This window comes from Vibrio mediterranei, from assembly GCF_900088415.1.
GTDB lineage: Bacteria > Pseudomonadota > Gammaproteobacteria > Enterobacterales > Vibrionaceae > Vibrio > Vibrio mediterranei.
In genome coordinates, this window is the sequence record NZ_FLLQ01000002.1 from 230687 (window position 1) to 288357 (window position 57671).

Annotated in this window: 53 protein-coding genes and 4 tRNA genes (2 of these 57 running past the window's edge); 16 read left to right on the forward strand and 41 right to left on the reverse strand. The window is 44.3% G+C overall.

Annotation, left to right across the window (positions count from 1 at the left end; all coding sequences use genetic code 11):
- The 7 genes from VME0621_RS07125 to VME0621_RS26800 form a co-directional block, all read right to left on the reverse strand.
- Nucleotides 1–641 carry the start of a L,D-transpeptidase family protein gene (locus VME0621_RS07125; RefSeq protein WP_062457249.1) on the reverse strand. Its footprint begins 1006 nt before the window's first position, so 641 of the gene's 1647 nt are visible here — the first part of the coding sequence; the start codon lies at nt 639–641; its stop codon lies beyond the left edge, outside the window.
- Between the two features lie 91 nt (nt 642–732).
- The gene (locus tag VME0621_RS07130; protein WP_062457246.1) at nt 733–1821 is read right to left on the reverse strand and encodes a DUF1513 domain-containing protein; all 1089 of its coding nucleotides are present in this window, start codon (nt 1819–1821) and stop codon (nt 733–735) included.
- Nucleotides 1802–2833, reverse strand: a complete 1032-nt coding sequence (locus tag VME0621_RS07135) for an imelysin family protein (protein ID WP_062457243.1) — start codon at nt 2831–2833, stop codon at nt 1802–1804. The genes VME0621_RS07130 and VME0621_RS07135 overlap by 20 nt, the downstream gene beginning before the upstream one ends.
- Nucleotides 2834–2843: 10 nt before the next feature.
- Nucleotides 2844–4241 carry a di-heme oxidoreductase family protein gene (locus VME0621_RS07140; protein WP_096442313.1) on the reverse strand — a complete coding sequence of 466 codons (1398 nt, stop codon included), beginning with the start codon at nt 4239–4241 and terminating at the stop codon, nt 2844–2846.
- A gap of 64 nt (nt 4242–4305) precedes the next feature.
- Complete coding sequence (locus VME0621_RS07145; protein WP_062457240.1) at nt 4306–5565, reverse strand: imelysin family protein; 1260 nt, start codon at nt 5563–5565, stop codon at nt 4306–4308.
- Between the two features lie 182 nt (nt 5566–5747).
- Nucleotides 5748–6344: a GTP cyclohydrolase II gene (locus tag VME0621_RS07150; protein WP_038223104.1), complete on the reverse strand. Its 597-nt coding sequence runs from the start codon at nt 6342–6344 to the stop codon at nt 5748–5750.
- Nucleotides 6345–6571: 227 nt separating this feature from the next.
- Entirely contained in the window at nt 6572–6745 is a 174-nt protein-coding gene (locus tag VME0621_RS26800; RefSeq protein WP_006074875.1) for a hypothetical protein, read from the reverse strand.
- A 229-nt stretch (nt 6746–6974) separates the two neighbouring features.
- Here VME0621_RS26800 and VME0621_RS07155 point away from each other — a divergent pair, with 229 nt between their 5' ends.
- Together VME0621_RS07155 and dbpA are read left to right on the forward strand one after the other, a co-directional pair.
- Nucleotides 6975–7451: a WbuC family cupin fold metalloprotein gene (locus tag VME0621_RS07155; protein ID WP_062457237.1), complete on the forward strand. Its 477-nt coding sequence runs from the start codon at nt 6975–6977 to the stop codon at nt 7449–7451.
- A gap of 108 nt (nt 7452–7559) precedes the next feature.
- Complete coding sequence (gene dbpA / locus VME0621_RS07160) at nt 7560–8942, forward strand: ATP-dependent RNA helicase DbpA (protein ID WP_062457234.1); 1383 nt, start codon at nt 7560–7562, stop codon at nt 8940–8942.
- 57 nt (nt 8943–8999) lie between these two features.
- Here the strand turns inward: dbpA and VME0621_RS07165 are convergent, their stop codons facing one another.
- From VME0621_RS07165 to VME0621_RS07190, 6 genes are all read right to left on the reverse strand, one after another.
- Nucleotides 9000–9578: a 4Fe-4S binding protein gene (locus VME0621_RS07165; protein WP_062457232.1), complete on the reverse strand. Its 579-nt coding sequence runs from the start codon at nt 9576–9578 to the stop codon at nt 9000–9002.
- A gap of 15 nt (nt 9579–9593) precedes the next feature.
- On the reverse strand, nt 9594–10202 hold the full coding sequence (locus VME0621_RS07170; RefSeq protein WP_062457229.1) for a molecular chaperone TorD family protein: 609 nt from the start codon (nt 10200–10202) through the stop codon (nt 9594–9596).
- Nucleotides 10203–10278: 76 nt separating this feature from the next.
- Nucleotides 10279–11121, reverse strand: coding sequence for a DmsC/YnfH family molybdoenzyme membrane anchor subunit (locus VME0621_RS07175; RefSeq protein ID WP_062457225.1), 843 nt, complete (start codon nt 11119–11121; stop codon nt 10279–10281).
- 1 nt (nt 11122) lies between these two features.
- Nucleotides 11123–11737: a DMSO/selenate family reductase complex B subunit gene (locus tag VME0621_RS07180; protein WP_062457222.1), complete on the reverse strand. Its 615-nt coding sequence runs from the start codon at nt 11735–11737 to the stop codon at nt 11123–11125.
- Between the two features lie 10 nt (nt 11738–11747).
- Entirely contained in the window at nt 11748–14195 is a 2448-nt protein-coding gene (locus tag VME0621_RS07185; RefSeq protein WP_062457219.1) for a DmsA/YnfE/YnfF family dimethyl sulfoxide reductase, read from the reverse strand.
- Between the two features lie 260 nt (nt 14196–14455).
- Nucleotides 14456–15268: a LysR family transcriptional regulator gene (locus tag VME0621_RS07190; RefSeq protein WP_062457216.1), complete on the reverse strand. Its 813-nt coding sequence runs from the start codon at nt 15266–15268 to the stop codon at nt 14456–14458.
- Nucleotides 15269–15376: 108 nt separating this feature from the next.
- On the opposite strand from VME0621_RS07190, the gene VME0621_RS07195 reads away from it, so the two are divergent.
- Nucleotides 15377–16024, forward strand: coding sequence for a glutathione S-transferase family protein (locus VME0621_RS07195; protein WP_062457213.1), 648 nt, complete (start codon nt 15377–15379; stop codon nt 16022–16024).
- A gap of 114 nt (nt 16025–16138) precedes the next feature.
- Here the strand turns inward: VME0621_RS07195 and VME0621_RS07200 are convergent, their stop codons facing one another.
- The 4 genes from VME0621_RS07200 to VME0621_RS07215 all read right to left on the reverse strand — a co-directional run bounded on the left by VME0621_RS07200 (nt 16139) and on the right by VME0621_RS07215 (nt 19615).
- On the reverse strand, nt 16139–16615 hold the full coding sequence (locus VME0621_RS07200; protein ID WP_062457211.1) for a hypothetical protein: 477 nt from the start codon (nt 16613–16615) through the stop codon (nt 16139–16141).
- A 131-nt stretch (nt 16616–16746) separates the two neighbouring features.
- The gene (locus tag VME0621_RS07205; protein ID WP_062457208.1) at nt 16747–18195 is read right to left on the reverse strand and encodes a winged helix-turn-helix domain-containing protein; all 1449 of its coding nucleotides are present in this window, start codon (nt 18193–18195) and stop codon (nt 16747–16749) included.
- Between the two features lie 204 nt (nt 18196–18399).
- Nucleotides 18400–18651 carry a DUF2999 family protein gene (locus tag VME0621_RS07210; RefSeq protein WP_031497056.1) on the reverse strand — a complete coding sequence of 84 codons (252 nt, stop codon included), beginning with the start codon at nt 18649–18651 and terminating at the stop codon, nt 18400–18402.
- A 79-nt stretch (nt 18652–18730) separates the two neighbouring features.
- Nucleotides 18731–19615 (reverse strand): LysR family transcriptional regulator, encoded by an 885-nt coding sequence (locus VME0621_RS07215; protein ID WP_062457206.1) that lies wholly within the window; start codon nt 19613–19615, stop codon nt 18731–18733.
- A gap of 119 nt (nt 19616–19734) precedes the next feature.
- Here VME0621_RS07215 and VME0621_RS07220 point away from each other — a divergent pair, with 119 nt between their 5' ends.
- Nucleotides 19735–20406: a type 1 glutamine amidotransferase domain-containing protein gene (locus VME0621_RS07220; RefSeq protein ID WP_006074860.1), complete on the forward strand. Its 672-nt coding sequence runs from the start codon at nt 19735–19737 to the stop codon at nt 20404–20406.
- A 70-nt stretch (nt 20407–20476) separates the two neighbouring features.
- Here VME0621_RS07220 and VME0621_RS07225 read toward each other — a convergent pair whose 3' ends face one another.
- Nucleotides 20477–21418, reverse strand: coding sequence for a DUF3179 domain-containing protein (locus VME0621_RS07225; RefSeq protein WP_062457203.1), 942 nt, complete (start codon nt 21416–21418; stop codon nt 20477–20479).
- A 315-nt stretch (nt 21419–21733) separates the two neighbouring features.
- Here VME0621_RS07225 and VME0621_RS07230 point away from each other — a divergent pair, with 315 nt between their 5' ends.
- The 3 genes from VME0621_RS07230 (at nt 21734) to VME0621_RS07240 (ending at nt 25689) form a co-directional block, all read left to right on the forward strand.
- Nucleotides 21734–23107, forward strand: coding sequence for a PTS transporter subunit EIIC (locus VME0621_RS07230; RefSeq protein ID WP_062457200.1), 1374 nt, complete (start codon nt 21734–21736; stop codon nt 23105–23107).
- 107 nt (nt 23108–23214) lie between these two features.
- Nucleotides 23215–24657 carry a glycoside hydrolase family 32 protein gene (locus VME0621_RS07235; protein ID WP_062457197.1) on the forward strand — a complete coding sequence of 481 codons (1443 nt, stop codon included), beginning with the start codon at nt 23215–23217 and terminating at the stop codon, nt 24655–24657.
- An 18-nt stretch (nt 24658–24675) separates the two neighbouring features.
- Nucleotides 24676–25689, forward strand: a complete 1014-nt coding sequence (locus VME0621_RS07240) for a LacI family DNA-binding transcriptional regulator (RefSeq protein ID WP_062457194.1) — start codon at nt 24676–24678, stop codon at nt 25687–25689.
- A gap of 59 nt (nt 25690–25748) precedes the next feature.
- Here the strand turns inward: VME0621_RS07240 and VME0621_RS07245 are convergent, their stop codons facing one another.
- The 12 genes from VME0621_RS07245 to uvrY form a co-directional block, all read right to left on the reverse strand.
- On the reverse strand, nt 25749–26306 hold the full coding sequence (locus tag VME0621_RS07245; RefSeq protein WP_062457191.1) for a YceB family lipoprotein: 558 nt from the start codon (nt 26304–26306) through the stop codon (nt 25749–25751).
- Between the two features lie 125 nt (nt 26307–26431).
- Complete coding sequence (gene nspC / locus VME0621_RS07250; RefSeq protein ID WP_062457187.1) at nt 26432–27565, reverse strand: carboxynorspermidine decarboxylase; 1134 nt, start codon at nt 27563–27565, stop codon at nt 26432–26434.
- Nucleotides 27566–27616: 51 nt separating this feature from the next.
- Nucleotides 27617–28861 (reverse strand): carboxynorspermidine synthase, encoded by a 1245-nt coding sequence (locus VME0621_RS07255; protein ID WP_062457184.1) that lies wholly within the window; start codon nt 28859–28861, stop codon nt 27617–27619.
- A gap of 25 nt (nt 28862–28886) precedes the next feature.
- Nucleotides 28887–31784 carry a pyridoxal phosphate-dependent class III aminotransferase gene (locus tag VME0621_RS07260; RefSeq protein WP_062457181.1) on the reverse strand — a complete coding sequence of 966 codons (2898 nt, stop codon included), beginning with the start codon at nt 31782–31784 and terminating at the stop codon, nt 28887–28889.
- Between the two features lie 502 nt (nt 31785–32286).
- Nucleotides 32287–33009, reverse strand: a complete 723-nt coding sequence (locus VME0621_RS07265) for a riboflavin synthase (protein WP_006075492.1) — start codon at nt 33007–33009, stop codon at nt 32287–32289.
- Nucleotides 33010–33132: 123 nt separating this feature from the next.
- A tRNA-Gly gene (locus tag VME0621_RS07270) sits at nt 33133–33208 on the reverse strand.
- Between the two features lie 26 nt (nt 33209–33234).
- A tRNA-Leu gene (locus VME0621_RS07275) sits at nt 33235–33321 on the reverse strand.
- Nucleotides 33322–33383: 62 nt separating this feature from the next.
- Nucleotides 33384–33459 (reverse strand) — tRNA-Gly (locus VME0621_RS07280).
- A gap of 18 nt (nt 33460–33477) precedes the next feature.
- Nucleotides 33478–33551 (reverse strand) — tRNA-Cys (locus VME0621_RS07285).
- A gap of 339 nt (nt 33552–33890) precedes the next feature.
- Nucleotides 33891–34445: a CDP-diacylglycerol--glycerol-3-phosphate 3-phosphatidyltransferase gene (gene pgsA, locus VME0621_RS07290; RefSeq protein ID WP_038225942.1), complete on the reverse strand. Its 555-nt coding sequence runs from the start codon at nt 34443–34445 to the stop codon at nt 33891–33893.
- A gap of 48 nt (nt 34446–34493) precedes the next feature.
- Complete coding sequence (gene uvrC, locus VME0621_RS07295) at nt 34494–36329, reverse strand: excinuclease ABC subunit UvrC (RefSeq protein WP_062457175.1); 1836 nt, start codon at nt 36327–36329, stop codon at nt 34494–34496.
- Entirely contained in the window at nt 36329–36973 is a 645-nt protein-coding gene (gene uvrY, locus VME0621_RS07300; protein ID WP_062457171.1) for a UvrY/SirA/GacA family response regulator transcription factor, read from the reverse strand. Before uvrY ends, uvrC begins: the two co-directional genes overlap by 1 nt.
- 482 nt (nt 36974–37455) lie before the next feature.
- On the opposite strand from uvrY, the gene VME0621_RS07305 reads away from it, so the two are divergent.
- Nucleotides 37456–39834 carry a DNA polymerase II gene (locus VME0621_RS07305; RefSeq protein ID WP_062457168.1) on the forward strand — a complete coding sequence of 793 codons (2379 nt, stop codon included), beginning with the start codon at nt 37456–37458 and terminating at the stop codon, nt 39832–39834.
- Nucleotides 39835–39842: 8 nt separating this feature from the next.
- Here VME0621_RS07305 and VME0621_RS07310 read toward each other — a convergent pair whose 3' ends face one another.
- On the reverse strand, nt 39843–40610 hold the full coding sequence (locus tag VME0621_RS07310; protein WP_062457165.1) for a nucleotidyltransferase domain-containing protein: 768 nt from the start codon (nt 40608–40610) through the stop codon (nt 39843–39845).
- Nucleotides 40611–40770: 160 nt separating this feature from the next.
- On the opposite strand from VME0621_RS07310, the gene efpL reads away from it, so the two are divergent.
- Together efpL and VME0621_RS07320 are read left to right on the forward strand one after the other, a co-directional pair.
- A complete protein-coding gene (gene efpL, locus VME0621_RS07315; protein WP_006075135.1) occupies nt 40771–41337 on the forward strand; it encodes an elongation factor P-like protein EfpL in 567 nt (188 codons plus the stop codon).
- A 3-nt stretch (nt 41338–41340) separates the two neighbouring features.
- Nucleotides 41341–41658 carry an HI1450 family dsDNA-mimic protein gene (locus VME0621_RS07320; protein ID WP_006075134.1) on the forward strand — a complete coding sequence of 106 codons (318 nt, stop codon included), beginning with the start codon at nt 41341–41343 and terminating at the stop codon, nt 41656–41658.
- Between the two features lie 83 nt (nt 41659–41741).
- Here the strand turns inward: VME0621_RS07320 and VME0621_RS07325 are convergent, their stop codons facing one another.
- The 3 genes from VME0621_RS07325 to VME0621_RS07335 form a co-directional block, all read right to left on the reverse strand.
- On the reverse strand, nt 41742–42275 hold the full coding sequence (locus tag VME0621_RS07325) for a phosphatase PAP2 family protein (protein WP_038225945.1): 534 nt from the start codon (nt 42273–42275) through the stop codon (nt 41742–41744).
- Nucleotides 42276–42389: 114 nt separating this feature from the next.
- Nucleotides 42390–42782 (reverse strand): DUF2750 domain-containing protein, encoded by a 393-nt coding sequence (locus VME0621_RS07330; protein WP_006075132.1) that lies wholly within the window; start codon nt 42780–42782, stop codon nt 42390–42392.
- 83 nt (nt 42783–42865) lie between these two features.
- Nucleotides 42866–43771 carry a manganese-dependent inorganic pyrophosphatase gene (locus VME0621_RS07335; protein WP_006075131.1) on the reverse strand — a complete coding sequence of 302 codons (906 nt, stop codon included), beginning with the start codon at nt 43769–43771 and terminating at the stop codon, nt 42866–42868.
- 208 nt (nt 43772–43979) lie between these two features.
- Between VME0621_RS07335 and VME0621_RS07340 the strand changes: the two genes are divergently transcribed.
- On the forward strand, nt 43980–45221 hold the full coding sequence (locus VME0621_RS07340) for a putative manganese transporter (RefSeq protein ID WP_062457162.1): 1242 nt from the start codon (nt 43980–43982) through the stop codon (nt 45219–45221).
- 13 nt (nt 45222–45234) lie between these two features.
- Here VME0621_RS07340 and VME0621_RS07345 read toward each other — a convergent pair whose 3' ends face one another.
- The 4 genes from VME0621_RS07345 to torE all read right to left on the reverse strand — a co-directional run bounded on the left by VME0621_RS07345 (nt 45235) and on the right by torE (nt 50983).
- Complete coding sequence (locus tag VME0621_RS07345) at nt 45235–46977, reverse strand: glycoside hydrolase family 36 protein (RefSeq protein WP_062457710.1); 1743 nt, start codon at nt 46975–46977, stop codon at nt 45235–45237.
- Between the two features lie 117 nt (nt 46978–47094).
- A complete protein-coding gene (gene torA, locus VME0621_RS07350; RefSeq protein ID WP_062457159.1) occupies nt 47095–49557 on the reverse strand; it encodes a trimethylamine-N-oxide reductase TorA in 2463 nt (820 codons plus the stop codon).
- Nucleotides 49558–49580: 23 nt separating this feature from the next.
- Complete coding sequence (gene torC / locus VME0621_RS07355; RefSeq protein WP_006075127.1) at nt 49581–50762, reverse strand: pentaheme c-type cytochrome TorC; 1182 nt, start codon at nt 50760–50762, stop codon at nt 49581–49583.
- Nucleotides 50763–50806: 44 nt separating this feature from the next.
- Nucleotides 50807–50983 carry a trimethylamine N-oxide reductase system protein TorE gene (torE, locus tag VME0621_RS07360; RefSeq protein WP_006075126.1) on the reverse strand — a complete coding sequence of 59 codons (177 nt, stop codon included), beginning with the start codon at nt 50981–50983 and terminating at the stop codon, nt 50807–50809.
- A gap of 427 nt (nt 50984–51410) precedes the next feature.
- Between torE and VME0621_RS07365 the strand changes: the two genes are divergently transcribed.
- Together VME0621_RS07365 and VME0621_RS26560 are read left to right on the forward strand one after the other, a co-directional pair.
- Nucleotides 51411–52205: an ABC transporter permease gene (locus VME0621_RS07365; RefSeq protein WP_062457156.1), complete on the forward strand. Its 795-nt coding sequence runs from the start codon at nt 51411–51413 to the stop codon at nt 52203–52205.
- A gap of 255 nt (nt 52206–52460) precedes the next feature.
- A complete protein-coding gene (locus VME0621_RS26560; protein ID WP_156750263.1) occupies nt 52461–52610 on the forward strand; it encodes a hypothetical protein in 150 nt (49 codons plus the stop codon).
- Between the two features lie 60 nt (nt 52611–52670).
- Here the strand turns inward: VME0621_RS26560 and focA are convergent, their stop codons facing one another.
- Together focA and VME0621_RS07375 are read right to left on the reverse strand one after the other, a co-directional pair.
- Nucleotides 52671–53513: a formate transporter FocA gene (gene focA / locus VME0621_RS07370; RefSeq protein ID WP_038225951.1), complete on the reverse strand. Its 843-nt coding sequence runs from the start codon at nt 53511–53513 to the stop codon at nt 52671–52673.
- Between the two features lie 289 nt (nt 53514–53802).
- Nucleotides 53803–54987, reverse strand: a complete 1185-nt coding sequence (locus VME0621_RS07375; protein WP_062457153.1) for a hypothetical protein — start codon at nt 54985–54987, stop codon at nt 53803–53805.
- A 269-nt stretch (nt 54988–55256) separates the two neighbouring features.
- On the opposite strand from VME0621_RS07375, the gene VME0621_RS07380 reads away from it, so the two are divergent.
- The gene (locus VME0621_RS07380; protein ID WP_038225957.1) at nt 55257–55490 is read left to right on the forward strand and encodes a TIGR02647 family protein; all 234 of its coding nucleotides are present in this window, start codon (nt 55257–55259) and stop codon (nt 55488–55490) included.
- Nucleotides 55491–55551: 61 nt separating this feature from the next.
- On the opposite strand, the gene VME0621_RS07385 is transcribed toward VME0621_RS07380, so the two are convergent.
- Nucleotides 55552–55968, reverse strand: a complete 417-nt coding sequence (locus VME0621_RS07385; protein WP_062457151.1) for a PACE efflux transporter — start codon at nt 55966–55968, stop codon at nt 55552–55554.
- A gap of 97 nt (nt 55969–56065) precedes the next feature.
- Between VME0621_RS07385 and VME0621_RS07390 the strand changes: the two genes are divergently transcribed.
- Nucleotides 56066–56950, forward strand: coding sequence for a LysR family transcriptional regulator (locus VME0621_RS07390; RefSeq protein WP_038225963.1), 885 nt, complete (start codon nt 56066–56068; stop codon nt 56948–56950).
- Between the two features lies 1 nt (nt 56951).
- On the forward strand, nt 56952–57671 hold the 5' portion of the coding sequence (locus VME0621_RS07395) for an NAD-dependent epimerase/dehydratase family protein (protein ID WP_038225965.1). 123 nt of this gene lie beyond the right edge of the window; the window shows 720 of its 843 coding nt (coding positions 1–720); it begins with the start codon at nt 56952–56954; its stop codon lies off the right edge, out of view.

Genomic DNA, 57671 nt, shown 5'->3' on the forward strand with positions numbered 1-57671 from the left:
ATTTGCGATTTCGACACTAGATCAATGTAGGCATTCTCAAATCCATCTTGCTTTAACATTGGCGACGCGAACGAGGTGATATAAGCCAGTGCTTCTTGCGCTTCGAAAGCTTTTACCATTAGATCCACTTCAGTTGCCGAAGGACGCGGAAGAGGTTCAATTAGATCGGCAGTAAAATACCACTCTTTACCAAGCTCTTGAGACGCTGCAACATAGCTTAAATAAAGTAAGAAAGTATCTGTAGCCACTCTATCATAACGATCCACTTCGCCCTGCTGATAATACCGTTGCAGGAGTTCTACTCTTGATTGGAACAGCGGACTAAAGCCAGCAAGCTTCATCATATCTAGTTGCAGATTTAGCTGAGCGTTAAGCTCGTTGCCACTCCATATATGTTCAGCATCCAGTCTGGAGTATAAGTAGTCAACTAACGAGGGATAGAGAAGCGCGTCTTGAGTACTCTCTATAAGCTCAGTTGAGCCTTTTGTATTATCCTGCTGAAGGATTGGCTTGATGTGTTTTACAGAATAAGAGGCTAGCTCGGTCGAATTTGAGACAAGCTGATCTGGCGCAGCAACCGTCAAATCAGTTGTAGCAAGAGAGAATAAACCAACAGACAATGAGAGTAGCCAGTTTCGCATCTACCAACCTCCTTTCAAACAAGGATCTTAAGTATGGCAGAAATCACACTATCAACCGGACAATTTTAAACTAAACCAGCTACCGTCTCATTTATGTGATGGCACTCCAATGATTATCCCACTGAATTCCAGAATAAAAGCGCTGCTTGTCCAGTTGTGGATTAATTTTAATTACTTGCCCCGCACCAGAGTTCACATGAAAGTCACCATTCCTGACTACCACTCCTGAAGCATCCGGGAGCGCATTAATCTCTAGCAATTCACGTGTTGCCTTGTCCCATATACCGTAGCAGCTTCCTCTAGGAGATGTAGCCAGAATATGCGTTTCTGTCGCTGCAATACTGGCAATATAATGATTAAATCTTGCCCACTGCTCAGGCTCTCCACCCAGCTCTTCCATCACCGAACCTCTCTGGTGAATAGCAACAAGTGGTACGTAGTCCTCCGCTTCACCCCGATATTGCTGACCTGTTAACACCGTAATGTCACCATCATGAGCAAGGTGGCGAATACTCTTATGATGGTCGCCAAGTGTTGCTTGCTCAAGAAGCTCTCCTTGATAAGAAAGATAACTCAAGCTAGGTTGCATGGTTGCAAGATTTTTAGGTTGCCTGCCATTGGTATGTACGCCGCCGACTCCAACGACTAACGAATCGTCTGCCATCACGATCACTTCATGAGGACCTAACCCGAAACCGGTAAACTCTTCTATTTTTTTATAGTCATTCGCAACATCATAAACGCCAATAATTCCGCGACTGGTCGACCGCTCTCCTTCCGTAGCGTACAGCCATCGACCATCATTTGAATACACGCCATGACCATAAAAATGTCGGTTATTTGGCGCTAAAATGAGCTTTATTACTTGTCCTTCACGATAATCAAACACCATGGCATAGCTACCTGGTCTTCGAGCGAACATCACCGCATGATTAGTATTCGGCGATACAGCAATGCCATGGCCACGGTCTGGTAAAGGCAGTCGATGCATAGCAGTAGCATTTTCGGCAGAAACAATAACTTCGTAGTCACCCTTATTACGAACCGAACCGCCTATCAAAGTTTCCTGAGCCATTTTCGTTGTGGATGCGCAAGCCGCAAGCAAAGAAGGTGACATCGCCGTGATGCCTGCCAACTTTGTGAAGTTGCGTCTAGAAATATCAATCGCCATCAGTCGCATTAAATCCTATTACTACTCCCAACTGAATCGCAGCCTCTTCATTGATAAGATACTTAAGTTGTTCAAGCTTGTTGAATTGCGACAGCACTGTTCGATAACCTTGTTTAGATTGCAAAAGCGCAAATAGGCTGGTTTCACTCGGCCAAGTTTCCAGCGTATCTTCAAATTGGTGAATGATACTGTCCGCCAAAGGTGCATGACCTTCATCGCGCAAAATCTTATCTAATCCCTCTCCTTTCGCCAGATAGAGTGCTTGTATAGCTTCTACGTTGGTTTTTAAATTGCTCATCGACGTTTCCGATCGCCACGACTCAGAGAAATAAGGTCGCGGAGCACCGATTTTCGCTAACGGACGAGACAATTTTTTCATACTGTAATCCAGCTGGTTAGACAGCAACGCCAGATATTCTGACTCCCACCCCTCTTTGTCTAAAGAGGACCACGGATTGGTTTGCCATGCCATGAATATCGTGTCGGCGCGATCGGTAAGAGAAGCGGTAATCGCAGTCGCCAATGAGCAATGCTCTCGTGAGCCCTTTGCTAGTGTTGAAGCATCATCATAAAGCAGCCATTCAATTGCTCCTAGCCCCTGAATGGTTACACTTTGCAATTGTACTGACTCCATGGTCCACACGTCGGTTTTAACCGCTTGTGACATCTTCCTACCGGTGGTGTTCTTCTTATCTGGCCAAAACTGAACATTCCAATTCTGCTCCAGTGCCATAGCAGGGCCTCGCTCTTGCCCTTGCAACCACATCCAACGAGACATTCCTTGTTGCCATGCTGCAGACACCTGCGTCAGGTCCGATTCCTCTTGGCAAAAATGTGCAGTTTGCGATTGCAAGTTCATCATTGCCGTTTTGAACTTCAAGGCAGAGTCAAATTCAACTTCATATACTGCTTGGCTAAGGTGTGTTGTGGCTTCTGGCTCAGGGGCTTGGGTCACACTACTCGATTGACAAGCCGTTAAAAAAAGCAAGCTCAACGCTATAGATGAAAGTTTGTAATTCACGTTGCTCTCCTTACAGTGAATTTAGAAACGCCAATAGCGCATCACGTTCTGATCTAGATAAAGCTAACACGTTTTGTTTTGCGGCTTCTGCTTCGCCACCGTGCCATAAAATCGCTTCGGTGAGATTTCTCGCTCGCCCATCATGAAGAAAGTAGGTGTGACCATTAACTTCTTCCGTGTAACCAATGCCCCACAGCGGTGCTGTGCGCCACTCACGGCCTGAAGCTGCGTATTCTGGTCGATTGTCTGATAGTCCCTCTCCCATGTCATGTAATAGCATATCGGTATAAGGGTGAATCGTCTGGTTCGAAATGGCAGGTAACCCTTCTTGTGTACCGGTTTGAATGCCTGTTCTATGGCAGTTTTGGCAACCAACATTGTTGAATAGCTTCTCACCTGCGACAACCAAAGGGTCGTCGATATTACGTCGTTGAGGCACCGCTAAATGCTGAGTATAGAACTCGACAAAGTTGAGAATTTTGTCGCTCACCTCAGGGTCTCCGCCACTATGCTGTGCCGTACAAACGTCCTGATTACTGGTACAGTTCTCACTCGGAAACAGCGAACTTGTCAAGCCTACGTCACCATTGAAAGCGGCCGCATTTTGCTGCATCAAATTAGGCTGGCCTGCTTTCCATCCAAAGCGCCCCAATGCCATCTTTTGGGTGCGCACATCCATTACATAGTTCGGCTTTCCTGTTACTGATGAGCTGTCCGCTTTCTGCGCTTCAGCAAATGCTAAAATCGTCGACTCTGGAATCGATTCGAGCAACCCTAAGCCAATCATTGGCGGAGCAACTCGTGCCGACATTAAAACGTCGGGGTGCATATCGCCGTAGGCTAGTTCAGCAATCTTGAGATTAGGTTTGCGTAACATGACGACCGTGCCATCTTTAAAACTTACCGCAACCTCATCATAAGTAATATCAATTTGTCCTTCTGGCTGCATGTTCGGCAAAGCAAAATCTTGCAACTGACCGCCATACGTCGGCTCAGGTATTACACCGTCAAGCTCATAGGCCGCTTTCTGCTGCGCAGTCACAGCCGGAATACTCAACCTAACCAACATAGATACGGCATGTTGGTCATTTTCTTCAGGAGGATGACCACGACCGTCTTTGATATGACAGTTTTGACAACCATTGGTATTAAATAGTGGTCCAAGTCCATCCCTCGCATCTGTGGAAGCGGGAGCTTGAACCCAGGGGTTTCTAAAAAAACTGTTACCGACGCTAAAATCTAGTCGCTTTGACATAGGCAAGTTGGCTGCAGGCATTGAGTAAGCGTTAGGCCCCTCTTTTTTTACTGTGGTTTTACCGCCCGACAGATGAGAAGACTCAGACCCGGCAAACACCGAGCCGACAAAAAGAAATAGTAGCGTGGCTAAAAAAGGATAAGATCTTGACATACAGCGCTCACAAAAAGATCGACAAAAGGGGGCAGTAGCCCCCTATTTATTATGGTTATTGTGCTTAGAATTCGTGGTCAGCAGTATCTGGATTTAGGCTATCAATACCGATGATGCCAGCGGCACGCTCAATTGAACCAGTTTGCGCGACAAGTGCAACAATGGTCTCATTCACGAGTTTGTTACCTTGAGGATTATTAGACGCGATCAACTGGTCAAAGTGTTGGTTGTCTTTTTCTGCCGAGGTAACAAGTTTGCCAACTTGCGCGCGTGCAAGATCAAATTGCTTTTGAATCTCTTTCGCTGCTGTTTTGTCTTTTGCTTCAACAAGGTTAGCGATACTTGGACCGTCAACTAACGTTCCATCAACGCGAACGTAAGTGCCCGTGTAAACGTTATAGATACCTTGCTCGTTGTAATAGTGAGAGTTATGCGTGTTATCAGAGAAACAATCGTGCTCATCTTCAGTAGAGTTGGCTTCTAGAGCCACTTTCATGCGCTCACCCGCAAGCTCACCTAGAGAAAGTGAACCCATACCAAATAGCATCTTACGAATGCCGTTGTCAGCTTTGTCAGCAAGTAGTTCAGAGCGGTAGTTGCCTTTCTCAGCCGCCGACCATTGTTTCTCCATCCATTGAAGATCTTGAATCAACAGTTTTGATGCAGCTTGAAGATACTGCGCACGACGCTCACAGTTACCGTTAGTACAACCTTCACCGACGACATAGTCAGTATAAGGACGTTCGCCTGCACCTGCGTTGGTTCCGTTAAGGTCTTGTCCCCACAGTAAGAACTCAATCGCATGATAACCTGATGCTACGTTTGCTTCAGAGCCACCAACTTCATTAAGGTTAGCAATGACTTCAGGTGTAATTTCTTTAACGTCAAGAGTTGTCGCGCCGATTTTTAGGCTCTTGTTAGCAACAATGTTTGCTTGTGCACCTTCATTACCTAGTTCATATTGGTAATCCGCACTCACATAGTCGATAAGACCTTCATCAAGTGGCCATGCATTAAGCTGTCCTTCCCAATCGTCAACGATAGCATTACCAAAACGGAATACTTCCGTCTGCTGATAAGGTACTCGAGACGCTAGCCATGCTTGTTGAACATCGGCAAGACCTTTCTCTGAAGGGTTTGCCAAGAATGTGTTAATAGATGTGTCTAAATCTTTTGCTGTAATTAGTGCATCTGCGAATACTGCGTGAGCCAGATCAGCATAGTGTTCTACTACTTGGTCTTTAGTAACTGCAGAAAATGCAGCGCTTGAAGTCATTACAAGAGAGGCTGCCACTGCACCCTTCACCATGGTTGTTACATTCATGAAAAGCATCCTTGTTGAGCTTAATAGTTATCTGTAGTGCGAATTATTATCATTTATACTACGAAGTGCGATAATACTCAGTTACAATTTATTTTCAAGAATAAATACAAAAAAGCCTCACAAAAGTGAGGCTTTTCTATCATTTTACTAACAATTTTATGATTGGTGACCAAGATTACTGGCTAAAGCTTGAGGTAGTGCTTACCGTGAGAGACCTTTGCTTTAAGGTAGTTTTCATTGCCATCTTTGATATGAGCGTGCGTATTCACGACTTCTTCAATATTGATGCCGTGCTCGCGAAGTTCGCGCACTTTTTTAGGATTGTTAGTGACCAGACGAATAGAGTGTACGTCCAGCGCTTTAAGCATTTGAGCGGCTTCAGTAAAGTCACGTAAGTCATCGCCAAACCCTAAATGGTTATTGGCTTCATACGTATTCATACCATCAGACTGAAGCTTGTAGGCGTCTAATTTGTTGTAAAGACCGATTCCTCGCCCTTCCTGACGTAGATACAGGATGATGCCGCCTTCTTCGCCCATTTTCTGAATGGTCTCTTCCAATTGCTCACCACAATCGCAACGTGACGAGTGGAACACATCACCGGTAAGACACTCTGAGTGCATCCTTACCAGAGGTAAAGATTGGGTCTTGTCAGATGATTTAAAAATAATCGCTACATGTTCTTTATCTGTCTTGAGTCCACGAAACGACAGCATCTCTGCGTCTATATCACTCCTGGAACCGACTTTTAATTGTATTCTGGCACGTACTTCCGCCATAGTTTCTCTCACTAGATTATCTGAGGCTAGTAATGAACTTATCTCAGCCATCGCTCTATTCTCCATAAAGTGAACTATGGGGGCTAGTACTCGACTTTTCAACAATAAGATCAATATAGTAATTGTTATATTATAACAATTACTATTTATAAGAAACTAAAAAAGCCCCGAGTATCAATACTCGAGGCTCATAAAAATCATTTAGTTAGGCGATAAAAAGATAGGTCTTACGCTTGTTTTTGTTTCCATACAGCGAGTTGGACCCACACATTTTCCAGTTCCGCTAGCTCTTCTTTTGTTAATAGAGAGATGGTCTGGGAAGACTCACCCGAACTCGCACCATTGGCAGATTTAAGGTGTGCATAAAAGTCTTTTTTGAGTTGGCTGATGACTGCTTCCACTGCTGTACCACCTTACTTACGGGTTATTTCCTAAACAATGCGATAATACCACTCTGATCAGATCGTACAGCTTTTTCAAACATTTCTGGAACTGCTATCACAATCTAACGGGTTTTTACCTAGAATTTTCTAAACTTTATCGCACAGCGGACGAAGGCGGCAATTTGTTACTGAACTTTTTTGTTGAGGCGGTAGAATATCGACACTTTACACTTCAAAGAACAATGTCATGTTAAAAATTATCAGCAACCAAGACTTCGATACATTTGCGCAAAACGCAAAAGAAGCACCACGCAAACGCAGTCATCATAACCTACACGAGCAATTAGACGCTGGCGTTCAACGTTTATTCATCTCAACAGAGCCAGAAACCTACATGCGCCCTCACCGTCATACTGAAGAGCACAAATGGGAATTGTTCCTTGTTCTTAAAGGGCAACTGGATTTATTGATTTTTGATGATGAAGGCAACCTCACAGAGCGTCATAGTCTATCACCAGAAACTAACCGTGCTATCGAAATACCACCAGGTACTTGGCATGGTTATGCTTGTATGCAATCGGGCACGGTCGGCCTTGAAATCAAAGAAGGCGCATACATACCTACTCCTCAAGAAGATTTCGCACCTTGGTCTCCAGCAGAAGGGGAAGATGGCGCCAATGAATATCGCGATTGGATGAGTACAGCACAACCAACGGCAAAATAATCTTCAGCTGCTATTCTCACTACTAAATCTACAAAAGCGTAGATAAAAGTAGCATCTAGAGCGGGAATGTTGATAATACCCGCTCTGCATACCGACTGAGGACAGCTCTTGAACACTCCAGCCTTTTCTACCTTAAACTTACCATCTGAATTACTCGGCACATTAGACAGTCTTGGTTACGCTTCTATGACGCCAATCCAAGCCGAGGCACTACCAAAGATTTTGGCGGGTAAGGACGTTATCGGCCAAGGAAAAACAGGTTCAGGAAAAACCGCAGCCTTCTCTCTCGGCGTACTTAGCAACTTAAGAGTAAAGCGCTTCCGTGTGCAGTCTCTTGTTCTCTGCCCAACTCGTGAGCTTGCGGACCAAGTTGCAAAAGAGATTCGCACCCTAGCTCGTGGTATTCACAATATCAAAGTACTAACACTGTGTGGCGGTATGCCAATGGGACCACAAATTGGTTCTTTGGAACACGGTGCGCATATTTTAGTGGGAACGCCTGGTCGCATCCTTGATCATCTAGAAAAAGGTCGTATCAACCTAAGCGAACTGAATACTCTGGTACTTGATGAAGCGGACCGTATGCTAGATATGGGTTTCAAAGATGCCTTAGACGCTATTATCGACCAAGCTCCAAAGGAGCGACAAACGCTGCTTTTCAGCGCTACATTCCCTGAGCAAATCCAAACCATTGCTGCTCGAGTTATGAAGCAACCAGAAGTGGTGAAGGTAGAGAGTAAGCACGATCACTCAAGCATCAAACAGTTCTTCTATCAAACTAATACTCTCGAAGAACGTGATAATGCACTTGAAAACTTGCTTCTGACTCACCAACCGGAGTCTGCTGTAGTGTTCTGTAATACTAAAAAAGAAGTTCAGAACGTCGCGGATGAACTGCATCATCGTGGCTTTAGCGTGATTGATATCCACGGTGATTTAGAGCAAAGAGATCGTGACCAAGCACTCGTACAATTCGCCAATAAAAGTGTTTCTATTTTAGTGGCAACGGATGTTGCAGCTCGTGGTCTCGATGTCGATAACCTCGATGCAGTATTCAACTATGATCTGTCTCGCGACCCAGAAGTACACGTACATCGCATTGGTCGTACTGGGCGCGCCGGTAATAAAGGTTTAGCCTTTAGCTTCTACAGCGAGAAAGAGTTCTATCGTGTAGCGCGTATTGATGAGTACATGGATATGCCGATTGAACCAAGCGAATTGCCTGCAAAGTCAAGCAACCAACCATTTCAAGCAAAAATGGTGACGATTCAAATTCAAGGCGGTAAGAAGCAAAAATTGCGCCCTGGTGATATTTTGGGGGCGCTAACCGGTGATAAGACACTCTCCGGCAATCAAATTGGTAAGATCAATATGTTCCCGATGAGTGCTTATGTGGCGGTCGAGAAAGTGATAGCTAAGCAAGCATTAGGTAAGATTACCAATGGCAAGATGAAGGGCCGTAACTTCCGCGCGCGAATCATCAAAGCTTAACCTTCAACTCCATCAAAAACAGCTCTTAGTTAATACATAGAGCTGTTTTTGTATTCGCTACTGCATGGATAACGCCATAGATACAACGGAAAAAGGACATCCCTGCTTACAACGTCCGCAGCCATCACAAGCTTTCTTATCCAACTCCGGTAGGCTGTACGACGTGATACTTATCGCCTGTTTTGGGCAGGCTTCTTGGCATAAGTGGCAATCACTAAACAGTGCATTTTGACATCCATCCGAGAACTGCGGAATTAAACCAGTATCGTTGTCCTGTCCATGCAATGCACCTGTTGGGCATACTTGGCTACATTCTCCACATTGGCTGCAGTACCCATAATCAAGTACAAGTCGAGCGAGTTCATCTTCAATAGCAATAACCTGCTCAGGACAAGCCTTGACGCAATCTCCACAAGCATTACAAATCTGTTGATAGAGCAACTCATCAACAGCTTTTGGTGGTCTAGGGATTGTTCGTGATACTTCTTGGCACTCTAACTTAGCAGCTAATGAGTCATCACTGGCCATGACAGGTGAATTACGCGTACTGCCATTCGCCAAAGCGCGAAAAAGACCACGACGACTTATGGTTTTGTGCTCCATATACGCTTTGTAGTATTTTTCATCTCTGGTCATGAGCGCTTACCAACCCTAACGATACAGCTTAACGGCAAGTGGCGTAATATTTAACAGCTCCTGAACGGCTTCACACCATTGCGATACCAAGGCCGCTAGTTGTTTGTAACTTTGAGTTGAAGCATGCTTCTCAACCAACTCGAAATAACGGTAACACCAAGTCAGTAAGTGCTGTGAAAACAGCGCCTTGACCGACTCAATGTCGTGTTCTTGCTCAACCAATTGACTCACTGCAAATAACATTAATCCAATCTGATCTTCAGGTTCTCTCATACCAGTATCTAAAGCGATGTCGTGATCTCGAAGAAACTGACGGTATGCTACTGTGGTATCACCAAAAATCACCTCTTCTCTATCCATATAGACTGAGCCCCACGGTGGCGCCAGCATCGCCTCTCCTCCTTCAAAAAGTAAGAAGAAGTCTTGATTTAGTGCTTCGTTGCTTTCGCCATTAACCTGATGACACCATGCCTGAAGATCACTGTCTTTTAAGTTTTCATCTTGTAGCAACGCAGTCAATAAGGTCTGGTTGTTGTTGTCGGTAAGCGGGAAATAAAACAGCGAACCGAATACCTTTGCCATGGTTTGTAGACTAAGTAGATCGATAGATTGATTTTCTGACATGAATTTACCAAATTTCAAAAATGACTAAGTTGAACCAATAAATGAGAGCAGGCCGGTCAGCCTGCTCTTATCTTTGCTACATGCCTGCTGTCATGTGCAGACCAAAGAACACGCTGCGTCCGATGAGTTCCGCAACTAACACCATCGCAAAGCCAATGACGGCAATCGGCATAGAACGAGACTCTGAGCGCATCGCCCACATCCACGCAGCTAGGCCAACGAACACTAGGACAAAACGTAAGTTTTGAATCTCTGCCATATTTGGCACTAACTCACTAGCTGCAACAATCGCAGAATGAATATTAGGCAAGTTGGCGACCATTGACATAGTGACCATTGCCATTGTCACTGCGGCTACACTTGCCACAATCGCCGTGACTTTACCTAAACGTGGACATTCCAACTTAGCGCCACGCATCAAAATAAGTGACAGCATCACGCCACAAATAACAGCTGTGAGCGTAAACGATTGACCCGTAAACGGTGTATCCCAAGTCGGAACCGTATCGATGATGTAGACGTTAGTCATCGCGACCATAAAGACCACGCCGATCACCATCGCCGCTACCATCAACCCTTTACGAATCGATTCACTACCTTTATCGATGACAGACAATAGCCAATATAAACCACCTAAACCAAAGAACATCGAACCAAATAGGATCTCACGTGATAACCAAGACGTTCCAATTTGGTTTAACGCATTGATTGCACGCATTGGGCTACCTAAGTGCATGGTTGATGCCATAAAGCCTAGTCCCATGAACACCCAAATAAAAAACATATTGCGAGTTATCGCTGTCTTAACGTGTGCATCCGCCTTACCAAATAATGTGATTAAGCCCATTACGATAAACGCACCGACTGCTGTTTGAGCAAATACAGTAAAGAAAATCAGAGGCCATTCATGCCATCCCATGTTAAACCTCCTTAGGGTTTGCTAGGTGACCAGTGGTGTCATTCGTTGGACGCGCATGACGATTTGGTTTGATCACGATATTTGGTTTCGTTAACGTTGATGATGGAAGTGGCGCTACGTCAGCGTTGGTTCCATACTTGGCACGAAGCTCAGCAATAGGACCGAATTCCAACGCACGAAGTGGGCAAGAACCGACGCAGATTGGCTCAAAACCTTCTGCTACGCGCTCGAAACAACCGTCACATTTCGTCATGTGACCCTCTTCTTTGCTGTACTGTGGCGCACCGTAAGGGCAAGCGTTAGCGCAGTGTTTACAGCCAATACACACCTTTTCATCCACGACCACAAAGCCGTCTTCACGTTTGTGCATTGCACCCGATGGACACACTTTTGCACACGCCGGTTCGTCACAGTGGTTGCATGCAATAGAGGTGTAATAGGCAAACACGTCTTGACGGTAAGTGCCGTTATCTTCGATCCAGTTACCACCAGCGTATTCGTAAACTCGACGGAAGCTGCGATCAACACCAAGATCCTTAAAGTCTTTGCAAGCTAACTGACAGGTTTTGCAACCAGTACACTTACTCGAATCGATATAAAAACCGTATTGTTTCATGAGTTAGTCCTTACGCCTTATTTGCCAGTTGAACTTCAACTAAGTTAGTGTGCTGAGGGTTACCTTTCGCCAACGGGCTTGGGTGTTGAGACGTCAGAACATTGATCGAACCATTATGGTCAACCTTGTTGCCGTCTGGCGCATACCATGCTCCCTCTCCGAGAGCTACAACTCCCGGCATCATTCTTGGCGTGACTTTAGCGTTAATTCGAACTTCACCACGGTCGTTGAAGATCTTAATTCGGTCACCATTGTTAATTCCGCGACGTTCAGCATCTACAGGGTTGATCCACATTTCTTGTTGTGCGGCCTGCTTCAACACATCGACGTTACCGTAAGTTGAGTGGCAACGTGCTTTAAAGTGGAAGCCCGTTAACTGTAATGGATACTTATCGCGTTTCGGTGAATCCCAGCCTTCTGATGTGCTCACGTAAATAGGTAGTGGATGAATCACATCACCTTCTGGCAGCTCCCACTCAGCGGCAATACGAGCTAACTCTTCCGAGTAGATCTCTACTTTACCTGAAGGTGTGTTAAGCGGGTTATTCACCGGATCTGCACGGAAAGCTTGGTAAGCGACATAGTGACCATTAGGATCGCTACGTTTGACGATACCTTGCTGACGTACCGTCTCGAAATCTGGCAATGTCGGGTCTAACTTCAATGTTTCAGCATACAAATGACGTAGCCAACCTTCTTGGTCACGACCTTCGGTAAATGCCTGGCCCACACCCATGCGCTCCGCCAAATCAGAACAGATTTGATAGATGCTGCGTGCTTCAAATTGAGGCTCAATCGCTTTGTCAGCAAAGATAAAGTAAGGCATATTTGCCGCTTTACCATCCATACAGAAATCCGCCTGCTCTGAAGTAGTGAGGTCAGGCAGAATGATGTCGGCGTACTTTGCTGAAGACGTCATGTGGTTATCGATCACGACAATCATTTCACATGCTTTGTCATCTTGAAGGATATCGTGAGTACGGTTGATATCTGAGTGTTGGTTAATGACACAGTTACCCGCATAGTTCCAAATGAACTTGATTGGCACATCGAGTTTGTCTTTACCACGCACACCATCGCGTGTGGCAGTCATCTCAGGGCCACGAACAATCGCATCAGTCCACAGGAACATAGAGATCGACGTTTTCACAGGGTTTTCTAAGGTTGGGAAGCGCACAAACGGAATGTTGTAATCCGATTCACGAGCACCAGAACCACCGCCATGAATGCCTAGGTTGCCAGTTAATAGCGCTAACATGGCAATCGCACGTGACGCGATTTCACCATTTTGCGTACGCTGCAGACCCCAACCTTGGTAGATTGCACAAGGTTTGGTTGAACCAATCTCACGAGCTGTCTTGATAATGATATCCGCTGGAATACCGGTAATTGGTGCCGCCCATTCTGGCGTTTTCTCATTACCATCTTCACCCAAACCTAAAATATAAGATTTGTAATCACTATTTGCTGGCGCAGATGCTGGCAGGGTTTTCTCATCGTAACCAACACAGTAGGTATCTAAGAACTCTTGGTCGACCAAGTCTTCTTTGATCATCACGTGAGCCATTGCTGCTATGAACGCTGCATCAGTACCCGGTTTGATAGGAATCCACTGATCTTCACGACCCGCAGCAGTATCGTTATAGCGTGGATCAATCATGATCATTCTTGCGTTGGATTTCTCTTTGCTTTCAATCAAGTGATGAATCAAACCACCGCCAGACATACGTGTTTCGGCTGGGTTATTGCCAAACTGAACAATGAGCTTACTGTTTTCGGTATCTGAGAAAGAGTTACCGTTAGCCCAACCGCCATAGGTATAACTCAGGCCTTTGGCAATTTGAGCCGTCGAATAATCGCCATAGTGATTCAGATAACCACCCGTTAGGTTCATCAGACGCGCGATTAACGTGCTACCAGGAGGCCATGACTTGGTGACCGTGCCGCCTAATGTGCCAGTACCATAGTTAAGATAAATCGCTTCATTACCATATTCTTTCTTAATGTGGTCTAGGCTATTTACGATCTCGGTGTAAGCTTCATCCCAAGTAATACGCTTAAACTTGCCTTCGCCACGTTTACCGATACGCTTCATTGGGTACTTCAGGCGGTCTGGATTGTACACGCGACGACGCATAGAACGCCCACGTAAGCAAGCGCGCACCTGGACATCTTTGTTTGCGTAATCATCTTTGCCGGTATTATCTGCATCTACCCACTTTATTTCACCGTCAACGACATGCATACGCAGTGGGCATCGACTGCCGCAGTTTACGGTACAAGCGCTCCACACCACTTTTTCATCGTTTGATTGTGGTTTGGTTTCCGCTTGGGCAGATTTAAAAGGAAGAGAAATGGCGCTGGTTGCAGCAGCAAGACCGCCGATGGCCGAAGAGGATTTTATGAACCCTCTACGCGTCAGCGACGGCGTCAATAATTGCTTCAGTTTATTATTCATAAAGACATGCTCGATTATAGTTATGCATCATCGAGCGAATGTTACTAACGAAACCTTTAGAAACTGTTGATAAAAATCAACACTACTACTTAATGGTTAGTGGATTGACAATTCTCTGACATTTGGTGGAATATTTTTAAATCACTCATTTATAAAAACAAATAATTTGCTATTTAATAGAAAAACAAATTATCGTATTGATAGACATTCCATTTTATAAATGAATATCAACATCATTTAATCTCAAAGAAAAATACCATTTAATGGTGTTTAATAAACACGTTCGCCAACGTTGGATGAGGATTAGTGCCAGTCAACAGTACAATATCCACACTAGGGAGTGGTGGCATTCCGTTTAATATCTTAACGTCTTTGTTAGTACTTAGACGCCCCATCGCACCGACGCCCATTCCTTTAGCCACTAATGCTCGCTGAGCCGAAGCGGTATTGCAACAAGCAAGTAGTCGATGAGCGATCCCACGCTTGGTTAAACTATCCAACGCCGCGGCATGATACTTACAGTCGGTTTGAAACAGTACCAACGGCAATGGGGTGATAGCGGTATCAAAATCATGCCCAGCAATCCAAACGCCTTTGTCTGACTCTAGCCAATAACCTTCTTCACTGTCAGGCGCTCGCGTCACAATCGCTGCGTCTAACTTTCCCTCGTCTAACCACTCTCTTAGCATAATGCTAGGCTGACTGAAGATTTGAACCGAACAAGTAGGTTCAACTTCGTTAATTGCCGCCACCACTTTCGGTAGGACAGTGTCATTGTAGTCTTCAGGGCAACCAAGCCTCAACGCAGTCTTGTTTTGATAGCGTTTCACCTGGTGCAAGGCGGCATCATGTAAGGAGAGTATGCGTTCAGCGTGTGCCTTCAATGATAGTCCAGCTTCACTTAGCACCATATTCCGGCCGTCACGCTCAAACAATACAGCCCCAGTTTCGGCTTCTAACTTTTTCATCTGCGCGCTAAACGCAGATTGAGTTCGGTTTATTTGTTTTGCTGCTCGCGTAAAGCTCCCCGTCTCGGAAAAAGCGAGAAGACTTCTCAGCGCATCGATATCCATATCGCCCCCAATCCATCGATTTCATTGATGAAATACATTCAAATTTTGCGTTAGTCACCCATCTCACCATTGATTAGTATCAAAATCAAACAGGCAAAGGAGTCAAATATGAAACTGTATATTGGAAATCAGAATTACTCGAGTTGGTCATTACGTGCGTGGCTTATCTTTGAGCATTACCAGCTTGAGGTCGAAGTAGAAAAACTCAAACTGTTTTCAACCGAGTTTTATCAAACACTTGAAACGCTGACGCCAACAGCCAAGGTTCCTACTCTCATTGATGATGAAACTACGGTTTGGGACTCTCTTGCGATATTAGAATATGTGAATGAGCAATATCTCAATGGTTGCTGCTGGCCAAATGACAGCGTGAGAAAAGCCAAGGCAAGAGCAGTAGCCTGCGAAATGCACTCTGGATTCTTGGCTCTACGCAATGAATTACCAATGAACTGCCGAGCCAAGCGCCAGGTCGTACTTTCTACAGAAGCTAGAAAAGATATCCAACGGATTGACACCTTATGGGCAGAGCAGATGTTAAAACACGATGGTCAATGGTTATTTGGCGATTGGTCCATTGCCGACGCCATGTTTGCTCCTGTTGCACTTCGTTTCCGAACCTATGGCATTGAACTGTCACCCTTAGCGCAGCAGTATCAACAAAAAGTGCTAAATAGTGACGAAATAAAAACGTGGTTAATACAAGCAAGTCATGAGCAAGACATCATCGTTCAGGACGAAGCGGGAGTTGAGCGCTAGCCAACGCAACGGTTTGACAAAATAACAAAGGCTTGCCTAACGTTTCGTTATGGCAAGCCATGAGTTCAAAACCGCAGTGCATTGACTGCTTTATCAAATCATTATTCGATTAGTTTAACGCTTTTGCTCATTTTGGATATATATAATTGCGACCATACTAAAGCCCATAAATTGCCATAGGTACTGACCATCACTAGCACCCGAAATCGTTTGAGTAAATGCCATACAACCTGCGACGAAAAGAGAGGTGATTGCCGAATAAAGCAACCAAGGACGTTCTCTATCAGTCATAAATTCTAGATTCAATACCGAACGAATAATGAGAATAAAAGGTAGGCATTGCAACAAAATCAGAATCGGAAACATGAAGTCGAATGTTGGACTTAACAAAGCATGACCAACCTGACTTTTATCCCATGTCCCCACAATATAGCCTTTCCATCCGGCCCAAGTATCACCCGCATAGGCCGTCTCAGGAGTGACAGCCCCAAGTAGTACACCCATTACCTTGTCGATAAAGCCATTCTTAAACCAGAATACAAATAAAAAGATTTGCACTGGAATGATTTGAAACGCGAGCTTCTTTAACATTTTTTGTTCCTGTTAGCATAAATAACACAAGAACAATTATGAGTTTGCCTTTATTAAAGACGCTTGATGCAAGGCAATCGGCGTTAATTACAAAGTAAATTCAAATAAACCATTCTCCGTAGCCCTATGAACTATGGCAAGGTTTGAATTAAATTTGATTTTTGTAAAGATTCAATTAAATCATAGAGTTGCCCACCACTCTCTTTCTTCATCGCGACATAGTGTTGGTAGTTAAAATCGGCACCTTTTAGATTACCAACTTGTTTGTCGGCCACACTTAATAGGTAGTAGCCGATGGGAGTTGGCGTACTCTCTGCAGCATAGAAAAGGTAAGGTATGGCTTGGTCAGCGCGTTGGTTTAACAGCAAGGCAAGCCCTAACGTCAGGTTTGCGATATCACAACGAGGGTTAAGTTCGAACGCTTTTTGACCCAATTTAAGTCCCTCAAGGCGCGTCTGCTCATCTCCCGATTGCAAATAGTCAACGGAGGCTGAGTAAGAGAGTAAAGCACTGACTAAATAGTTACCGCGACCTTGAGACTGAATGTTCTCTAGCATAGGTGAGAGCTTTACAAAGGCATCGTTTCCGCCACCTAAGTAGAACTGAGAAATACCGTCTGAAATCACTTCCCAATCATCGTAGTTATTAATGGCACTAACACGATGACTGGTCACTTCATACCCGTCTTCTTTAGGTTCTACCAACGCCTTAATTTCCAATACTACATCGCCAATTGCGGTGAAAAAATCTTCTTTGTTGAACGTTTTTTCAATACGCTGATTCTTAGATGGTAATTGGTTGTTCTGAATCATCAAAGTAAGTAAGAACTCACTCTCGCCGCTCTTTTTAAGCCAGCCTTTAAGCTCAATACCCTGTTGCTTTAATGCCGCTTTACTCTCCTTAGACAACTGGGAAAAGTGATAGCCGGTTAACGCTCGCGACGAGTTGAGGCCATAGAATAGATAATTGTAGACGCTTTCCGACAGTTGATAGTCTTGCATCGAATCTGAAGTAATATCATGGATATAAACCGGCACAGCACTTAGCGGATTGGTATTTTCTGCCACGATGTCTGTGTTCTCTTCAACAATATAAGTGACAATCCATGACGCCATTGCCAATATCGCTAAACACCCAGCAAGGGTAGCCCAAAGCTTGTTGTTACCGCCTTTGCGCCCACTCTTTTCCGAAAATTGTGGCTCCTCAATATCATCGACTTCAACCGCGACGACTTGTGGTGCTTTTTCAATGTGAGCAATCACTTCAAGATCAAATAGGTACCCTTTCTTCGGGATAGTTTTGATCGTACGGTAAGGCCGCGCTTTGTCTTTAAGCTGGCCTCTTAATGAGCTAATCACTTGGCGAACCAAATTGTCCGATACATGATTACGCTGCCAAACATTGTCTGCGATTTGTTGAGTAGTCAGGACTTGCCCTTGGTTTTCAACAAAATACTTCAACAAACGAGATTGCAATGGTTCTAAATGCAGTTCTGCACCATCGACTTCAAGCTTATTTTTGCTTGGATAAAAAACAATCGGAGATTCGAGCTGCAATACGTAGTATTTAATGGAGTCCATAGTGGCTACAAGGGTAAGAAATAACCCTAAAAGGGTATTAATTTCGTTTCACAGAAGCAACTGAGATTTTGTATTGTTAAGTATGGACAATAACGCTGGCGAAATGGACCGATTAAGGAAAAGGCTGTTGTGGGGCGCTTTGTAAGTCAAGCCGCCATTTGAGAGCCTACAGGCCCTGAAACGGCGACGAGGAATCTCAAACGATTACTTTTGAAGTTGCTCTTTTGCTGCTTCAACTTTTGCGAAATCAAGTCCTAACTCTTCAACTGCTTCTTTGATCAACGCAGGGTTTTGCATAACTTGACCCATTAGCGCTTGAAGCTGCTCTTGTGGCAAACCAAGCTGGCTGATTGTTGCCATTGCTGCAAGAGGGTTCTGTGTCAGCACTTCAAAAATTTCACTGATTTGCTCATCACTGATGTTGTTCTCTTTTAGCATTGCAATTATTGGATTCATTTCACTACCTTTCTCAATATTAAATGAAATTGCCCGCAGTTTATCATTTGAGACCTTAACTGGGTACTACCCGATTCCATCACTCCTGCCAGTTGGAGAAATGCGCAACCAAGTAGTCTATCGCTAAACGAGCCCGCATTGGCAAAAACCGTCGATTCTGGTAAACAATCCAGCTACTGGAGCCTTTGCCCCAATAGGGAGTTAAGACGGGAACCAATCGCCCGTTATGGAAAGCGTCACTAAAACTGCTTTTTGGCATATAGACAATGCCTAACCCCTGTTCACAAGCTTTAACCACAGCACTGGAGTTATTGCTGCGCCAACGTCCCTCTACTCGAATACTCCCCATCGGTTTGCCATTATCTTCAAATACCCAATGGTCATTATTCGCGATGATACAGCTATGGTGTCGAAGTTGATCAGGATGAGTTGGTACTCCGTATCGTTCTAGATATTCAGGACTGGCCGCGGCTGCCATTGGCCTGTCCACCAGCTTCCGTGCAACTAATCCCGAATCACTTAATCGGCCGTACCGAATCGCAAAATCGATACCATCTTCGATGAAATTGACCATTCGAGTATCAAAATCCATCTCAACCGTCAGTTCCGGGTACCCTTTCGCAAATTCCATCAATGCAGGAGCAACGTAGTTTTCGGCAAACGCACCAGCGGCACTCACCCTTAAAGTACCATTTAGCTGTATTTGCTCGGAACTAAGCTGCTCGTTAGCTTGTTGAAGTCCAATAACTAAGTCTTTGCACTGCTGATAATACACCTGCCCCGCCTGTGTGAGATTCACCATTCGAGTGGAGCGGGCAAGCAAAGCGACGCCCAAGCGTTCTTCTAAACGCGATACCTGTCGACTCACATGACTTGTGCTGCAACCAAGTTGCTTAGCTGCCGCAGAAAAACCGTGGCTTTCTGCTACCGCTACAAACTCGTTGATTCCTTCAAAGCTATCCACATCTCACCTTTGTCATATAGCAATAATATTTTGTCATTTAGCTATATTATCACCAAATCAGTTAGCAATTAGTATAACTAAGGTAATTACAACAACGAATCAGCCAGAAGGACATAACGATGAAAAAGGTACTTATTCCCGTCACTAACCATGCAACATTAGGTGAGACAGACCAAGCAAACGGAACTTACGCTCCAGAACTCACTCACGCTTTACGTGAACTCCAGTCGGCAGGTTATGACTATGACATCGCATCCATTAAAGGTGGCAAAGCGCCACTTTACGGTACTGACATCGAGGGTGACAGTGTCAATACAGAAATCCTAACGGACGAGGCGTTTCAGAATCGTATTAACAACACCATTCCTGTCTCGCAAATCAATATCAATGATTACGATGCTATTTTTTACCCGGGAGGGTTTGGATTGCTATCTGATCTATCAAGTAACGAGGATTTCGCTGCGCTTGCAGCTACTCATTATGAGCAAGGTGGTGTAATTGCAGCAGTGTGTCACGGCCCCGGAGCTCTTCTACCTATTACTCTGAGCAATGGCGACAAATTACTGGCATCGAAGTCAGTCACTGGATTTACACGAGAAGAAGAAATCGACTTCGGCACTATCGGCGATATTCCTTTCTTACTTGAGGAATCACTGGCACGCACCGCTGCTCAGTACAGCAAAGTACAACCTTGGCAAGAGTTTGTAATTGTTGACGAACGTGTAATCACAGGCCAAAACCCAACCAGCGCACACGCTGTCGGAAAAGCGATCGTAGCGGCTTTATCTTAACTTTTGTCACAGCTGTAACCGTTCGTGTCGTGTTAACGTAACGCAACGTTCTCACGACACGTATTGTTGTCTATTGCCATTTATAGACTTGGGTCTCTGGATAAAAAGCGTACCACGCGAACCAAAATAGTAAGGTTGATGGTTGGGTTTCACCCTTCTCATCAGTTATCCAAGCTGACTGGTTGCTGCTATCCCAGTGAACATAATAGCGATCCCCGCCCAATTCAAAGCTTTGCTGCTGAGTTGTTAACTGGGATATCTCACTAAATGGAAACGCGATAGTTGACTGCTCCACTTTAAACCCTAATACCATCTCTTTCGGGTGATACTCATTGGGTGCTTGATTTGCTACAGGAAAGTAGATGGCAGCGTTTTTTCCATAACCCGCATAAGGATCTCTCTGGTAATCGCGTTGATAACCTGTGTTGGTGGAGAGAACTAGCGAGTCAGGGTAACGAGCTAGCCAATTCGACCAACGACTAAGTGTAAGCGGCACTTGCTTGAGTTTACGGCCAACTAATGGTCCAGCTATAGCCTCACCATGAATTTGCGACCATAGCGATTCGGTTTTTCGGTCGTACATAAGTACGTCTGAGTTATACAACAAACCTGAAACCCCAAAGTCCAAAGCTTCACGCTCCCCTGTTGGCTGGCTCAGAAATGCCATTCCACTGCCACATAATGGACAATAACTGATTACGTAACGTGTTCCGCTGAATTGGTCATTAACGATTTCATGCCAGTTGAGAATTCGAATCGGATACGCCTTAACCACATCACCAACCTGCAACCCCAATACGATATCCTGTGCACGCATGAATTTTGCATCGTTGCCTTTAATAAACTCAGGCTGATTGAGCGCTGGAATACCATCTTTAGGTGGCCCACCTTTTTGAATAAAATGTGAAGGCACAGAAGCATTGTCGATGTTGAATCCATTGAGCACCTTAGCCGATAGTGATATCGGAAACGACAATAATATGAAGGCCAAAAGAGTTAATCGCAGCTGCATTAGCTTCTCCTCCAATCAAGAAGACTGGTCATATAGACCCGCCAACAACAGCAATGCTTTCAATTGCCCTCTAGAACAAAAGCAACAAAATGCATTAATACGCATAGCACTCTAGCGCTTATTCGACATAACAAACGCCGCGTTGAGCTGCTCAACAATTGTGACAAACTTCAAAACCATAAATAAAAACTATACTTAATCCGAATGATCAAGTTGATCGAATGATGCAAATGTGAAAACCTTGCCACATTGAAACATGAAAACCTTTTCATGTTGTGTGAAAACCTTTTCTTAAAACGTATCAGGATAGAACAAATGAATAAGAAAATCGCGGTCCGCTTGCTTGCGGCTCTCGGCGGAAAAGATAATATTCGTGCCCTAGAACATTGCGCGACAAGGCTTCGCGTTGTTGTCAAAGATGACGCGCTTATCGATGTCGATCAAATCAAATCAACGGATAATGTCGCTGGTTACTTCCTCCAGTCAGGCCAACACCAAATCATCCTTGGCACGGGCTTAGTCAACAAAGTCTTCGCCCTTATCCAGCAAGAGTTAGATGGCGAACTAGAGAGCGCGAAAGGTGCTGCGTATGAAAACATGAGCCCATTCCAAAAGGCCCTGCGTTCTTTAGCAGACGTATTCATTCCTTTAATTCCAGTGCTGGTTGCGACCGGTCTGTTCATGGGGTTACGCGGATTCGCCCAACAGCTAGGCTTTGAGTTCTCTCCTGAGCTACTCACTATGACGCAAGTTGTAACTGATACGGTATTCATCTTCCTACCAGCGCTTGTCGTGTGGTCTGCATTTAAACGCTTTGGTGGTACGCCTGTTATCGGTATGGTGCTGGGTCTAATGCTTATCGCACCGATGCTGCCAAACGCATGGGACGTGGCAAGCGGTAACGCAGAAATGCTGAGCATTGGTATGTTTAAGATCCAAGGATTCCAAGGCACCATTATTCCAGCTCTAATTGTAGGTATTTTGGGCGCTAACCTAGAACGCTGGATTAACTCATGGATGCCATCGGTGGTTTCGCTAATCTTTACTCCATTCTTGACGATCACTATTGGCATGCTAGCAGGTCTATTCATTATTGGTCCGGTATTCAACATTGTTGAACATGGTGTAATGGTTTCTACAGAATCTATTATTAACTTACCAATGGGCATCGGCGGTGCAATCTTTGGCGGTCTACAACAGGTTCTAACTGTAACGGGTCTTCACCACAGCTTAATGGTTGTAGAGCTTAACTTCCTATCTACTATCAAGATCAACCCATTAAATGCACTGATTACTGCATCAATGGCAGGTCAAGCCGGTGCAGCGATTGCCTACACCATGTCAATGAAAGATAAGAAACAAAAAGCGCTTAACTACTCTTCGATCGTACCGTGTTTCTTTGGTATCACTGAGCCACTACTGTTTGGTGTGACGCTAACCAATAGCCGTGTATTTGCTTCAGGTATCATCGGCGGTGCTATTGCAGGTGCATTCGCAACCATCATGCACATCGCACCATCTGTTATGGGTGTCACTTTCATTCCAGCTATTCCTGCTTATTTAGGTAATGGTCTTGGTATGTACCTAGTGATGATTGTTATTGGTATGGGTAGCGCAGCAATGCTAACTAAACTACTAGTGAAACCAGCAAGCAATGAAGCAAAAATGACAGTTGCTTTAGATAAGTAAACTTCCCCTCGTGGCGGTGTACCTTAGGGTCACCGCCATCGTTCGTTTTACAACATTGGATAATTCAATGTTAGCAACAAGTCCAACTACAGAGTGTATTAATAGCAATGACTTCAACAGAACTGTGTTCACAAAGCGAAACTTCAGTGTCGCACCAACCAAACACTGACCACTTGCGCCCACGGTTTCACCTAACTGCACCGTACGGACTGATTAATGACCCAAACGGCTTTATTGAATACGATGGACAGTATCATCTGTTTTTCCAATGGAACCCACACGCTTGTGAGCACGGGGCGAAATATTGGGGACACAGCACCAGTCAGGATCTAGTAAACTGGGCACTGCAAGGTCAAGCGTTAGTCCCAGACGAAAGCTACGATCGCCACGGCTGCTACTCAGGCAGCGCGTTCGTATTAGATGAGCAACTTCATCTTTTCTATACCGGAAATGTAAAAACTGACGACGGCGTTCGTCTTACTACTCAATGTCTCGCCAAATCTATTGATAGCCGCAACATTCATTTCGAGAAAATAGGCCCGGTTATCCCAAAACAACCTGAGGGATATACGGCACACTTTCGCGACCCTAAGATTTGGCAACACGATGGTACTTGGTATTGCGTGCTTGGCGCTCAGACAAATGATGAACTTGGTCAGGTGCTTCTTTTCAGCTCAAAAGATGCTTCTAACTGGACGTTTCTCGGCCCAATTGCAGGCAACCAGATCAATGGACTTCGCGACTTTGGTTATATGTTCGAATGCCCAGATCTGTTCCATCTAGATAACACTGATGTTTTGATAGGTTGCCCACAAGGAATTAAGCCCAACGGGTTAAGCTTCCAAAATCGCCACAATAATGGCTATTTTGTAGGTAAGATGGATTACCTAAATACGTGCTATACACACGGCAACTTTGAGCCACTCGATCATGGTTTTGAGTTTTATGCTCCGCAAACTACCGAGTCGACTGATGGACGCCGCCTGATGAGTGCTTGGGTTGGTATTCCTGAGGAAGATGAACAACCTAGCGTCACCAATGACTGGATTCACGCTTTATCCTTGGTGCGAGAGCTTTCCGTCGTTGATGGGAAGGTGCATCAAAAACCCGCTCGCGAGCATGAATCTTTGCGCGGTGCGATGTCTTCGTTTGAAGAGGTACAACTTACCAATCAGAATCACTTATCTCTGGACAGCAACCACTGTTTTGAATTGAATCTGGATATCGAGCATATTACAGATGATGTCACGATCAAGTTAGCTGATGAAGGTGACCGTTGGCTGGCATTAAACTATCAAGCAGAGACTGGCGTAGTCACTTTAGATCGTTCAAACTCCGACTATTTACCGGGGAAACGACAGTGCAAAGTAAACAGTGAGCAATCCCTCAATCTGCAGATTTTCTTTGATCAGTCTATTGTTGAAGTCTTCATCAACCATGGTGAAGCCGTGTTTACATCTCGCGTGTTCCCGCAAGCCGAACAGTCAAAAATCACACTTGAAACTGGAAAGTCATGTATAATCAAGCGCTTTATTAAATACGATTACTGACCAAAGGATTAACGGGAAATGGCGACAATTAAAGAAATAGCCAAGTTAGCAGAAACTTCAATTTCAAGTGTTTCCCGTGTCTTAAACAGTTCTGGTTATGTCAGTGAGCCCGTTCGAAAGCGCATTCAAAAAGTGCTTGATGAAACGGGCTATCGCCCCAACGCCTTGGCCAAAGCTCTGCATTCAAAACGCAGTCAGACTATCGGGGTTATTCTTCCAAAAATAAACGCCACTTCCTCTGGTGACAACATCGCTGGCATTGATCAATACTTTGCCAATAACGGCTACAGTATCATCTTAGGTAACACCAATCACAGCATAAAAAGCGAGCTAGAATTTCTCGATTTATTTGCAGAAAAGCAAGTCGATGGCATCATCCTAATCGCGACTACGATTACGAGTGAACACAAAGAAAAAATCAGAAAGGTAGGCAAACCCGTTGTAGTTATGGGGCAATCCACCACCGATGGAACACCTTGTGTGTTGTTCGACGAAGTGACAGCAGTGGAAGAGATCATTGACTACCTTGTAGCGTCGCAACATCGCAATATCGCGCTTATCGGTGTATCTGAAAGTGACGTATCTGTGGGCGTGAAACGAAAGCAAGGCTACTTAAACAGTTTAGAAAAGCATGGATTACCCATTTCTGCCGATATGATGGTCAATGGTGAGTTCTCAGTAGAAAGTGGCTATACCGCCTGTCAGGAACTTTATGAAGAGCGAATGCAGCGCCCAGACGCTATTTTCGCTGCCAACGACAAAATGGCCATTGGTGCGATTACCTACTTACTTGAACATGGCTTTAAGGTCCCAGAGGATGTCAGCGTGTGTGGCGTTGGTGGTGGTAATATGTCTCGTTATTACAACCCTAAGATTACCTCGCTGGTTTATGACTTTGAGGAGTCAGGTAAAACCAGTGCACATTTACTGCATATGCTGATTGAAAAGCCCGATCTGGATTTGACCAATCACGTAAGCTTTATTCCCTACCATCTCGAAGTAAGAGAAAGTACTGCGCCTAAACTGAGTTAAAGCGCAGCCATATTTGATTAGTCATTTAGCAAGTGATCATTTGATAAGCATATTAAATGCTATTCGAAAAACTCTATTACTAGCTGGTTGTTCTTAACTACAACTTCAGGATTAGAGGATTTCAACAGTGCCTCTTTGACCGTATTGCTATCGAGTTTGTAAACAGGATAGGTAGACATAGCAGCACCAATCATACTTACTGCTGGCTTAATTAACTTTTTGATTTCTGGTGTTAGCAGTTGCCCTTCTTGGTCAATTTTTTCTAAACGGAGCGATTGTAGAAAAATCTCACCACTTTCTTGTTCATATTTAGGTATAGCACTGAATTCTATATCCAAATCAAGGTTAATATCTTGTTCATCCAACAACTGTAGCTGAGCCTTAGTATTGGCAAATACCGCTACACGATCAGCGTCAGAACGTCCTATTTTGACCTGAAGATCATCCACTGAAAGTTTGGCATACATGACGTTTTCAACGCCGACAGATTGGTTAAGCTGTAGGTTGTCATTGAGATAATTCGTCATTTCTTGTTCAGTGATGCTGTAACTCACACAACCTGATAATAACAACAGCACTGATGAAGCCCACAGGAGTTTGGCGAATCTGTTTTTCATAACGGGTAGCACTCTCAGAATATCGGAATAAGAGAAAAATAAAGCAGACCTTTGAGTCTGCTTTATCTTATTAAAAGGTAGGGTGTTTTTGTGTCACAGGCAAGTGTTAACTTAGTCAGAATAACTTAGCTAATCGACCAGCGTGACAATGAGCTCTTAAAGTCATCGTAGCCAAACTCGTTAAGCTTTTCGATCTGACCGTTTGAACGCTCACAGTAGATTGACGGCATCTTCAGACCATTAAACCAATTGAGTTTCACCATGGTATAGCCAGCACTATCCATAATATGCAGTCGTTGCCCCACCTCTAGCGGCTCATCAAACTTGGCCTCACAGAATTGGTCACCAGCCAAACATGAACATGAGCCAATGACGTATTCATGATCACCTTCTGAATTGGCTTCTAAAATCGAAGCAGGTTCATCGTATATGAGCGTGTCCAGACGATGCGCTTCCGTCGCAGAATTTACAATCGCCGTCTTTTTCTCATTTTCGACAATGTCCACAACGGTAACAACAAGGTCAGTCGTTTTAGTTATGATCGCTTCACCTGGCTCTAGGTAGAGCTGCACACCATGCTTTTTCGAGAACGCACTCAATGCAGCACCAAGTTTATCGATATCATAACCAGGCCACGTAAAGAACACACCGCCCCCCATACTAACCCAATCGAGCTTATCTAGATGCGTACCAAATCGCTCTGAAATAGCATCAAGTAAACCGATAAATGCATCCACATCTTTATTTTCACAGTTCATGTGAAACATAACACCATCGATAGAATCGAAGATCGTTGGGTCGATATGATCGGCTTGCACCCCAAGGCGAGAGTACGGTCTGGCAGGGTTGGCCAAGTCCTGTCCCGCATAGCTCACCCCCGGATTAAGACGTAAACCAATGGACACTTTGCCTTCAACGATATGACGATAAGCGGCTAATTGAGACTGCGAGTTGAAGATCATCTTGTCACAAATATCAGCCACTTCGCGTACGTCGTCTTCGGTATAACCAACACTGTATGCGTGCGTTTCACCACCAAAAGTCTCGTAGCCGAGTTTTACCTCAAATGGACCACTGCTGGTTGAGCCATCTAAGTATGGTTTAATAATGTCAAACACACCCCAAGTCGAGAAACACTTAAGCGCCAGCACTAGCTTTACGCCAGAGACCTCTTTGAGGTGTTTTGCTTTCTCTAGGTTCTCAACCAGTTTGTCTTCATTAATCATGAAGTATGGTGTTTTGAGTTCGTTTTTAATCATTTTGTAGACCTAAGTTTAAAGACCCTAGGTAGCTACCTAGGGTCTGTCACTTTATTTAAGAATCTTGATATCCGGAGCACTGACTTCCAGCTCTTGAACATGCCAATCTAAACCGATTTCAGGCATGGTTTCTAGGAACGGATCAGGATCTAATTGCTCCATATTGAACACACCAGCATCTGCCCATTGACCACGGAAGTATTGCAGTGCCGCCGTGATAGCTGGAACACCCGTTGTATAAGAAATCGCTTGATGCTCTACATCTTCGTACGCCACTTCATGGTCTGCGTTGTTGTAGATAAATACTGAACGTTGTTTACCTTCTTTCTTACCTTGAACCCAAGTCCCGATACAAGTTTTACCTGTGTAACCTGGTGCCAAAGAAGTTGGGTCTGGAAGTAGTGCTTTTAACACATGTAGTGGCTGAACCACAGTGCCATCATGTAGAGTTAGAGGGTCAGGGCTAAGTAGACCAATATCGCGCATACAATTGAAGTAGTTCAAGTATTTATCGCCAAAGCCCATCCAGAACTCGATGCGCTTTGCAGGAATGAACTCTTGCATAGAACGAACTTCATCATGTGCCATTGAGTAAACTTTGTGTTTGCCGACTAATGGGAAATCGAACTCAAGCATACGAGTGTGGCATTCAACTTGTTTCCATTCACCGTTTTCCCAATAGAAAGAGTCACCTTGAATCTCTAGCATGTTGGTTTCTGGATCAAAGTTAGTGGCAAACTTTTTACCGTGGTCGCCAGCATTCACATCCATTACATCGATGGTGTCGATTTCATCGAATAAATGCTTCACTGCGTAAGCTGCAAATACGCTTACAACACCAGGATCAAAACCTGCGCCTAAAATACCTGTGATGCCTGCCTCTTTGAATTTGTCACGGAAACCCCATTGCCAATCATAAGCTTGAGGAACTTGCTGACCTTCCGAGCATAGATCGACAGCGACAGAAGTATCTAAATAAGAGACTTTCGCTTGCAGACACGCTTCCATGATGGTGATGTTTACCCAAGGAGGACCCGCGTTAATCACTAGATCTGGCTTCACTTCATTGATCAGGGTAACCAGCGCTTCAACGTCGTCAGCATCAACAACGCGAGCGTCTAGCTTTTTAGTCGTGTCTTTTAAGTTGTTTTTGCCCTTGATGGATTCAATGATTTTTTCACACTTCGCGATGGTGCGCGACGCAATCGTAATATCACCTAGTACGTCGTTATTCTGAGCCGCCTTGTGCGCGACTACCCAACCAACACCACCTGCGCCAATCTGTAAAACTGCCATTTTCTTTCCTTATTCTATTTATCGGTTAGTACGAGTTAGCTAGCTCAAGTGCTAACTGATCAATGTTATTCAGTAGGCTCTCAAAATCTGAGAGCGTTAAGCATGGATTTAGAATCGTGAACTTAAGTGCTGACTGACCGTTCACTACCGTTTCTCCTAACACCGCAACGCCACGTGTTAGTGCTTGTAAACGGATCGCTTTATTCAGCTCATTCAAATCGTTGACGTCATGATTAACAACGCGCAATAAGACTGTTGATAATGATGGCTGTGCCAATAGTTCAAATCGTTCATGCGCTTGAACAAGGTTAGCCACCTCTTGCGTTTGTGCCATCAGATGGTCATACATATCACCCAGAGCCTGTGGGCCAACGTTTTGCATCGTCATAAAGACTTTTAGAGCATCGAAACGTTTGGTTGTAGCAATGGATTTATCGACCAAGTTTGGCAGCTCATCGTGCTCTCGATTGAGATAATCCGCATGATGAAGCAGGTACTTAAAGTTGCTGCGATCTTTTACCAGCAGTGAGCCACAACTGATGGTTTGATAGAACAATTTATGGAAATCGACGCTGACGGAGTCCGCTTTCTCAATACCATTAAGCTTGTGTTTGTGACTGCTTAAAATAAGTGCGCCACCGTAAGCACCATCAACGTGGAACCAAAGCTGGTTTTCGGCAGCAATGGTGGCGAGAGAGTTTAGATCATCAATAGCGCCGTGATCTGTCGTCCCTGCTGTTCCGACTAAAGCAAAAGGTATCAAGCCTTCAACTCTCATCGCTTGTAAGTCAGTGATAAGTGCATCCGTTTTGATGGTACCGTTGTCGTGGGTTGCAACGCAGTGCACGGCTTTTTCACCCAAGCCTAACAACGAGGCTGACTTTTGAACCGTAAAATGCGACTTATCGGAACAGACAATACGAAGTCTATCGGCATAACTCGGAAGACCTTGCTTTTGGATAGAATGACCATCCGTCACATCCGCAACTCGGTCACGTGCCAACAGAAGACCCATTAAATTACTCTGTGTGCCACCACTGGTGAAAATACCATCTGCTGACGCACCAAGCTCATAGCGCTCGCAAAGCCAATCCAGTACTTTCTGCTCAACATAAGTTGCCGCCGATGCTTGGTCCCAAGAATCCATAGATTGATTCAACGCCGCGATCATCGCCTCTGCAGCTACAGCTGGCATTAAAGGTGGTGTATGCAAATGTGCAATACAATTAGGGTGTTGAGTGAATATTGAATTGTCTGCAACCAAACTTGCTGTCTCATCAACAACACGTTGTAGATCATGATGACTGCCGTCAAGATTGACATTGTTAATGGCCGATTCAAGCACTTTTGGATCTAACCCCGAATACGGTTTAGAGACACCCTCAAACACTTCTTTCATCGCTTGAGTAGTGTGATTCATTACCTGAGAAAATTCGGTCGCACCTTGCACACCCGTATGGATGAAGTACTTTTTCCACGACTTTGCTTTGTTATCTTGCTGTGACTTTTGCCCGCCACCAGCTACAACGATAGCTTCTTCAATAGTGCGTAATGCAAAATCGATCTGCTCGAAACTAATGATTAGTGGTGGAAGAAAGCGAATAACGGCACCATCACGCCCACCTTTTTCAACCATCAAACCGCGTTCTAGCGCGGCGCGCTGTATGCCTAGGGTAAGCTGACCATCGGCAACAGGTTCACCAAACTTGTTGTGTTCACCCGTTGGCTTGACAATCTCGACGCCCAGCATCAGTCCTTTACCGCGAACCTCAGCAATACAGTTTACACGTTGCTTTATTCTGTTGAGGCCAAGACGTAAGTACTCTCCAGCGACTCTGGCATGCTCAACAAGATTGTCGCGCTCGATGATCTCAAGTGCTTTCTCGCCCGAAACCATGGCCAGTTGATTACCGCGGAATGTGCCCGTGTGTTCACCTGCGTTCCACGTATCCACTTTTTTGTTAAATACCAGTAGTGACATCGGTAAGCCGCCGCCAATCGCTTTGGATAAACAGAGAATATCTGGGCTAATCCCCGCTTCTTCAAATGCAAAACGGTAGCCTGTTTTGCCTACGCCGCACTGGATTTCATCCAAAATGAGCAAGATCTCATGCTCATCACAAAGTCGGCGTAGTTCTTTCAGCCAAAACGCCGGAGCAGGAATAACGCCCCCTTCTCCTTGAACTGGCTCAACAATAATGGCAGCTGGTTTCATGATACCGGCTTCATCATCGTTCAATAGTCGTTCGATATAACGAATACTCTGTTTTGCGCCCGCATCGCCACCAAGACCAAACGGACAACGAAGACTATAAGGAAATGGCATGAAGTGAACATCGGACATCAGCCCAGTACGACGCGCTTTGGTGCCAAGGTTACCCATCATTCCCATGGTGCCATTCGTCATACCATGATATGCACCGCGGAAGGCAAACATAGTATTTCTACCCGTAGTTTGCTTCGCCAATTTGATAGCGGCTTCAACAGCGTCGGCACCCGAAGGGCCACAAAACTGAATCACCGATTGGTCAGCGAATTCTTGCGGTAGAAACGCTTTCACTCGTTTGATAAAACGATCTTTCGCTTCTGTCGTAATATCAAGAGTTTGGTACGGTAAACCTGAATCAAGCTGCTGTTTGAGAGCTTGATTGATTTCAGGATGGTTGTAACCCATCGCAAGCGTGCCTGCTCCAGCAAGACAATCAAGAAAGATTTGCCCACGAGTGTCTTCCACCAAAGCACCAAATGCTCGCTTGATGGCGATAGGCAGACGTCGCGGATAGGAACGAACTTCTGATTCGTGCTCCGCTTGATCAAGTAGAACCTGATCAGGTGTCAGGTCATAGATGCCTTCAACGTGTGGAACGTGTACCGAAATTGAAGACGCGAATTCTTTGGAATCAAATTCGAATGCTGTACTCATTTTTTATAACCTAGATTAGGCGTGCGAAATCACTCGCTACGCGCATAGCAAAACAAGTCCCACCGTATTTCAGATGTGACAAAGGCCTAAATGAACTGCTTCATTTAGAAAGGTATTAGCGTTTTGAAATCAAGGCTCTGTGATACTACGGTTTAAGCGCAATACACAGTTTGGAAGTACAAAGCTGATTTTTGAGTGTGAGTTAATCTGTTTCAATGTTGGGTTTCCCATTAACATGCCCTTCTAGGCATCAGTATCCCGTCTACTGGTTATTGGCATAACCAGTACCTACCCTACGTTGTGTCACAATCAGCTTGAATGGTCACAACGCGTCTCCCCCAGATTCATTCCGAGATTGCGCGGGAAAGTAACATAGAAATCATTATCATCGCAACCGTTTTCTCCAGTTACGTTTTGTCTAACTTATGGAAACAACTACCAAAAATATGAAATTGGTTAGATAAAAAAACCGCCTCGTGGGAGACGGCGTTATTTTATTTTGCTACTTATCCTTTTGATCGCTTAGGCGTTTGGTGGTCGCTTGGCCTATGGTATCTACGTCAACACCATTTTGTTCCAAGAATTTTTCAAACATCGGTAACAGTGGGCCCAAAGTGTCAGCAATTGTATCGCGCACGGTATCAACAACAACTTGAGTGCCACGCTCAATCTCTATATTAACGTCATCACCCACCAGTTTGCCTTCAAAGGTCGTCATACGGCGAGTTTCTGGAATCAGCCACACATCAAACCACCCTTCTTGCTTATCTACTTCTGAAACCGTCAAGCTTGCCCCGTTGATAGCGATATAGCCTTTAGGGAACACGTATGGTTTCCACTCTTTTGGCAACTGAAATTGTATACGGTAGTTATCTTCTTGTTGATGAATAGCAACCAATGGCGTTTTGAAGTCCACGTGTCCTGAAAGCGGATGACCACCAATCTCTGCGCCATCTTTTGCCGCACGCTCCACATTGATTCTCTGGCCTTCTTCAAATGCACTCAATGTGGTGATGTTTAGGCTCTGAAGCATGACGTCAAAAGAGAGACGCGTCTCACTTTGAATTTCGGTAACCGTTAAACATACCCCATCCACAGCGATACTGGCTCCAATTTCAACATCGACGCAAAACCCAGATTCAAAATCGATTTCAAAGGTACGAATGCCGTTAAGATCAGTAATTTTGTCGATTGTCGCGACAGATTGGATAATTCCCGTAAACATAGATGCCTCATTTCACTAGTGAAGTGCCTTTAGTACGGACATCATTACAAAAAGAATCAAGAAGATAAAGAGAGTAGAAAGGAAAAACGAAAAAGCCCAGCATAGTTGCTGGGCTTTCTTGTTTGGAGCGACACACGAGGTTCGAACTCGTGACCTCAACCTTGGCAAGGTTGCGCTCTACCAACTGAGCTAGTGTCGCATTTGTCTTTTCAGACTAATTTGAGATGGTGCCCCGGGCCGGACTTGAACCGGCACAGCGCGAACGCCGAGGGATTTTAAATCCCTTGTGTCTACCAATTCCACCACCAGGGCACACAAAATTCATTGTGATGGAGACACCATCTAGATACCGCTTTCGCCATATCTTTAAAACTTGGAGCGACACACGAGGTTCGAACTCGTGACCTCAACCTTGGCAAGGTTGCGCTCTACCAACTGAGCTAGTGTCGCATATTCTCTAAGAGAGAATGGAGGCGCCTCCCGGAGTCGAACCGAGGTCCACGGATTTGCAATCCGCTGCATAGCCACTCTGCCAAGGCGCCTTCTTGTCACTCTGGACTCTAACTTAATCGCTTTGCTTTAAGCAGTTCCTCTTGAGTACGGGAGGCATTTTACGCAATCAGGGAAATGAGTCAACACGTTTTTTTATATTTTGAATCGTTTGTCTAAGAAACATCCAAAAAGCGCTAATTTGCTCAATTTTCTAGCAAAAACATGCACATTTAGCGCTAGAAAACTTGTTTCGCTTTGTTGTCGTATTTATATCTACAAAACCTAAGGACTCTGATATCACTTACCAAAGCGCTCATCTTCGAGTATTAGGGCATTCAATAGTGATAAAAAAGGCGAGCTCATCGCTCGCCTTCTCTTATTCATTATCACTAATCATCTGCATTCAACAAATCATCTTTAGCTGCAGCTAGATATTGGAACATTGACCAGTAGGTTAATACCGTTGCAACATAAAGTGCACCGAAGCCTAGCCATACCATCCAATCGTCATAGCGCCAGATAAGTACCCACAGTGCGAACATCTGTGTGAGTGTCTTAACTTTGCCGACCCAGGAAACAGCAACACTGGCTCGTTTACCTATTTCAGCCATCCACTCTCTCAAAGCAGAAATGATAATCTCACGTGCAATCATGGTGACAGCAGGAATTGTCACCCAAATGCTGTGGTAGTGTTCAGTAATTAGAATCAACGCAGTAGCAACTAACACTTTATCAGCAACAGGGTCGATGAAAGCGCCAAATCGAGAGGTTTGACCCAGCTTCCTTGCTAACATCCCATCTAACCAGTCGGTAAAACCGGCCACCCAAAACACCATTGCGGCAGCAAACGGCGCCCAGCTGTATGGGAGATAAAAAACTACAATGAATACGGGGATGAGAAATAATCTCAACAAAGACAGAATGTTAGGTATGTTTAAACGCATATTATTATCGGCTCTTTTCTACTGCGCCTTTATGTTGCGGGATTTTCTCTAGTGTTTCAATGCTTGATAGATGTTTTCTGCCAAAGATTTGCTAATTCCGGGTACTTTGGCGATTTCTTCTACACTGGCTCGCTTAAGTTCTTGTAAACCACCCATGTACTTCAGCAAGGCTTGACGACGCTTAGGACCGATTCCTTCAATCCCTTCTAACGGACTAGTACGTCTTGTTTTAGCACGTTTGGCTCGATGGCCTGCTATCGCATGATCATGACTCTCGTCCCGAATATGCTGAATTAGATGAAGTGCTGGAGCGTCACTTGGTAAGTTAAACTCACGCCCCTCAGGGGTAATTAACGTTTCTAATCCCGGTTTACGAGTCACCCCTTTAGCGATACCAATTAGTAATGGATGCTTAGGCCACTCTCCCCAATACTGAGAAACGATTTCAACCGCACGGTTGAGTTGCCCTTTACCACCATCAATAAAAATAATATCAGGAATTTTGTCTACGTCGATTTGCTTAGAGTAGCGACGTTCAAGCACCTGTCCCATAGCAGCATAATCGTCACCGCCAGTAATACCAGTAATGTTGTAGCGACGATACTCTTGCTTTAACGGCCCTTCTTGATTAAACACCACGCAAGATGCAATCGTACTTTCACCCATCGTATGACTGATATCGAAGCACTCCATGCGAGTTATGCTCTCCAACTCAAGTTCTTCTTGAAGGGCTTTGAAGCGCTGGTTGATTGTCATCTTATGATTGATTTTGGTGGTAATTGCCGTTAATGCGTTGGTGTTTGATAGTTTAAGGTAACGACCACGGGATCCCGTTGGGTTGACGTGGAAAATAACTTTCCTTCCCGCAATTTCAGACAGCGCTTCACCTAACGTACTGATATCCTCCACAAGGTCATCATTGAGGATGATTCGCGTAGGGATGGTCCTAGATTCTGTTTGATTCAGATAGTATTGGCTCAAGAAACTGTAAAACACTTCTTTTCGGTCGGTGTTACTTGGGATTTTCGGGAAATGACTGCGGCTACCGAGTACTTTACCTTGGCGAATCATTAGAATATGGACACAAGCGACACCTTTCTCTTGAGCAAACCCAAGCACATCCATGTCATCATCGCTGTCTTCGGAAACGAACTGCTGCTCTTGAACCCGTCTAATAGCTTGTATCTGGTCACGATATTTAGCCGCATCTTCGAATTTCAGATTGCGGCTTGCTTCATCCATTTTCTCCACCAGCATTTGCAATACGTTACTGTCTTTTCCTTGCAAGAACAGGCGTAGCAATCCAACCAGTTCTGCATATTCTTCATCGGAGATAATGCTGCTGACACAAGGACCGGCACAACGGCCGATTTGGTACATTAGGCATGGACGGCTACGGTTAGCATAGACAGAGTCTTCACATTGACGAACCGGAAAGATCTTTTGAAGAAGGTGAAGAGTTTGCCTAACAGCACCAGAATCAGGGTAAGGACCGAAATACTCCCCTTTCTTACGTCGTGCTCCTCGATGCATCGAGAGCCGTGGATGTTTGTGTCCCGATAAGAAAATATAGGGATAAGACTTATCGTCTCTTAGCAACACATTATATTTGGGTAAATACTGCTTAATATAATTGTGCTCAAGGATCAGTGCTTCGGTTTCTGTATGAGTAACAGTAACATCGATTTTCGCAATATTGCTGACTAAGGCACGTGTCTTTTCGCTATCGACTCGTTTGCGAAAGTAGCTAGTAAGGCGTTTTTTGAGGTCTTTGGCTTTGCCGACATAAATAACGACCGACTCGGCGTCGTACATTCGGTAGACGCCGGGTTGGTTTGTTACAGTCTTTAGAAATGATGATGAATCAAAAATGTGTTCCGACACTACAATGTCTCAGTATCTAACATTCCATGTCGAATAGCTAAATGAGTCAGTTCAACATCACCATTGATATCCAGCTTACTAAAAAGTCTGTATCGGTAGCTATTAACTGTTTTCGGGCTCAAGCTAAGCTGCTCTGAAATATCTGTCACCTTCTGTCCTTTGGTGATCATCATCATGATTTGAAGTTCACGTTCAGACAGGTCTTTAAACGGGTTCTCAGAGGCAGATGAAAATTGGCTAAGTGCCATTTGCTGAGCAATTTCAGGCGAAATGTATCTCTGACCACTATTGACGAGTCGAATAGCGTTGACCATTTCATCAGGCGCAGCACCTTTGGTTAGGTATCCGGAGGCACCTGCTTGCATCACTTTTGTCGGAAACGGATTTTCCGTATGTACAGTTAACACGATGATCTTAATGTCTGGGTTGTGGCGTAGAATCTTCTTTGTTGCTTCTAAACCGCCAATACCAGGCATATTCATGTCCATTAAAATGACGTCAACATGGTTGCTACGACACCATTTTACGGCTTCTTCACCACTGTCAGCTTCTCCTGCTACATTCATTCCACGGACGTCTTCGATAATACGTCGTATCCCTGTGCGAACCAGTTCGTGATCATCTACAAGGAAAACATTAATCAAACTTGTATCTCCACACTTGTCTATTGGCTCTGCGACCACTTGAGGTTAGTGGATAGCAGCATGGCTAGCTATCTTACCTCATTTGAAACTAAATTGCTCTCGTACAAATCGTGCACGAGCGCAAACTTTGGCAAACACATTACGATGAAGATGAAGCGTCGTCAATCATAAAAACTTTAAAATCATTAGGTTACAAATTAGTCACTCATCCTAGTGCTTAAACGTAACTCCTCGTTTTACTACGATTATTTCCCAATAGTCGCCTATGAAACCCAGTACACATCATATGCCAAAAAATCACAAAAACTCGATATAAATCACTATTCTAATTTATACTGTTCGTTACTAAAGTTTAGCGCATATCCATAGATTTTCGCAGTTGGTAAGCCTTTGTTACACTACTTCCTCACATGTGATTATCAACGAATGATATTTTGCTTAAAATTTACGCAAAGCCATTATGCCGGTAGGAAAAAACTGAGTTGGACATCCATAAAGGGTTTCTGTTAACCCGACAATCAAGAGACACGCGCCAAGGACCACAGATTGAGTTGTGGATTTCCACTGTGAATGGGCCCGTCCAAATTCTAATTGAGGGTCAGAAACCAGTATTCTTCGTGCCACGACATTTTGCAGAACTGGTCGATGACCTGGCATCTGATGCTCGACTTCCTATTGCCCTCAAGCCTGTCGAACTAAAAAGCTTTGAGGGTGAAGACCTCTTCGCGGTCTACAGCCAATCAATTTCCGGTGCGCGTAAGCTTCACGAACTCTTGTTGAATAATGACATTCTGGTTCTTGAAGCAGATATTAAGTTAGCAGACCGCTTTCTAATGGAACGTTTTATTCAGGGTAGTTTAGCGGTCACTGGCAACTGTGAAGTGATCAATGCCAACACTTGCAACCAGTACATTCGAATCACTAATGCTAAGTGCAAAGCATACGACTACACACCGGAATTAAACGTAGTTTCTCTAGATATAGAGTGTTCTGAGAAAGGTCAGCTATATTCCATTGGACTTGATAGCGTGAGAGACAGTCGCGTTATTATGGTCGGTGAAGCACAGACGTGTGCGACCCAAGTTCAATGGGTCAACGATGAAAAAGCCCTACTTGTAGCATTAAATGATTGGTTTAAAACGTTCGATCCCGATGTCATCGTAGGGTGGAGTGTCATTGACTTTGATTTTAAGTTACTTAATAAACGAGCAGAATTGAACCATGTGAAGCTCAGCTTGGGTCGAGGCGAGCAGAATATATACTTTCGTACTTTGCCCTCTAGTCAGCAAAGCTTTATCACTATTCCGGGGCGTGTGGTCTTAGACGGTATTGATACCTTAAAAACTGCCACTTACAGCTTCCGCTCTTGGTCTCTAGAGTCGGTTTCTCAAGAACTATTAGGCGAAGGGAAAGCGATTCATAACGTGCATGACAGAATGGCAGAAATTAACACCATGTTCCGCCAAGATAAACCATCACTCGCCAAGTATAACCTGCAAGACTGTGTGTTGGTTAACCGCATCTTTGCACACACCCACTTGCTAGAATTCGCCATAGAACGTACCAAGTTGACGGGCGTAGAGCTTGACCGAGTCGGCGGCTCGGTAGCAGCTTTCACTAATCTTTATCTCCCTCGTCTACATCGCTCCCATTACGCGGCACCCAATTTACATCCTGAAAACTGGGTCGCGAGTCCTGGTGGTTACGTAATGGACTCCATTCCTGGATTGTATGACTCAGTGCTTGTACTCGACTTCAAAAGCCTTTATCCGTCCATTATTCGCTCCTTCTTGATCGACCCTATGGGACTGATTGAAGGATTGAAATTAGAAATTGGCAAAAATGACGACCAAGCCGTAGCAGGATTTAGAGGAGGTCAATTCCATAGAACACAGCATTTTCTCCCAAATTTAATCGAAGAATTGTGGAAAGCTCGCGATGTCGCAAAAGCCAACAATGAAAAAGCATTTTCTCAAGCCATCAAGATCATTATGAACTCGTTTTATGGTGTTTTGGGCTCATCAGGCTGTCGATTTTTCGATACTCGTCTAGCCTCCTCCATTACGATGCGCGGCCATGAGATAATGAAAACATCGAAACGCTTGATTGAAGAAAAAGGCTATCAAGTTATTTATGGTGACACCGATTCAACCTTTGTTTCATTGAATGGTAAGTTCGATGCTCAAAGCGCGGATGATATTGGTAACCAACTTATCGACTATCTGAATACGTGGTGGGCCGATCATCTCAAGAACGAGTACAACTTAACGTCCATTTTGGAATTGGAATATGAAACCCACTACCAGAAGTTTCTAATGCCAACGATAAGAGGTTCCGAAACCGGATCTAAAAAGCGTTATGCAGGGTTAATTGGAGATGGTGACAAGGAACGACTGATCTTCAAAGGATTGGAAAGTGCCAGAACCGACTGGACTGCACTGGCGCAACAGTTTCAGCAAAAACTCTATATGATGGTGTTCAAAAACCAAGATCCATCTGACTATGTCCGTTCATTTGTGGAAAGCACTTCACGAGGTGAGTTTGATAACCAATTAATCTATCAAAAACGCCTTCGCAGAAAACTGCATGAGTATCAAAAGAATATTCCCCCTCAAGTACGAGCGGCGCGCATGGCAGACGACATCAACCAACAATTGGGACGACCATTACAATACCAAAACAAGGGAAGAATAGAGTATGTCATTACCTTAAATGGGCCCGAGCCCGTTGAGTATCAGCGTTCTCCCATCGATTATCAACACTACATTGATAAACAACTGCGGCCGATTGCTGAGGCAATATTACCGTTTATTGGTCAAAACTTTGATGATTTGAGTGCGCCTCAAATGGGGCTCTTCTAATAGTAAAGTTAGCCAATTTTGAATTCTGTTTTCTTGTACTCATTAGCAATCCATGTCCCAAACTCATCCAAGATACCCACTACTGAACGTTTAGGAATGACTCGATTCCCCAACAAGATCCCAAGACGTTCAACAGTTTGCTGGCGCTCCGGAAAATAGTTTAAGAATTGCAAACCACACTCCTTAGGCTCATCTATCCATTGCTTGTTTTTATGTAAAACAAGTCCATAAGCAGCACGTAATAACTTCTTAGCCATTTGGCGCTGCGCCATTAGCATTTGGTCATCTGTTGTTGCTTGCGCAATTTCGCTACGCAGATTGATAGAACTCTCTGCAATATCCATATTCCACTGCTTAGAAATTTCCCAGCTAGGAATATACTCGCCAAAACACTCGGCCAAGTTTTCACCATACACATTCATACAACACTGCTTAAGTAAGAATCCCCACGTAAACAAGGCATCAAGTGATGCCACTTGCTTTACGAGCGCAGTGCGTATCGAGATACCTCGTACAAAGGGAAACTCTTTTTGAAAGCGCCAGTTAATACTATTGAAAAGAGACGCTCGACTATCACTGAATGATTGATGAGTAACCACAACAACATCCAGATTGGATACGCCAGGGATGGCACGCCCCTGCGCCACGGAGCCATAGATATAAACACTGTGGAGATTGTCTTTAAGCCCGGCTTTCAAACAAGCTAATAGGTCCTTTACGACATCAGCATATTGAGGTTGAGCTACCAGCGATGAAAGTGAATTCGGAGTTTGCACGATATCGATTTAGAGTACTGCGGATAGATCTATTCTACGTTTCGAAATGTCGAGATTCAATGCTCAAATGAATCATGCCCAGCATCACTTGTTTCTTGAGCAAAGCCCAACTTCGGACGTATAATTGACTGTCTAAACAAAAAACGAAGGAAATATTCCCATGCCTAAGGCAAGTGAGCTAAAAAAAGGTTTTGCGATTGAGTCAAATGGCAAAACGTTGCTAATCAAAGATATCGAAGTAACGACTCCAGGCGGTCGTGGCGGTGCAAAGATCTATAAATTGCGTTGTACTGATTTGGCAACAGGCTCAAGAGTTGATGAGCGTTTCAAGTCTGATGATACTCTAGAAACCGTTGAAATGAACAAGCGTAACGTGACGTTCTCTTACGTTGATGGCGACGAGTATATCTTTATGGACAACGAAGATTACAGCCAATTCACGTTCAAACATAACGAAATTGAAGACGATCTACTGTTCATCAATGAAGACACTCAAGGTGTACAAGTTATTCTAGTAAACGGCAGCGCTGTGGGTCTTGAACTCCCTTCTTCTGTCGAGCTCGTTATCGAAGAAACTGACCCGTCAATCAAGGGCGCATCAGCATCTGCTCGTACAAAACCAGCTCGTCTGTCAACAGGTCTAACCGTACAAGTACCTGAATACATCGCAACAGGTGACCGTGTAGTGATCAACACTGCAGAACGTAAATACATGAACAGAGCATAAGTTATGTCAGAACTGATTTCATACGATGACGTTATCGAAGCGGCCTACGACATCTTCCTAGAGATGGCCCCTGATAATCTTGAACCTGCAGATGTCATTCTTTTCACCGCACAGTTCGACGACCGTGGGGCTGCTGAGGTTGTAGAAACAGGTTTGGATTGGGCTGAACAGGTAGGATTCGACGTTGATGAAACCTACGCAGAAGTGCGTATTGGGTTGGTAAACGAAGAAGACGATGTTCTTGATGATGTGTTCGCGCGCTTATTGGTAAGCCGTGATCCAGAGAATAAGTTCTGTCATATCCTTTGGAAGCGCGATTAATCGTTGGTTTCCATCCATTAAAAAAGCTCAGCAAACGCTGAGCTTTTTATTTTACGCTAAGTATTGAGTACTGACATAAATCACTACCAAACATAGGTCATAGAAATACCTGCACCCTGAGATGAAGCCCACGGCAACAGTTGAACATTTTGGTCCAACTTGTCGGTAAACATCCAACCAGTAAAGACACCGATAGCCGCACCCGCAGCAACATCGCGCCAATAGTGTTTGTCTGCTTGTACACGGCCAACGCCTACTAAAGTTGCGACTCCATATGCGGGTAAGCCGACCTGCCACCCATGCCTTATGTGTAAGGTAGTTGCAGAAGCAAATGCATTTGCCGTATGGTTTGATGGAAAGCTTTTGTTATCGCTACCGTCCGGTCTCGGTGCATCGATCGTATGTTTTCCTACCAAACCGATAGCCGAGGCAGAGCCAATACTCAAACCTGCCTGCCAAACACCTTCCCAATCTTCTTGGTAGGCTGGTAATCCCGCCGCTAAACCAACCAATCCATAGGCGCCAATATCGCTGAATAAATCCCAGTTATCCTTATTAGAGGCAGACGCCAACGAGCTAATAAGTACGCCCAAGATTAATAGAAAGAAACGTTGCATGACAGAAACTTACCGTAAGAAAAACTGGCAAAGAGTCTACCTGAAGTTCAGGTAAATGAATACGTCATGCAATGTCTATTTACTATTTCAATACTCACTGGCTTTCTGGAAAGCTTACTTTCTGGAAAGCTTAGTCGCCTGCTTCTTTAGCTCGAAATCAAACTCATCAGGGAATAAAATAACCCCTTCTTCATTTTGATTTGGGAACACAACCACAGCCAACTCGTCATCTTCCAAACCATAGGTCCAGCGGCTATGCCATTTATTTAGAGAGATAGCTTCAGCTTTGCAGTGATCCCACTCTCCTGTAGCCCATTGCTCAGCTAACTCTTGGTGCGGCCAAACTGGAACACAATCTTCATCTTCCGTATTTAACATGACACAACCATGTTCATCGGTCAGAATCCAAATCTGACGTTCTTGAACCATAGTCTTCACACTGTACTTCAGCCGTTTCTCTTCGTCATAGCTGGAGATTTCATCGATTTGCTGTTGCTCTAATGCCATCACTGAACACCTTTATGTAGATTCGAAAATTAAAAAACCCCAGTACCTTAGATACTAGGGCTTTTTTCAAACTTAGTGAATAATTACACCAGCTCGTTCTGAAGCCAAGGCCAACCTTGCTTCTTACGGCTTAGTGTATTCTCCATCATAAGCATGCCGTTTTCTTCGTGCTTAACCAGCTTCTCAGCCCACTCGCCTTTGTAGATTAGGCGAGTTTGTGCTGTTGTGATATCCGTTAGCATTACCGCTGCAAACGCTAGGCCTTGTTCTTCACAACGACGAGTTAAGTCTGCTTCAAGCGCGTCAATCATGCCATCTACTTGCTCAAGTGTCGCAAGTTCAACTTGGCCAACAACCACATCACGACCATTGAATGGGTATGCTTTAAGGTCTTTTTCTACTAGCTCAGCAGCAGACAGGCCTTCGATGTTTGTTTTTGCAATCAGAAGATCTTTGATAAATGCATCAAGATCTTCAACACCAGCGATCTCTGCTAGTTCCGCTACTGCATCTTTATCTTTTTGAGTACACGTTGGTGAAGCGAAGCCTACAGTGTCAGACAAAATTGCAGACATCATTAGGATAGCGAGAGGACGAGTGATCTCAGCGTTTTCCATCTTGAATAGATTGAACAAGATAGTACATGTACAACCCACAGGCCAAATCCAAGCTTCAAGAGGGTTAACGGTCATGACGTCACCTAAACGGTGGTGGTCAACAATACCTAGAATTTCAGCTTCATTGATATCATCTGGTGCTTGAGCCAGATCGGTGTAATCAACTAACCATACTTTTTCACCAGCAACGCTAGTGCGAAGTTCTGGTTGATCAACACCTGCTGTGGCAAGGATATGTTGAGTTTCACGGTTAATTTCACCTTGGCGAACTGGCTGTGCTTCAAGACCACGAGCTTTTAGAAGTTCTGTTGCAACGAGTGCACCACAAATGCTATCACTATCTGGGTTTTTATGACCGACAACTAAAATCATTTTGCTTCCTAACTAATTCTGATCATCAGGCTCATGCGCCTGCTTTACATCTCACAAAGGTCGTTACTTTACCTGAATTTCTAAATTTGTCATCGGTTGATGTCAGATTCGTTCTATTTCTTCGCGTAGAAAACCACATTAATGACATTGAGAATTATTCTCATTCATGTATAATGATAACAATTCTCATTTGATATCGGTGAAATGTATGCAACAGGTAAAAAACCTCGCTATCGTGAATGGATTAACTATCGACCAGTTCACACCAAAGTATAAGCGTCTCATACTACCTATTGCTATGGCTGCCCTACTCGCCTCTAGCGTTACTAGAGAAGTCACAATGAATGCGCTTTCCGATGCTTTCTGGGCAGTCTCCTGCTATGTCGTATTTACCTTAGTCGTTTATCATCAAATATCTCAACTGATATCTAGTCAAAACCGACTCGTCGAGCTTTACCACCACTCACCAACACATCAAGTTGTCTTTTCTTCGTTGTTAGGGGCTCTGCCCGGCTGTGGTGGCGCCATAATTGTCACGACGCAGTTTGTTTCCGGTCGAGTTGGCTTCGGTTCCGTCGTTGCGGTATTAACGGCAACAATGGGTGATGCCGCATTCTTGATTCTAGCGAGTAAACCTAGCGTGGGATTAGGCCTTGTCGCGATGGGTGTCGTTGTCGGGATGATCTCAGGGTTAATTGTAAACAAAATACACGCTGCCGATTTCCTGCGCCCTAAATCCGCTAATCCTTCGGCAAAACGCGTCTCACAAGTAAATAACACAGATAATACCGATTGCACATGCAAAACCACACAGGAATCAACGGGGGTTCAAAGAGCAGCGATCAATCTACAAGGACTATTCTGGAAGTGGATTATTGTGCCCGCTTTGATAATTGCCTTTGCCATGTCATTTCAGGTCGACATAAACCAAGTACTTGGTTTGCCAGCGAACAGTATTGAGTGGACTGGTGCGGTCTTAGCGGTGGTAATGATGTTTTTGTGGGCCTTCACCAAAGAAATCAACGACTATCAAAGCACGGTCGCAGAAGACGCTAAAATCGCGTCATCACACCCAATGCAAAAAGCAGCACAAGACACTCATTTTGTAAGTGCTTGGGTCATAGTGGCGTTTTTGTTTTTTGAGCTAAGTGTCCACTTTGCACATATCGATTTAGGTTCTGCGCTATCTGGTTATGGCGTTTATATGCCTCTTGTAGGAATGCTGGTTGGTCTACTACCGGGTTGCGGACCGCAAATTTTGGTAACTAGTCTTTATATTACTGGTGCGATGCCAATGTCCGCGCAAGTTTCGAATGCTATCTCTAACGATGGGGATGCTTTGTTTCCTGCTATCGCACTCGCTCCTAAAGCTGCGTTAGCCGCTACATTTTACTCGGCAATACCCGCAATCGTCGTGGGTTACGGGTATTACTGGTTGTTTGAACTATAATTCTGTCAACTGGTTAAGTGATGACCGATACGATTGCACGACTGTCGAGTCCTCGATTAACCGGAATAATTTGGATCTGAACCGGTTCTTTATTGAGTTTCTCTCCCGTCCAGTAATCGAACCAGTCACAAGGTAACTCAGCGGTTAGGGTGTACTCCGTTACATCATCGTCATAGTGGAACAAACAATGCACTCTGCGATCCTCTGACAGCTTCAACATTGCGTGATTCATCGACAGTGATGTAAATGTTGACGCATTGGTCGAGTGTCGCTGGCGTGACACCAACCGTGCCAGTGTTTCTTCAGCAAATGGCGTCAGTTCTGGTAATGGATCTCCCGACAACAACAATCCACCACTCGCCAGCAGAACATTACGATGGAATTCGTAACTGGCTCTATCGGTGCCCTGATTAGGTAGTGAAGTAAACGTGGCACAATCTGGATCAATTAACCACAACCTCTGATGTTGCCAACTGCGATAGAACGTCTCCTTAGCAATTTGCTCAAATCGATGTGGATCGCGTTCTACGTCATCAGAAACACGCATTGCATCAACCAACCCAAGTGAAGGCCACATTGGTGCGTTGCAACCCAGAACTAAGGCGTCGCCAGCACCTTCGTTTATTGCTGCCATACCTAGGCGATAAGCTTCAACACCAGTGACACCTTTCTGGTAACATTGACCTTTTAAGGTTCCCCAGTAGTTGGCATCCAGCTTGAACAGCTCCACACCCCACTCTTCTCTCATGGTTTTAACAACACGAGTTAAGTGCTCTTGAACTTCTGGATGTGACGCATCAAGGATGTACCATGGCGTACAGCGCCAACCGCCATAAGTAATATCCTCCGCCTTAAGCAGTTCACCATTGTCATGCTTTAGAAACCATTCAGGGTGATTTTTAAATACTTCCGATTCCGCTTGAGCGATAAATGGTGCCATCCATATGGCCGGTTTTTTTCCTTTTTCACGAATATTGTTGATCAGTGATTTTACGCCACCTTCAAATTTTTCCGACGGTGTTAACCAGTCTCCCATAAAAGATTGGTAACCGTCATCAAGCAGCACCCACTCCAAGTCAAACATCTTATCAGCCATGATTTCGACGTTTTCAAGCACGTTTTGCTTAGTTACATCGGCATAGTATGCGTACCAAGAACACCAACCGATGGGACTGTCACCTGAGACGCCAATTCTGGTGGGATGATGATTTGAAATGAGGTTAGCGTATTCGTTGTAGACCGACTCTAGGCTATCGCCATGCAAGACCGTTAGCGATTCCAATTGATTGTTTTCCCAATGCTGCGGAGAGCTTTCTTCACCATCAATCAAGGCCACAATGTCTACGCCATGACCGGTATGTTGCAGTTCAAAATAACCGGCGAAGCGATGGCATGAGGTAAAACCATATAGGTGAAAGCCAGTAGACTGCTCAACAACCAGATAATTGTAGAAACGGCGCGGAGCATCTTCAGGATATATTCGATAACTACTGTTGTTATCTGGGCAGCGGCCTATATCAATAAAGCCATCAAGTTTTCCTGCGGTTTGGCACAGCATTTGGAAACCATCACCAAGAACGTACGCTCCAGATTCGATCTGATTTTCAAACTGCACTAATGCGGTACGGGACGACAAAGGAGAGAAATGAAGACTAACATTTTCAAAATGCAGCTCTTTGCCTTGTTTGGTTACCTTAATTTCAGGATTGATAGCCAATGCATCAAGCTCTTGAGATACAGGGATATATTCGGTCATTGAACCCTCGACCATAAATTAGGAAGTTGCTCAATAAGTATATTGTTAGGTAAAAAAAAACCCATCCTAATGGACGGGTTTTGTGTACTAGTTAAAACTATGGGAGACCAATTGCAATTAAGCTACTTCGATCGGTCCACCGAACGACGTCACTGGCGGCACTTTGCCTGTGAACTTCTCGAAGTTTACAAGACAAGTATTTGCAGATGTCGCCTGTGCCAGCTCAGAAGAAGGAATATCTTGAGTTAGCGTATTTGGATCACCATAGGTATCGATCGCACCGATTTTTTCGTTTAGAGGACCATACCAAGCCCCCTCTTCAATACGAACCACACCAGGTGCATAGCTATCAGTAACCACAGCACCCGCTAGAAGCTGACCACGGTCATTGAATACGCGAACCAAATCACCGTCTTTAATGCCTTTTGCTTTTGCATCTTGAGGGTTGATGTAGATTGGCTCACGCCCCTGTACAGCATAAGTCGCGCGGAATTCTTCAGATTCACACATTTGTGAGTGAAGACGCTTGTCCGGGTGGCACGATTGTAGCCAGTACGGGTGCTTGTCAGAACCAGGACCGCCATGTGAACGCTCAGATTTTTCAAACCACATTGGGTGCTCTTGGCAATATTCGTAACCCATGTTGCCGATAGTACGGCTAGTGATTTCGATAAAGCCTGAAGGCGTACCCAGTGCGTTGATCTCTGGATCTTCACGGAAGTCAGCGTGGCGAACCCAAGGTTTACCAGTACCGAAGTCAAGGAAGCCTTTTTCCCAGAACTCTTCAAACTCTGGTAATTCAAACTTGCCTTTGTTCGCTTCTTTACAGTTGTTATAAAGCGACTTAACCCATTCCATTTCAGACATACCACGAGTGTAATCGTCTGAACGACCCCAACGACGAGTAAGCTCAGTCATGATCTCGAAGTCTGTCTTCGATTGGAATAGCGGGTCGACCAGCTTATGCATCGCGATTAGGCCACGGCCAGAGTATGCACCATAACCATCAATATCGTTACGTTCCCACTGAGTACAAGCAGGTAATACGATATCAGAGAAACGACACGTTGCTGTCCAAGCAAAATCAACAGCGACCACAGTGTGAAGGTTACGGAACGCTTTCTTCATGCGGTTGCGATCTTGGTGGTGATGCCAAGGGTTGTTACCACTAAACACCATCATCTTAAGATCTGGTAGCGTCACAACAGAACCATTTGAATTGATCTTCTTACCCGGCTCTACAAGACTATCTACCCAACGCGCTACAGGAATAACTCGGCTGTAACCGTTGAAGTCTTGGTTGGTGTACTTAGGCTTTTGACCTTGGTCGATATTCAATGGGAATGAACCCGGTGCTGCGAAGCCTGTTGATGGTACGCCAATACCTGAGTAGTGGTGACCGTATGATACACCGCCGCCTGGCAGACCAATTTGACCGATCATTGAGGCAAGTACGGCACCCATCCAGTATGGTTGCTCACCATGTTCTTGGCGTTGTACACACCAACCAAATAGGATTTGAGTGCGCCCTTGAACCAGCATACGTGCAAACTCACGAATCTTGTCCGCAGGAACACCACAGATGTCTGCAGCCCACTCTGGAGTTTTCTCAACCTTGTCTTTGGTCTCACCCTGAACGTACTTGATGAAGTCTTCGAAACCTAGGCAATACGTATCGATGAACTTTTTATCATACAAGTCTTCGTTATAAAGAGTGTGAGCCATACCTAGCATGAACGCCACGTCTGTTTGCGGGTTCACATATAGGTGTTCGTTTTCTAGATAGCGTTGAGTCTTGTTTTTAACTGGGTCAACAGAAATAACATTGATCTCTTTCTTCGCTACTTTTTCTTTAAGCTGTTCTAGGTAAGCAAACGACTCATGTGTTTCACAAGTCCAACCTACCTGCAGGTTTTTCACTGGATCGTTAGCCCAAAGAATAATGTTGTCACTATTCTCAAGGATCAGTTCCCAAGACGTACCCTGTGCGTAAACTTCTGTAGAGCCAAGCACGTAAGGTAGGATTGTCTGACCTGCACCAGTTGAGTAGTCACCCACTTTCTTAACAGAATAGCCGTGTAGGCCCATGGCACGCATCATGTGGTTAGTACAGCTGTGGAACTGACCTGTTTGACGCCAACCTGTTTGACCTGTGTGCAGTGCCCATGGACCGTAATCTTTCTGTACACGTTCTAGTTCACGGTAGAACAGGTCAAGTGCCTCATCCCACGTCACACGTACAAAACGGTTGTTACCACGAGTTTCAGCAGCATATTTGTGCTTCTTGAACCAATCAAGGCGAACCATTGGGTAACGCACACGTGATGGGCTGTAAATAATACCCTTAATGCCGTTAAGCATGTCAGTTGGGTACTTATCAAGTTCTAACGGTTTAATTTCTTGAACTTTTCCGCCCCATACACGGGCGCGAAACGCGCCCCAGTGAGAACCAGATGTCTTCCAAGTACCATCAGTTTCCGCTGCACTTGCAGACGCCGAAGCCAGCAAACTTGGTCCAATCAGTGCTGCTGCACTTGAGCCAGCTGCGCCTTTAAGGAAGCTTCTTCTTGTAATTGCCATTTTATTACTCCAATTGACGTCTATTAGTGGTGACCTTCAGAATAATCTGAAGAGTGCTTCTGTAGATACTTAAGAACAAGCGCTTCTGTATCTGTGTCGAAGTTCACGAATGCGATCATACCGTCTAGCATACCTACCCAACCGTTAGCACTGAAGTGCGCAACATCCGGTTGTGTGTGACATGTAGAACAGTTGGTTTGATACGCTTCACCAGCTGCATCCCAAATTGGATTGAAGTCAGACACCATAGAACCTTGTTTCATCCAAAGATCCACGGCAACTTTCTCCCAAGGAAGACCCGTCAACTCATCTTCTTTCTTCTCGCCGACATGAACGTCACTGCTCTGAGATACTTCACGAGTTAGAATCGCGGTAGAAATGTTCTTACCAAAGTCTTCTTGAATAACGCGACCGAAGCCTTTCGCTTTACGCCAGCCGTCAATTTCAACTTTAATCATGTCACCTTTCACATCCAGGATTTCAACTTTACTTGCAGGGCTTAGTAGACCTGCTTCAGTTGTACCCGTTTCGTCTGTATAAAGAGGTAGGTGACGAATGGACACCACTTCACCGCCTTTAGAGTAAGACGTGCTATTTGCAACTTGCTCTAGGTCACCCACAATACCGCTTGCTTTAGCCATATCTTTAGGCAAGTTGTGCGCAATACCTTTGTGACAGTCAACGCAGCTTTGGTCACGTTCAGCCGCTGATTTCATTTGGATACGAGCGGTTGGAGACATTTGCTCAAAGTCCATTGACTCATAGTTGTGACAGTTTTTACATTCTAAAGATTTGTTGGCAGAGAAACGATCCCACTCGTGACGAGCGAGTTCGAAACGACGCGCTTCGAATTTCTCTGGTGTATCTAGATCGCCAAATACTTGCGCGAATACTTCTTTAGAAGCCTGCATCTTACGTGCAATTTTGTCCGTCCAGTTATGAGGAACGTGACAGTCTGGACAAGTAGCACGAACACCTGAGTGGTTTTTCCAGTGAACGGTTTCTTGTAGTTCTACGTATACGTTGTCACGCATCGTGTGACAACTAATACAGAATTCTTCTGTGTTTGTTGCTTCTAGCGCAGTGTTAAAGCCACCCCAGAAAATAACACCTGCGATAAAACCACCAGCAGTCAACACACCCAAGCTGATGTGAACTGCAGGGCGACTGATAGTACGCCAAAGTTTGATTAAAAAGGATTTCATGACTAACTCTCTTGAATATCGTAAATGAATAAAGGGCTATGGAATTAGCCGTGTACACCAGGAGGACCAAATACGAAGATTTGAAGCATCCAAACGATAAATCCGTAACCACCTACGATGGCTACACTCAAAAGAGGGAAGAAGACGGCGCAGATGAAGAAAAATGATTTCCACTCCATACCATGCTTTTCAGCACTCTCAACTTTGTTAACATCACTCATACATTTGCCTATTTTGTATCGTGTATAGTTTGCGAATTGCACTAGTTTGCAACTCAATTATTTAATATCTCTATTGGAAAATGCTAAACCATACTAACCGTGTGGTTCAATCAATTCCGACCATTCATACCTTATTAATCAACCGTTTTTTGAGTTCATCCAGAGATGTATTTAATTAAAAATCGATGTGTAATTTTGTTAACAGTTATGAAAAAATAATATCGTTATAAGTATGTAAAACACCTTACAATTTTGCAACTTTAACCCTTTAGAGTAAGCTCGAAAATTTAGTTTCTGGCGTGAGATTTTTAGATTTAACCCACATATTTGTTAAAGAAATGTATCTATATCTCGTTTAAAAATAGGTGGTTAAGCATTCAGTTTGCGGTAGAATTTAGTCTCTCGAACACCACTAAATAGGGTCAATATGCAGCAAGTCGTCGATATAAGTTGGTGGCAAATACTCTTGTTTTCACTCACTCTGCTGATCCCGTTTTCTATCAATAACTACTACAAAATCAACATTGGACGCGATGCCATTGTCGGTTTGGTGAGAATGACGGTACAGCTGGCATTAGTCGGCCTCTACCTTGAATACTTGTTTTATTTAAATAGCTTAGTCATCAATCTTATATGGTTAGCGGTGATGATAGTGGTAGGCTCAAACGCTATCGTTAATAAAGCAAAGCTGCCTAAATATCCATTAATGGGCTTCGTCAGCATTGGTCTAGTAGTCGGTCTATTTCCTATTGTCGGATTGCTGTGCATTGCCATCATCCAACCAGAACCATTTTACAGTGCTCAATACGTCATTCCTTTGGCGGGTATGCTGTTAGGAAACAGCCTAAGTGGCAATATCGTCGCGTTACAAAACTTTTTTGGCTCTCTAGAAAACCGATGGAGCGAATATGAAGCCTCTATCGCGTTAGGAGCACCGATTCCTCTAGCGACCCTGCCTTTTATTAAGGTCGCACTCCAGAAGTCCTTAGCTCCCATTTTAGCGACTATGGCGACGACCGGGTTAGTCTCTCTCCCTGGCATGATGACTGGTCAAATTTTAGGCGGCGCTAGCCCACTTATAGCAATCAAATATCAGCTTGTCATTATGATTGCGATTTTTGTAATGATGACGATCTCAATAACCATCAGCCTTAACTTAGTCGTACGCCGAGGTTTCAACGAAGCCGGCAAACCGAAAATTCGATTTATTGATCCTCAATAGATCTGCAACTTTCATTGTTACTCACCAAATTTAAACCAAGTTATCCACAACTTATGTGGATAACCAAGCTATTGAGTTTAGTGTAATTATTGGTTCTCAATACTACATATGGTGTGCTGATCATACTGGATCAGATTTCTTCATCTTATTGTCATACCTTCTGGTTATTTTGTGTTCTAAACAGTCACTCCTAAATGGAGACACCCATGGGAGGTGACTTAACGCAGTTCGTATTATCGAGAGAGGAAGGAACCCATGCCGAATAACATGGATTTTGAAGACGGTATAGATAACGAGGCTAAAAACTGGCTCATTCACGAACCGGAAGAGCTCAGAGATATAATGGCTGACATTCCCTTTTCCGTGGAAGGCAACAGCGCCGCCACAAGAATACCTATATTTTAAATTCAATGAGACCAACATAAAAAAAGCGCCAAAAGGCGCTTTTCTACAAAAATCCGTTATTTAATCTCTTAAGTAGATCAACCAGTAAAGCATACCGACGAAAACACCACCACCGATGATGTTGCCAAGCGTTACCGGAATCAAGTTGTTCACGACAAAGGTAACAACATTCAAGTCTGCAAAGTCGGTAGGATTTGCACCAATCATTTGCCAAAACTCTGGCGACGCAAAGTTCTTAATACCGATCGCCATTGGTACTTGAAATAAGTTCGCAATACAGTGTTCAAAGCCCGCAGAAACAAACATCGCCACTGGCAAAACCATCACAATGATTTTGTCAGTTAAGGTTCTACCACTGAATGTCATCCAGACAGCTACGCACACCAGTACGTTACACATAATACCAAGTGCAACCGCTTGCCAGAAACCATGATGCAGTTTGTGCTGAGCGATATGCATGGTGTTCAGTCCCACCTGCCCTGCATCAAACATATATTGTTTTGCTGTAAGCATTATTCCAACAAGAAGTAGCGCCCCTAGCATATTGCCGAAATAAACAACGAACCAGTTTTTGAACAGTGAACGCCATGTAATCTTGCCACTGGCACGAGCAACTAACGTCAGTACCGAACTGGTAAAGAGTTCTCCACCAGTGATAATGACCAGTACTAAACCTAAACTGAACGCCAGTCCACCAAGAAAGCGAGTGATACCCCAAGGGAGATCACCAGCACCCGTTGTAATGGTTGTATAAAATATAAATGCGATACCTATGTGCAGACCTGCAGTAATCGCCAAAAGAAAAGACTTCATTGGGTCTTTTGTTGCTTTACCTACACCGGCCTCGGCCGCACGTTCTGCCATTTGTGGTGGCAATAAGGCATCAAACTGATTCATTTCCATTTTGCTCTATACATATTTGGTTACATGTCAACTGGGCGCGGATAATCGCTCCAATCAATAGATAAAGCAAGATCTATTTAGCACTTTAATTGCGTTTTTCTTGACAGGTGGTAAATGAATCTGCAGTAAGGTTTATGTGACAAGGATCACTCGCTGATTTTCAAAAATAAGTGTTTATATTTCACTATTGAAAATGTTGAACTTGGATCTCGGTAATAAAGGTAACTGATAAAAAAACGCCGCATGACGCGGCGTTGATTAGAAAGATGTGAGACTTTAAAACAAGCCGTTAAGATTTGTCTGATTTCTCTTGCAGTGCGGACACCAATTTCTTTAAAGCTTCAATGTCTGCCTGATTTTGCTCGGCTCGGTCTAGTGCTACTTGAGTATCCTCTGAATGTCCTTCGGTATTTTGCTCTTGTAACAGAGCTATTTGCTGTTTCAGTAGTTGATTTTCTTTCTGTAGCGCTTCAGAACGATCCGCTTTCCTCAATTGTTCAACATCATGAGCAATACGTTCAGACTGTGCCGTAAGAGATTGATCTCGATAATCGTTACCCTTTGCCACCGAAGATATCTTGTGCAAACGTGATTCAGCCTCTAGCACCATGGGTTCAAATTGAGATTTCTCGATATTAATCAACTTGTTTACTTCAGCGACAACCGCCTCGAGACGACGGAACTGAAAGTTGATCTGATCGACTTGATGTTCTATCCCAGAAAAACTTCGCGGTGACTTAGCAACATACTTCGCCAATTCAGCGGTCCCCTGCTCTACATAGCCATAGCTCACCGGTGCCAATGTATTGTATTTTAGCCGACTTAGATCTGCCAGTCGCTGCTCCAATGGCTTGACGTACATGGCATCAATAACGCGAACTTCAAGTGCCACGGCGTTATTGAGGAATGTCTCTTGATAGCTTTCAGCATGCTCAGTTTCAGATACGACTAGATACTCAAACAAGCGCTGATAATCACGATTTAAGTTGTTCATCGCATGTCTGAAATATTTGCCAGCCTCTATCTTATTAAGGTAGGCCATTTGACTCATCGCTGGTGCGAGCAAGACATCCGCTTGCTTTTTGAGTCCTTGAATTGCTTTATAGTTATACTCCACAGAATTAATGCGGTCTCGGAAACCAACCGCATACGTCTCACTAGAAAAGACGGAATGCTTCGCGTCAACTTGCGTCGGGTCCTTACGCATTTCTATGAATAGATCATGCGCACTTTTCCAAGATGACATCATATCGCGGTAGTTTTCGGGAGCATAAATTCGAAGTGCATCCGCACCTTCCAATTTCTTCGACCATTCAGCATAGGTGTCTGAAATCTCACTAAATACCCTGCTTCTTGTTTGACGAACCTCTTCCGGCGTCAAGTTGGCATGGGATTCATTAGCCGTTGGGGTACTCGCGCACGATGCAACGCCCAAAACACACATTAATACAACAGCCAAATTGCGTGTAGACATCTACTCTCCTAATAACTTGAATTCATCATATGAACCAAGAAAAATCGTCCTATCAAATCGACAGGCCATAACCTACGAACTATATTCAAATTACTCACTAAAATACATCACATAGAGCCCTAAGTGATTATATTTCATCCACTTAATAACAAAAATTTACCGTTTTCCTTTAGAAGGCGGCGCAAGCTAACACTTTATTAACTGTGTGATTGTCAACTCGTTCAATCCCCACTATGTTGAGTGGAGAATCTCAACCAAGAGGCAAATCTATGAAATTCACTCCAGCGCATCTTTCTGAAATGAACCTGTTATTGCAATTTGACTTAAGCAGCGCGGCAACAGGTATCAAGGTCCATCACGATGCAAGCAAAGAGATGCAAGAAGCAGTCCAACGATTATTCGATAAAGGACTATGTACCCTGCCTGACGGTGGCTACCTTACGGACGAGGGAATTGAAGTGGCGGAGCACGCAGACAGAGTTCTTCGTGTCTTAACGTCTTAGCACTAACGTGATATGTCTCTAGCAGCGGCATCTCATTGCCGCTGCAATTAACTCCTACCTCTTAGGCTAAAAAAAGACGACGATAGGGCTGCCATCTGTCATACACCCAATTAAACCCCGTCGTATAGAAGAAAAAGAATACAAGAAAACCTGCTTCAATAATCAAAGCTGTCAGTAATGAAACCTGTAAGAACCAAGCGATGGCCGGTATGGTCATCACGATCAATCCTGCTTCAAATCCTATTGCATGACCGATACGCACAAGCACGGAACGCTTACTTCTCTCACCCGGAATATATCTATCAAACAACACATTATAGAAATAGTTCCATACTACGGTGAACAAACTCATGCCAACACCTACAATCATTAGTTGCGTTGATTTACTACCTGTAGCTATAGATGCAATAGGAATTATGATAGCTAATGCTAACGCCTCAAATAGAATGGCATGAAATATTCTTTCTTTATTATTCATTAAGTTACCTTGTAAATTTGAAACATCGTTTACCAATAGAGCTATTATCCGTTATGCTTTAACAAGACGGAAACGAGATAACATCAGGAAACCTGATATGTTTAGCATCGAACAATTAGAAGCATTTATTACCACAGTTGAAACCGGTTCTTTTTCTGCTGCCGCACGCAAGCTCGGCAAGGTTCAATCTGCTGTTAGTCAAAACATCATGAATCTTGAGATCGATTGTGGTGTTGATGTCTTTGACCGAAGCGGTCGTTATCCAGTTCTTACCGAGGCAGGTCATAAACTACTTCCCTATGCTCGCGCTGCCATCACCCAACATCAACGTCTTGCAGATTTAGTCGATACATTAGGACATGATGAGATACAACCTATCGTTTTAGCAGTAGATGAAGGTATTCCACTGGAAAGAATCACTCCAATACTCAAGACGCTCTCGGAAGAGTTTCCCTCTCTGCAATTGGAATGCTTGCTTGCCTCCAGTGTCGATATTATAGAAATGGTTCAATCAGGTAGAGCAACCTCCGGTTTAGTCTATGGTGAACACGTTATCCCCTTCTCATTAGACTTTGAACATGTTGGTGATTTCGAGTTCGACATTTTTGTGTCTTCAGAGCACCCGCTCGCTAAAACTGTCACCCCCCATCTTGAAATGTTGAGTTTGCACCGACAGCTTGTCGTCAGCTCGAGAAGTTCTCAAAAGAGTAGCTTTCATCAAGTGCTCAGTCCCGATGTTTGGTACTCCGATAGCTACGCTATGATTATGGAATGGTGTCTTGCAGGATTTGGATGGACCTATGCTCCTTCCTATATGGCAAAAGAAGCGCTTGCTCAAGGTAAGTTAGTACAGGTTCCGATAGAATTTGAAAAGATATCCGCAATCACTAACATCGATTTAATCCAACACTCAAGTAAGAGTAAAGATGCCGGTCATAAGCGACTGCGGGAATTACTTCGACACCGTTTCGAGGATGTGTAACATGACAGAAAAGCAAATACTCGTCGTAGGAGCTGGTTGGCTTGGCCTGCCGCTGGCCCATGCTCTACAAAGCCGAGGCTACAAGGTTATAGCAACAAGAACCAGCGTTGAAGGCGTGGCTGAAATCACCCAAGCGGGTTTGGATAGTCTCTGTTTGGATTTGAATGCTATCCGTTCAGAAGAAGAGGAGCTGACACTAACAGATCAACTCATCAAGAAGCAGATAAATGTGATTATTGGCTGCTTTCCTCCAGGCTTTAGGCAAGGAGGCGGTGCGCTTTACGCTTCTCAATGGGCGCAGCTTGTTCAAGTGGCAAAACGAATTGGTGTTGAAAAGATCATCATGATTAGCTCTAGTTCTGTTTATCCAGAGCGAGCCGAAATCATGACTGAAGATATGGCTAGACTACCGATAGCAAAAGGCAGAGAAGACTTTAGCGCTAAGTCTATTATTATGCTCACTGCAGAAGAACACGTTAGAAACTCGACTTTAGATTATGTCATCGTGCGTTGCAGTGGTTTGTTTGGTCCAAATCGTCATCCATCTCGATTTGCCTCGAAACTCAAGACTGTGAGTGATCAAGCATCCGCCAATATGCTGCACCTTGACGACGCTGTTGGTGCGATTATTTTTTGTTTAGAACATGTGGATGCGAGCGTGGTAAACGCCACCACACCAGAGACCTGTGACAAAGTGACCTTTTATCGTGCTGCCTTGCGT

What these genes read in the sequence shown, in the direction of transcription:
- nspC (WP_062457187.1), bottom strand. Translation starts at nt 27,565, where the DNA reads ATGATTAAAAACGAACTCAAAACACCATACTTCATGATTAATGAAGAC.
- VME0621_RS07385 (WP_062457151.1), bottom strand. Translation starts at nt 55,968, where the DNA reads ATGAATAATAAAGAAAGAATATTTCATGCCATTCTATTTGAGGCGTTA.
- VME0621_RS07150 (WP_038223104.1), bottom strand. Translation starts at nt 6,344, where the DNA reads ATGGCGGAAGTACGTGCCAGAATACAATTAAAAGTCGGTTCCAGGAGT.
- VME0621_RS07230 (WP_062457200.1), top strand. Translation starts at nt 21,734, where the DNA reads ATGAATAAGAAAATCGCGGTCCGCTTGCTTGCGGCTCTCGGCGGAAAA.
- VME0621_RS07165 (WP_062457232.1), bottom strand. Translation starts at nt 9,578, where the DNA reads ATGACCAGAGATGAAAAATACTACAAAGCGTATATGGAGCACAAAACC.
- VME0621_RS07200 (WP_062457211.1), bottom strand. Translation starts at nt 16,615, where the DNA reads ATGTTAAAGAAGCTCGCGTTTCAAATCATTCCAGTGCAAATCTTTTTA.
- VME0621_RS07155 (WP_062457237.1), top strand. Translation starts at nt 6,975, where the DNA reads ATGTTAAAAATTATCAGCAACCAAGACTTCGATACATTTGCGCAAAAC.
- VME0621_RS07180 (WP_062457222.1), bottom strand. Translation starts at nt 11,737, where the DNA reads ATGAAACAATACGGTTTTTATATCGATTCGAGTAAGTGTACTGGTTGC.
- VME0621_RS07325 (WP_038225945.1), bottom strand. Translation starts at nt 42,275, where the DNA reads ATGCAACGTTTCTTTCTATTAATCTTGGGCGTACTTATTAGCTCGTTG.
- torA (WP_062457159.1), bottom strand. Translation starts at nt 49,557, where the DNA reads ATGGCAATTACAAGAAGAAGCTTCCTTAAAGGCGCAGCTGGCTCAAGT.
- VME0621_RS07245 (WP_062457191.1), bottom strand. Translation starts at nt 26,306, where the DNA reads ATGAAAAACAGATTCGCCAAACTCCTGTGGGCTTCATCAGTGCTGTTG.
- VME0621_RS07210 (WP_031497056.1), bottom strand. Translation starts at nt 18,651, where the DNA reads ATGAATCCAATAATTGCAATGCTAAAAGAGAACAACATCAGTGATGAG.
- VME0621_RS07365 (WP_062457156.1), top strand. Translation starts at nt 51,411, where the DNA reads ATGCAGCAAGTCGTCGATATAAGTTGGTGGCAAATACTCTTGTTTTCA.
- VME0621_RS07345 (WP_062457710.1), bottom strand. Translation starts at nt 46,977, where the DNA reads ATGACCGAATATATCCCTGTATCTCAAGAGCTTGATGCATTGGCTATC.
- VME0621_RS07255 (WP_062457184.1), bottom strand. Translation starts at nt 28,861, where the DNA reads ATGGCAGTTTTACAGATTGGCGCAGGTGGTGTTGGTTGGGTAGTCGCG.
- VME0621_RS07340 (WP_062457162.1), top strand. Translation starts at nt 43,980, where the DNA reads ATGCAACAGGTAAAAAACCTCGCTATCGTGAATGGATTAACTATCGAC.
- VME0621_RS07190 (WP_062457216.1), bottom strand. Translation starts at nt 15,268, where the DNA reads ATGGATATCGATGCGCTGAGAAGTCTTCTCGCTTTTTCCGAGACGGGG.
- efpL (WP_006075135.1), top strand. Translation starts at nt 40,771, where the DNA reads ATGCCTAAGGCAAGTGAGCTAAAAAAAGGTTTTGCGATTGAGTCAAAT.
- VME0621_RS07220 (WP_006074860.1), top strand. Translation starts at nt 19,735, where the DNA reads ATGAAAAAGGTACTTATTCCCGTCACTAACCATGCAACATTAGGTGAG.
- VME0621_RS07195 (WP_062457213.1), top strand. Translation starts at nt 15,377, where the DNA reads ATGAAACTGTATATTGGAAATCAGAATTACTCGAGTTGGTCATTACGT.
- VME0621_RS07145 (WP_062457240.1), bottom strand. Translation starts at nt 5,565, where the DNA reads ATGAATGTAACAACCATGGTGAAGGGTGCAGTGGCAGCCTCTCTTGTA.
- torC (WP_006075127.1), bottom strand. Translation starts at nt 50,762, where the DNA reads ATGAAATCCTTTTTAATCAAACTTTGGCGTACTATCAGTCGCCCTGCA.
- VME0621_RS07320 (WP_006075134.1), top strand. Translation starts at nt 41,341, where the DNA reads ATGTCAGAACTGATTTCATACGATGACGTTATCGAAGCGGCCTACGAC.
- VME0621_RS07185 (WP_062457219.1), bottom strand. Translation starts at nt 14,195, where the DNA reads ATGAATAATAAACTGAAGCAATTATTGACGCCGTCGCTGACGCGTAGA.
- VME0621_RS07265 (WP_006075492.1), bottom strand. Translation starts at nt 33,009, where the DNA reads ATGTTTACGGGAATTATCCAATCTGTCGCGACAATCGACAAAATTACT.
- VME0621_RS26560 (WP_156750263.1), top strand. Translation starts at nt 52,461, where the DNA reads ATGCCGAATAACATGGATTTTGAAGACGGTATAGATAACGAGGCTAAA.
- VME0621_RS07240 (WP_062457194.1), top strand. Translation starts at nt 24,676, where the DNA reads ATGGCGACAATTAAAGAAATAGCCAAGTTAGCAGAAACTTCAATTTCA.
- VME0621_RS07225 (WP_062457203.1), bottom strand. Translation starts at nt 21,418, where the DNA reads ATGCAGCTGCGATTAACTCTTTTGGCCTTCATATTATTGTCGTTTCCG.
- VME0621_RS07140 (WP_096442313.1), bottom strand. Translation starts at nt 4,241, where the DNA reads ATGTCAAGATCTTATCCTTTTTTAGCCACGCTACTATTTCTTTTTGTC.
- VME0621_RS07375 (WP_062457153.1), bottom strand. Translation starts at nt 54,987, where the DNA reads ATGTCTACACGCAATTTGGCTGTTGTATTAATGTGTGTTTTGGGCGTT.
- VME0621_RS07335 (WP_006075131.1), bottom strand. Translation starts at nt 43,771, where the DNA reads ATGATTTTAGTTGTCGGTCATAAAAACCCAGATAGTGATAGCATTTGT.
- VME0621_RS07175 (WP_062457225.1), bottom strand. Translation starts at nt 11,121, where the DNA reads ATGGGATGGCATGAATGGCCTCTGATTTTCTTTACTGTATTTGCTCAA.
- focA (WP_038225951.1), bottom strand. Translation starts at nt 53,513, where the DNA reads ATGGAAATGAATCAGTTTGATGCCTTATTGCCACCACAAATGGCAGAA.
- pgsA (WP_038225942.1), bottom strand. Translation starts at nt 34,445, where the DNA reads ATGCGTTTAAACATACCTAACATTCTGTCTTTGTTGAGATTATTTCTC.
- VME0621_RS07380 (WP_038225957.1), top strand. Translation starts at nt 55,257, where the DNA reads ATGAAATTCACTCCAGCGCATCTTTCTGAAATGAACCTGTTATTGCAA.
- VME0621_RS07170 (WP_062457229.1), bottom strand. Translation starts at nt 10,202, where the DNA reads ATGTCAGAAAATCAATCTATCGATCTACTTAGTCTACAAACCATGGCA.
- VME0621_RS07130 (WP_062457246.1), bottom strand. Translation starts at nt 1,821, where the DNA reads ATGCGACTGATGGCGATTGATATTTCTAGACGCAACTTCACAAAGTTG.
- VME0621_RS07390 (WP_038225963.1), top strand. Translation starts at nt 56,066, where the DNA reads ATGTTTAGCATCGAACAATTAGAAGCATTTATTACCACAGTTGAAACC.
- VME0621_RS07235 (WP_062457197.1), top strand. Translation starts at nt 23,215, where the DNA reads ATGACTTCAACAGAACTGTGTTCACAAAGCGAAACTTCAGTGTCGCAC.
- VME0621_RS07330 (WP_006075132.1), bottom strand. Translation starts at nt 42,782, where the DNA reads ATGGCATTAGAGCAACAGCAAATCGATGAAATCTCCAGCTATGACGAA.
- VME0621_RS07205 (WP_062457208.1), bottom strand. Translation starts at nt 18,195, where the DNA reads ATGGACTCCATTAAATACTACGTATTGCAGCTCGAATCTCCGATTGTT.
- VME0621_RS07260 (WP_062457181.1), bottom strand. Translation starts at nt 31,784, where the DNA reads ATGAGTACAGCATTCGAATTTGATTCCAAAGAATTCGCGTCTTCAATT.
- torE (WP_006075126.1), bottom strand. Translation starts at nt 50,983, where the DNA reads ATGAGTGATGTTAACAAAGTTGAGAGTGCTGAAAAGCATGGTATGGAG.